Origin of the sequence: Nocardia sp. NPDC058658, assembly GCF_042716665.1 — a bacterium.
Lineage (GTDB): Bacteria > Actinomycetota > Actinomycetes > Mycobacteriales > Mycobacteriaceae > Nocardia.
Genome location: NZ_JBHXRR010000015.1, coordinates 1 through 57,442, shown reverse-complemented (window position 1 = coordinate 57,442; position 57,442 = coordinate 1). Strand labels below are relative to the sequence as shown.

General features: G+C 67.8%; 49 protein-coding genes (1 of these 49 cut by a window edge). 13 read left to right on the top strand and 36 right to left on the bottom strand.

The annotated features are described in order from the left end of the window. A protein-coding gene (locus ACFWUP_RS20750; RefSeq protein ID WP_379236639.1) for a toxin glutamine deamidase domain-containing protein crosses the window boundary here: on the bottom strand, positions 1-321 show its start. It extends 9,924 nt beyond the left edge of the window; only the first 321 of its 10,245 coding nucleotides appear in the window; it begins with the start codon at positions 319-321; its stop codon lies off the left edge, out of view. 231 nt (positions 322-552) lie between these two features. On the opposite strand from ACFWUP_RS20750, the gene ACFWUP_RS20745 reads away from it, so the two are divergent. Together ACFWUP_RS20745 and ACFWUP_RS20740 are read left to right on the top strand one after the other, a co-directional pair. Next, complete coding sequence (locus ACFWUP_RS20745) at positions 553-996, top strand: hypothetical protein (protein WP_379236637.1); 444 nt, start codon at positions 553-555, stop codon at positions 994-996. 20 nt (positions 997-1,016) lie between these two features. Continuing rightward, positions 1,017-1,676 (top strand): toxin-antitoxin system YwqK family antitoxin, encoded by a 660-nt coding sequence (locus ACFWUP_RS20740; protein WP_379236635.1) that lies wholly within the window; start codon positions 1,017-1,019, stop codon positions 1,674-1,676. 37 nt (positions 1,677-1,713) lie between these two features. Here ACFWUP_RS20740 and ACFWUP_RS20735 read toward each other — a convergent pair whose 3' ends face one another. From ACFWUP_RS20735 to ACFWUP_RS20685, 11 genes are all read right to left on the bottom strand, one after another. After that, positions 1,714-2,187 (bottom strand): YbaB/EbfC family nucleoid-associated protein, encoded by a 474-nt coding sequence (locus ACFWUP_RS20735; RefSeq protein ID WP_379236633.1) that lies wholly within the window; start codon positions 2,185-2,187, stop codon positions 1,714-1,716. Next, complete coding sequence (locus ACFWUP_RS20730) at positions 2,187-2,504, bottom strand: hypothetical protein (protein WP_379236631.1); 318 nt, start codon at positions 2,502-2,504, stop codon at positions 2,187-2,189. The genes ACFWUP_RS20735 and ACFWUP_RS20730 overlap by 1 nt, the downstream gene beginning before the upstream one ends. A gap of 22 nt (positions 2,505-2,526) precedes the next feature. Next, positions 2,527-3,978, bottom strand: a complete 1,452-nt coding sequence (locus ACFWUP_RS20725) for a hypothetical protein (RefSeq protein WP_379236629.1) — start codon at positions 3,976-3,978, stop codon at positions 2,527-2,529. A gap of 2 nt (positions 3,979-3,980) precedes the next feature. After that, positions 3,981-4,289, bottom strand: a complete 309-nt coding sequence (locus tag ACFWUP_RS20720) for a type VII secretion target (RefSeq protein ID WP_379236627.1) — start codon at positions 4,287-4,289, stop codon at positions 3,981-3,983. 45 nt (positions 4,290-4,334) lie between these two features. After that, the gene (locus tag ACFWUP_RS20715; RefSeq protein WP_379236625.1) at positions 4,335-4,634 is read right to left on the bottom strand and encodes a YbaB/EbfC family nucleoid-associated protein; all 300 of its coding nucleotides are present in this window, start codon (positions 4,632-4,634) and stop codon (positions 4,335-4,337) included. An 11-nt stretch (positions 4,635-4,645) separates the two neighbouring features. Further along, positions 4,646-4,975: a hypothetical protein gene (locus ACFWUP_RS20710; RefSeq protein WP_379236623.1), complete on the bottom strand. Its 330-nt coding sequence runs from the start codon at positions 4,973-4,975 to the stop codon at positions 4,646-4,648. Between the two features lie 190 nt (positions 4,976-5,165). Beyond that, on the bottom strand, positions 5,166-6,164 hold the full coding sequence (locus ACFWUP_RS20705) for an ABC transporter substrate-binding protein (protein WP_379236621.1): 999 nt from the start codon (positions 6,162-6,164) through the stop codon (positions 5,166-5,168). A 33-nt stretch (positions 6,165-6,197) separates the two neighbouring features. Beyond that, positions 6,198-15,047: an amino acid adenylation domain-containing protein gene (locus ACFWUP_RS20700; RefSeq protein WP_379236619.1), complete on the bottom strand. Its 8,850-nt coding sequence runs from the start codon at positions 15,045-15,047 to the stop codon at positions 6,198-6,200. A gap of 184 nt (positions 15,048-15,231) precedes the next feature. Beyond that, a complete protein-coding gene (locus ACFWUP_RS20695) occupies positions 15,232-15,885 on the bottom strand; it encodes an isochorismatase family protein (protein WP_379236617.1) in 654 nt (217 codons plus the stop codon). Positions 15,886-15,918: 33 nt separating this feature from the next. Next, on the bottom strand, positions 15,919-17,136 hold the full coding sequence (locus ACFWUP_RS20690) for an isochorismate synthase MenF (protein ID WP_379236615.1): 1,218 nt from the start codon (positions 17,134-17,136) through the stop codon (positions 15,919-15,921). Positions 17,137-17,144: 8 nt separating this feature from the next. Beyond that, complete coding sequence (locus tag ACFWUP_RS20685) at positions 17,145-18,074, bottom strand: SDR family oxidoreductase (protein ID WP_379236613.1); 930 nt, start codon at positions 18,072-18,074, stop codon at positions 17,145-17,147. Positions 18,075-18,161: 87 nt separating this feature from the next. Between ACFWUP_RS20685 and ACFWUP_RS20680 the strand changes: the two genes are divergently transcribed. Continuing rightward, positions 18,162-19,820 (top strand): (2,3-dihydroxybenzoyl)adenylate synthase, encoded by a 1,659-nt coding sequence (locus ACFWUP_RS20680; RefSeq protein WP_379236611.1) that lies wholly within the window; start codon positions 18,162-18,164, stop codon positions 19,818-19,820. A 79-nt stretch (positions 19,821-19,899) separates the two neighbouring features. Here the strand turns inward: ACFWUP_RS20680 and ACFWUP_RS20675 are convergent, their stop codons facing one another. The 7 genes from ACFWUP_RS20675 to ACFWUP_RS20645 form a co-directional block, all read right to left on the bottom strand. Next, a complete protein-coding gene (locus ACFWUP_RS20675; protein WP_379236609.1) occupies positions 19,900-20,115 on the bottom strand; it encodes a phosphopantetheine-binding protein in 216 nt (71 codons plus the stop codon). 3 nt (positions 20,116-20,118) lie between these two features. Beyond that, complete coding sequence (locus tag ACFWUP_RS20670) at positions 20,119-20,958, bottom strand: siderophore-interacting protein (protein WP_379236607.1); 840 nt, start codon at positions 20,956-20,958, stop codon at positions 20,119-20,121. Then, the gene (entS, locus tag ACFWUP_RS20665; RefSeq protein ID WP_379236605.1) at positions 20,955-22,172 is read right to left on the bottom strand and encodes an enterobactin transporter EntS; all 1,218 of its coding nucleotides are present in this window, start codon (positions 22,170-22,172) and stop codon (positions 20,955-20,957) included. Before entS ends, ACFWUP_RS20670 begins: the two co-directional genes overlap by 4 nt. Beyond that, a complete protein-coding gene (locus ACFWUP_RS20660; RefSeq protein WP_379236603.1) occupies positions 22,169-23,158 on the bottom strand; it encodes an ABC transporter substrate-binding protein in 990 nt (329 codons plus the stop codon). The genes entS and ACFWUP_RS20660 overlap by 4 nt, the downstream gene beginning before the upstream one ends. Before the next feature lie 24 nt (positions 23,159-23,182). Beyond that, the gene (locus ACFWUP_RS20655) at positions 23,183-23,992 is read right to left on the bottom strand and encodes an ABC transporter ATP-binding protein (RefSeq protein WP_379236601.1); all 810 of its coding nucleotides are present in this window, start codon (positions 23,990-23,992) and stop codon (positions 23,183-23,185) included. Positions 23,993-24,001: 9 nt separating this feature from the next. After that, entirely contained in the window at positions 24,002-25,027 is a 1,026-nt protein-coding gene (locus ACFWUP_RS20650) for a FecCD family ABC transporter permease (RefSeq protein ID WP_379236768.1), read from the bottom strand. Between the two features lie 134 nt (positions 25,028-25,161). After that, a complete protein-coding gene (locus ACFWUP_RS20645) occupies positions 25,162-26,163 on the bottom strand; it encodes a FecCD family ABC transporter permease (RefSeq protein ID WP_379236599.1) in 1,002 nt (333 codons plus the stop codon). 121 nt (positions 26,164-26,284) lie between these two features. On the opposite strand from ACFWUP_RS20645, the gene ACFWUP_RS20640 reads away from it, so the two are divergent. After that, entirely contained in the window at positions 26,285-27,004 is a 720-nt protein-coding gene (locus tag ACFWUP_RS20640) for a hypothetical protein (protein WP_379236597.1), read from the top strand. 104 nt (positions 27,005-27,108) lie between these two features. Here ACFWUP_RS20640 and ACFWUP_RS20635 read toward each other — a convergent pair whose 3' ends face one another. Beyond that, a complete protein-coding gene (locus ACFWUP_RS20635; RefSeq protein ID WP_379236595.1) occupies positions 27,109-28,674 on the bottom strand; it encodes an MFS transporter in 1,566 nt (521 codons plus the stop codon). A gap of 97 nt (positions 28,675-28,771) precedes the next feature. On the opposite strand from ACFWUP_RS20635, the gene ACFWUP_RS20630 reads away from it, so the two are divergent. Continuing rightward, positions 28,772-29,923 (top strand): DUF5925 domain-containing protein, encoded by a 1,152-nt coding sequence (locus ACFWUP_RS20630; RefSeq protein WP_379236593.1) that lies wholly within the window; start codon positions 28,772-28,774, stop codon positions 29,921-29,923. Positions 29,924-29,928: 5 nt separating this feature from the next. Here ACFWUP_RS20630 and ACFWUP_RS20625 read toward each other — a convergent pair whose 3' ends face one another. Together ACFWUP_RS20625 and ACFWUP_RS20620 are read right to left on the bottom strand one after the other, a co-directional pair. Beyond that, on the bottom strand, positions 29,929-31,164 hold the full coding sequence (locus ACFWUP_RS20625) for an MFS transporter (RefSeq protein WP_379236591.1): 1,236 nt from the start codon (positions 31,162-31,164) through the stop codon (positions 29,929-29,931). 104 nt (positions 31,165-31,268) lie between these two features. After that, positions 31,269-32,114, bottom strand: a complete 846-nt coding sequence (locus tag ACFWUP_RS20620) for an NAD(P)H-binding protein (RefSeq protein ID WP_379236589.1) — start codon at positions 32,112-32,114, stop codon at positions 31,269-31,271. Between the two features lie 233 nt (positions 32,115-32,347). Here ACFWUP_RS20620 and ACFWUP_RS20615 point away from each other — a divergent pair, with 233 nt between their 5' ends. Both ACFWUP_RS20615 and ACFWUP_RS20610 read left to right on the top strand, forming a co-directional pair. Continuing rightward, positions 32,348-33,280: an AraC family transcriptional regulator gene (locus tag ACFWUP_RS20615; protein ID WP_379236587.1), complete on the top strand. Its 933-nt coding sequence runs from the start codon at positions 32,348-32,350 to the stop codon at positions 33,278-33,280. Positions 33,281-33,364: 84 nt separating this feature from the next. Further along, the gene (locus tag ACFWUP_RS20610) at positions 33,365-33,781 is read left to right on the top strand and encodes an acyl-CoA thioesterase (protein WP_379236585.1); all 417 of its coding nucleotides are present in this window, start codon (positions 33,365-33,367) and stop codon (positions 33,779-33,781) included. 118 nt (positions 33,782-33,899) lie between these two features. Here the strand turns inward: ACFWUP_RS20610 and ACFWUP_RS20605 are convergent, their stop codons facing one another. From ACFWUP_RS20605 to pdhA, 6 genes are all read right to left on the bottom strand, one after another. Further along, positions 33,900-34,118 (bottom strand): hypothetical protein, encoded by a 219-nt coding sequence (locus ACFWUP_RS20605; RefSeq protein WP_379236583.1) that lies wholly within the window; start codon positions 34,116-34,118, stop codon positions 33,900-33,902. Between the two features lie 126 nt (positions 34,119-34,244). Further along, positions 34,245-35,048, bottom strand: a complete 804-nt coding sequence (locus tag ACFWUP_RS20600; protein WP_379236581.1) for an SDR family oxidoreductase — start codon at positions 35,046-35,048, stop codon at positions 34,245-34,247. A gap of 204 nt (positions 35,049-35,252) precedes the next feature. Continuing rightward, a complete protein-coding gene (locus ACFWUP_RS20595) occupies positions 35,253-36,641 on the bottom strand; it encodes a uracil-xanthine permease family protein (protein WP_379236579.1) in 1,389 nt (462 codons plus the stop codon). Positions 36,642-37,195: 554 nt separating this feature from the next. Beyond that, the gene (locus ACFWUP_RS20590) at positions 37,196-38,530 is read right to left on the bottom strand and encodes a dihydrolipoamide acetyltransferase family protein (protein WP_379236766.1); all 1,335 of its coding nucleotides are present in this window, start codon (positions 38,528-38,530) and stop codon (positions 37,196-37,198) included. Next, a complete protein-coding gene (locus tag ACFWUP_RS20585; RefSeq protein ID WP_379236577.1) occupies positions 38,530-39,504 on the bottom strand; it encodes an alpha-ketoacid dehydrogenase subunit beta in 975 nt (324 codons plus the stop codon). Before ACFWUP_RS20585 ends, ACFWUP_RS20590 begins: the two co-directional genes overlap by 1 nt. Further along, positions 39,501-40,583, bottom strand: coding sequence for a pyruvate dehydrogenase (acetyl-transferring) E1 component subunit alpha (gene pdhA / locus ACFWUP_RS20580; protein WP_379236575.1), 1,083 nt, complete (start codon positions 40,581-40,583; stop codon positions 39,501-39,503). The genes ACFWUP_RS20585 and pdhA overlap by 4 nt, the downstream gene beginning before the upstream one ends. Before the next feature lie 172 nt (positions 40,584-40,755). Here pdhA and ACFWUP_RS20575 point away from each other — a divergent pair, with 172 nt between their 5' ends. Continuing rightward, positions 40,756-41,247, top strand: coding sequence for an Lrp/AsnC family transcriptional regulator (locus ACFWUP_RS20575; protein ID WP_379236573.1), 492 nt, complete (start codon positions 40,756-40,758; stop codon positions 41,245-41,247). Positions 41,248-41,257: 10 nt separating this feature from the next. On the opposite strand, the gene ACFWUP_RS20570 is transcribed toward ACFWUP_RS20575, so the two are convergent. Then, complete coding sequence (locus tag ACFWUP_RS20570; RefSeq protein WP_379236571.1) at positions 41,258-41,536, bottom strand: CopG family ribbon-helix-helix protein; 279 nt, start codon at positions 41,534-41,536, stop codon at positions 41,258-41,260. Between the two features lie 317 nt (positions 41,537-41,853). Beyond that, positions 41,854-43,053, bottom strand: a complete 1,200-nt coding sequence (locus ACFWUP_RS20565; protein ID WP_379236569.1) for a benzoate/H(+) symporter BenE family transporter — start codon at positions 43,051-43,053, stop codon at positions 41,854-41,856. 391 nt (positions 43,054-43,444) lie between these two features. Between ACFWUP_RS20565 and ACFWUP_RS20560 the strand changes: the two genes are divergently transcribed. Then, entirely contained in the window at positions 43,445-44,275 is an 831-nt protein-coding gene (locus ACFWUP_RS20560) for a sulfurtransferase (RefSeq protein WP_379236567.1), read from the top strand. A 77-nt stretch (positions 44,276-44,352) separates the two neighbouring features. On the opposite strand, the gene ACFWUP_RS20555 is transcribed toward ACFWUP_RS20560, so the two are convergent. Further along, complete coding sequence (locus ACFWUP_RS20555; protein WP_379236565.1) at positions 44,353-45,039, bottom strand: HNH endonuclease family protein; 687 nt, start codon at positions 45,037-45,039, stop codon at positions 44,353-44,355. Between the two features lie 118 nt (positions 45,040-45,157). Further along, positions 45,158-45,520: a hypothetical protein gene (locus ACFWUP_RS20550; protein ID WP_379236563.1), complete on the bottom strand. Its 363-nt coding sequence runs from the start codon at positions 45,518-45,520 to the stop codon at positions 45,158-45,160. Between the two features lie 166 nt (positions 45,521-45,686). On the opposite strand from ACFWUP_RS20550, the gene ACFWUP_RS20545 reads away from it, so the two are divergent. Together ACFWUP_RS20545 and ACFWUP_RS20540 are read left to right on the top strand one after the other, a co-directional pair. Then, positions 45,687-48,488, top strand: a complete 2,802-nt coding sequence (locus ACFWUP_RS20545; RefSeq protein WP_379236561.1) for a DEAD/DEAH box helicase — start codon at positions 45,687-45,689, stop codon at positions 48,486-48,488. Then, positions 48,488-49,237 carry an SWIM zinc finger family protein gene (locus tag ACFWUP_RS20540; protein WP_379236559.1) on the top strand — a complete coding sequence of 250 codons (750 nt, stop codon included), beginning with the start codon at positions 48,488-48,490 and terminating at the stop codon, positions 49,235-49,237. The genes ACFWUP_RS20545 and ACFWUP_RS20540 overlap by 1 nt, the downstream gene beginning before the upstream one ends. A 106-nt stretch (positions 49,238-49,343) precedes the next feature. Here the strand turns inward: ACFWUP_RS20540 and ACFWUP_RS20535 are convergent, their stop codons facing one another. From ACFWUP_RS20535 to icmF, 3 genes are all read right to left on the bottom strand, one after another. Next, the gene (locus tag ACFWUP_RS20535; RefSeq protein ID WP_379236557.1) at positions 49,344-49,751 is read right to left on the bottom strand and encodes a DUF3224 domain-containing protein; all 408 of its coding nucleotides are present in this window, start codon (positions 49,749-49,751) and stop codon (positions 49,344-49,346) included. Between the two features lie 39 nt (positions 49,752-49,790). Further along, positions 49,791-50,858, bottom strand: coding sequence for an amidohydrolase family protein (locus ACFWUP_RS20530; RefSeq protein ID WP_379236555.1), 1,068 nt, complete (start codon positions 50,856-50,858; stop codon positions 49,791-49,793). 72 nt (positions 50,859-50,930) lie between these two features. After that, entirely contained in the window at positions 50,931-54,140 is a 3,210-nt protein-coding gene (gene icmF / locus ACFWUP_RS20525; protein ID WP_379236553.1) for a fused isobutyryl-CoA mutase/GTPase IcmF, read from the bottom strand. A 136-nt stretch (positions 54,141-54,276) separates the two neighbouring features. On the opposite strand from icmF, the gene ACFWUP_RS20520 reads away from it, so the two are divergent. Continuing rightward, on the top strand, positions 54,277-55,224 hold the full coding sequence (locus tag ACFWUP_RS20520) for a DUF2157 domain-containing protein (RefSeq protein ID WP_379236551.1): 948 nt from the start codon (positions 54,277-54,279) through the stop codon (positions 55,222-55,224). A gap of 311 nt (positions 55,225-55,535) precedes the next feature. Here the strand turns inward: ACFWUP_RS20520 and ACFWUP_RS20515 are convergent, their stop codons facing one another. Continuing rightward, positions 55,536-56,087 (bottom strand): hypothetical protein, encoded by a 552-nt coding sequence (locus ACFWUP_RS20515; protein WP_379236549.1) that lies wholly within the window; start codon positions 56,085-56,087, stop codon positions 55,536-55,538. A gap of 96 nt (positions 56,088-56,183) precedes the next feature. Between ACFWUP_RS20515 and ACFWUP_RS20510 the strand changes: the two genes are divergently transcribed. Next, positions 56,184-57,254, top strand: coding sequence for an enoyl-CoA hydratase/isomerase family protein (locus tag ACFWUP_RS20510; protein ID WP_379236547.1), 1,071 nt, complete (start codon positions 56,184-56,186; stop codon positions 57,252-57,254). Positions 57,255-57,442: the final 188 nt, after the last annotated feature.

Here is a 57,442-nt window from a genome sequence, read left to right as displayed (position 1 = left end):
GGTGGCTTGGAGTTCGGTGCCGAACTTGTCGGCGGAGTCGGCGAGCTCCTGGTACGACAGAGCGAGCTTTTCGAGTGAGCCGTCCTCGCCCTCGAACTGTTCGAGCCAGGTTCGCATCGCGTCGCCGCCGCGTCCGGATGGGTAGGCGACCTCGGTGGCGTTACTGAGTGCGATGACGTCTTGGATGGCCTCGCGAGCTCGAGCGGCAGCGGCTTCCAGGTCCTCGGCCATCGCCCACATGGCGTCTTCGTTGCCTTCGGGCCATTGCACGCCCGCGACCCAGCTCAGGGCGCCGGCACAGGGCGGTCGCCAGATAGCCATGCGCTACCCGAATCAGGCTGTGCGGTGGTGCTCGGTGCTCATCGGGTCGCGGGTGTCAGCGAACCCGACGAGATCGCCGTCGCGACCGACCGATCCGGCGCTGAACACCGGGCCCCCGCATCGGAGTTCCGCATGACTTCCTCCCCAAAGATCTTGATATATATAACATCTCGGCTCGCGGGCCGCACAGCGAGCGAACGAAGACAGCGCCCGGTTGACGGAGCCGGGGGTTTGCCCGAAGGATCATGGACGGGGGCGTCCGAGGGCGGCGGCTCGGCGAGGGAGAACGTGATGGTGTTGCGGCCGGTGGCGATGTACCGGGAGATGTATCAGGATCGGTTCCAGGAGCTGCCGTCGTTGTCCACCGCCGAAACCGGTGCGGTAGAACCGGATCGAGGTCGCATTCTCGAGTACATGGCCAACGTGCGGGCGATCTTCGACGTGATGGAAGCGACGCCCGATCTCGTCGCGGGTGAGGGCTGGATCGAGGGCGGCTCCTCGTTGTACTCCGACGGAGTCTGGATCTGGCGCGAGGATTCGTTGCGATACCTGGCCGCCGGCCCGCTCGTGCTGCCCGCTGAGTTCGTTGCCAGGGTGCGGGGGCTCGACTACACGCCGGGTACCTTCGATACCCGTGAGCCCGAGTTCAACGCGGCGTTCATGTCGTACTTCTGATTGCCGAGAGGGGCCTCGCTGTGTCGGAATTCGACGAATATTTCATCACTCCCGACGATCCGGGTGTGGTGATCGACGAGGCGACCGGTCGGTTGTCGTATCGCGGTGAGCCGTTTTCGGGGTATGTGGAGGTCGGGGCGGAGGGTGAGCCGCGTGAGTTCTGGAGTTACTCCGATGGAGATCGAGACGGTTACTGGGGCGGGTGGTATTCCGATGGTGCCAAACGCTATGAGGGTGGGTTTCACCACAATCGGCCCGTCGGTGTGTGGCAGGAGTGGTATCCGTCGGGCCGGCTTCGTCGAGTCGATCGCTACGACCTCGACGAGGAGAAGGAGTCGTCGGTGGTCTATGACGAGCAGGGGCGGGTCATCGAGATCTGGGACGAGCTGACCAGAAAAGGGATCCCTCGTGACGCGATCGATTTCCATGATCCGTTGTTGTCGATCGATTGGGCGGCGGTCGCCGAATACGAGGGTGCTCCGTTCACCGGCGCGGTGATCGAGCGGATCGGGACATCAGGTCCGATCGTCTCCCTCGAGACCTATGTCGATGGGCGCCGGGACGGCCCGACCCGCACGTGGTATTGGGATGGTTCTTTGCGGTCTACCGGCCAATTCTCGAAGGGGCGAGCAGTCGGCACCTGGTCGGACTACGACAGCGACGAAAACTCTGGTCCGTGAGACAGTCTTCTCGCCCGGTAGGGGGTCGCTACCCGAGTCAGGCTTTGCCGAAGATGTTGACGCCGGAGCTGGTGTTCATCGGGTGGGGATCGGGCGCTTCTGCGCGAGCGGGAGTTGGGGGCGCGAAGGAGGCGGGGGCGAGGTCGGGGAGGAGTTCGCTCAGTTCGGGCATGTCGGCGACGATGTCGGAGAGTCTCGGGATGGGAGCGCCGTTGGCGGTGACCATGGCGAGTAGGCGTGCGCTTTCTCGCTGGACCTGTGTTGCGGCCTCTTGTGTTGCCGCGGTGAAGGATTCGGCGAGTTCGCTGAGGCTCATATCTGTTGCGGAGGGGGCGAGTCGGGTGCCGATGACGACGCCGTCGGCGTTCACCGTGACCGTGACCCGTCCCTGCGCCGCCGACGCGGTGGCGGTGAGGCGGGCGCGTTCGGCGGCGGCCTCGGCGATCGTGGCCGCGTGGCGGTGCAGGTCTTCCAGCATTGATTCGGCGTCTTCGGCGTATTCGTTCGACATCAGCGGAACAGGTCCGTGTTCGCTTGTTCGGTGCCGTTGATCGTCGACTTCGACTGACCCTCGCCGGTCGCGAAGGTGTCGAAGGCGTCACTGAGTTCAGTGGTGGCCGTATGTATTTCGTCGGCGCGGGCGACGAAGTTGCTGCCGTCGGCGCTGACGAAGCGGTCGCCGTAGCGGTCGGCGCCCCACGCCGCCGCCCCGGAGGCGACGGCGGCGGACGCGTTGGCGGCGATGGCCGCGAGTCGGTCTTTGAGGGCGTCGGCATCGGCGGCGAGCCGTTGCAGCTGTGCCGGATCTACTTCGACCTTGTCGGCCATCAGAACTCCTGGATCTGGTGCGTCACACGGAAAGATCGTCCGGTGCCTCGTCGAAGACTTCCTCTTCGACACCGATGACGGGAAGTGCTCCTTCATTCATTTCGCCGACCAGTTCGTCGCCGTGTTGGCCGGTGACGAGCGCGGTGTGGTGGGCGTCCTGCGAGCCTGCGTCGCCCGCACGACGAGCCCCTGCCGCGGGCGCGGCGGCACCGGGCATGCCCGGCGAGCCCGGGGTGCCCGCACGACTGTTCGGGTTCGTCGATCCATCGAGGCCCGCGGTCATCGGAACGGCGGGACTGCCGAGGTTGCTCAGTCGTGCGCCCAGTGGCGATCCGGACAACGGACCGGGCGCGGCACCGCCGAATCCTGCTGCGATGCCGCCGGATCCGCCGGAGCTCGCAGAGGCGGGGCGGAGCGAGTCCTTCTCGCTGCTCGTAGTCGGGGGGACCGCCGAGAGGCTACTGTCCGGCGTTGTCGGTGTCGAAAGTGATTGCGCCGCAGACGTGGCGGCGTCGGAAAGCGAGCTCGCGGCCTCGGAGGCACCGCTGACGGCGTCGGTTGCGGCCGACACGCCGGTCTCGACCGCGTCGGCGGCGGTACCACCCAGACCGCTCAGGGCTGACGCCCCGGTCGAGACCAAACTCATCAGCGGTGAGACGAGGCCGATCAGCTCGGTGGCCACGCTCATCGCGTCGACGCCCTGCGGTGCGTCGGTGACCTCGACCGGTTCGCCCGCCGCGGTCATCTCGCCTGCTTTCGCGGTGAGGTCTGCCTGCGTTTTCGCGACGACGGCCTGGGCCTCCGCGGTGCTCTCGGTGGCCAGGCCGATCGCCCATGCCTGGCCGGGTGGCGTCCACAGGAACGGGCCCGCAGCCGTCATGGCCGCGAAGAACCGGGTGACGATGCCGCCGATTTCCGAGACGCCCTGGCCGACGGTCTGCGCTCCCTGCGCGACCAGAGTCTTGATCTTGTCGCTCTGGGCCGCGGCCTCGGCGCTGCTCTGCTGTAGGTCCGAGCTCTTGAGAGCCGCGGCGACCGAGCCGATGCCCTCCCAGAGTTCGGTGGCGGCTTCCAGTGCCGACGAGGCGAGATCGCTCGTCGAGGACAGCGCCTCGGAGGTGTCACTGAGCGAGCTCTTCGCGTCGGAGCCGGAACCGCTGCTGGTGTTGCCGGAGCCGAAGGCAGAGGCCATCTCGAGGACGGGTTCGATCAGGCCTGCGATGTCAAGCGGTGTCGTGGTCGCGCTGCCGTCGGTCGGCCGCGCAGACAGTTGGGGCAGTTGCGGTAGCCCGAGGGAGCTGAGCATGTCCGGGACCGATAGGCCGAGCAGTGGTGCCAGCGCGTCGCTGTCGAGTAGATCGCGGATGACGTCTTCGACCGTCTGTTCATCGGTTTCGGCGAGCGGCACCTCGGCGTTCGGATCATCCTGTGCCGCAGGAGCTTCGGACTCTGCCGGGATGTCGCTGTCGGCCATGCTCAGATCACCTGGCTCAGTGAGCCCGATGATGCCTGGTCGGTCGAGGTGTACAGGCCGGCGGCCTCGAAGGCGGTCACCGATGTGCCCGCGTGGACGGCGGCGATCTCACCGAGCGTGGTCAGGTGATTGCCCGCGGCGCCGGAGAAGGCCGCCAGGAAATCCTGGCCGATGAGGCCGAAAACCGGTGCGACAGCGGCGACCAGCGCGCCCTGTTCGAAGGCGGACGCGGCGACCGTGGACGCCATGCCGGCGTGCGCGCTGCCGAATTCGGCGATGGTGGAGTGGTCGGCTTGCAGACGATCGGCCATGAGGTAACCCCGGATCTCGAGAAGATGGTTGTGTCGGTGCCGGGCTCAGCCGGCGATTTCGGAATTGAAGTCTCGGACCAGTGCGGCTTGTTGTGCGAGGGCCCGGTCGGTCGCGGCCGCTGCGGCGGCGACCACCGCGGTCTCGAAATCGTTCGCCGCCATCAGCGCAATGCTGTCGCTCAGAACCAGATTCACGAGGGCGCCGTTGCCGTCCATCTCTACGACCACGGCGCCGTCGGCCGCCGACTCGCGGATCCGGATGGCGGCGAGACGTTCGGAGAGTTCTTGCATGCGGTACAACCTGCCGCGCACGCGGTGCATGAGTTCGTCCATCGAGTCGACCATGGTCGTTCTCCTCAGTTGGGTCGGACCCAGATCTGCGGCTCGGCGCCGAACTGTTGGTCGTAGGCGAGTTCGGCGGCCGCCACCTCGTCGCGGGTCGGCAGGCCGGTGGCGGCGAGGGCGGCAGCACTCATCCCCGCGGCTTCGAGCGCTGCCCTGCGCAGCAGTGCGGCGCGGTCGGCAGCCTGGCGGCACAACAGCACGATTTCCGCGGCCAAGTGCGCGGGATGCCGGTTCAGCTCCTCCTGGCGGATGCGCAACCGCACCGGCTGTCCGAGCTCGGTGGTGCGCACCGCGATGTTGCCGGATGCCGCGACCGCGACAAAAGTTTCAGAGTTCCCCACCACTGCCCTCCCCAAAGATCTTGTTATGTATAACATCTCGGGATCCAGAGGGTGAGGTCGAACGGGCGGCTTCCGGAGAATTCGAATCCGCGTTACCTGGTGTTCGGTAAGACCCGGACCCGTCGGTACGTCGATGGCGAAACCTCTTGTCGTTTCGCCATCGACGGTCAGGGCCGCTGCGTCGTAGGCCCTACTTGAAGCGCTGCGCCAGCAGGTCGAGCAGTGCCATGGCACCTCGGTAGTCCGGGCGCTTGCTCGCCACCGGCAGGTCGTAGACCTGGTTCTTCTGGAAGGCGGGCAGGAGGGCGTGCGCCGGATCCTGCTTCAGTCCGGCGATGTCGCGGCCGCCGGGGAGGGTGATCATGAACAGCACCGGGGCGTCGACGACGGTGCTCAGCAGTTCGGGGCTGAAGGTCACCCAGTCACCTGCCTCGGCGCGGGGCGGGTTGCCTGCCTTCGCCTCGATCTTGTCGTCGACGGTGAAACCGACATCGGAGAGCAGGGTGGCCAGCGGGGTGTTGGGGGCGAGCAGGATGGCCTTGCCGTCGGGTTGGGACTGCATCACGGCCGTGGCGCCCTGCGGCAGCTTCAGACCCGATTTCACCTGTGCGACTTGGTCTTTGTAGGCGGCGATCATGCCGTCGACGTTGTCGGGGCGGTTCACGAAATCGGCCACCGACTTCAGCTGGTCCTGCCAGTTGGCGAGGTTCGAGGGCACCAGTGCGGTGGGTGCGACGGCGGCGAGCTTGTCGTAGTTCTTGATCGTCTGCTGGCCGGGCCAGCCGGGTCCGCCGCCGATGATCAGGTCCGGCTGCTGGGAGGCGATGAACTCCAGGTTCAGGTCGTCACCCGAGGGCACCGCCACGGTGCCTTGTTCCTTGGCGTCCGCGGCCCAGGCCGGGGGGAACTCGCCGGGGTTCAGGCTGACGCCCAGGATGCGCGGGTCCGCGGCCTTCACCTTGGCGTCCAGGTCGAAGAGGTATCCGGCGAGGGCGCCGTTGAGGACTACGACCCGCTGTGGGTTGGCGGGGACGGTGACGGGGCCCTTGGCGGTTTCCACCTGGCGGGTGCCGGTGTCGGTCGGCTGGTCGGCGGTGGAGTTGCCGCAGGCCGCTGCCGTCGCGGATACCGCGACGATCAGGAGTGCGGCGGCGGCGCGCATGCGTGCCGTCATTCGGTGAGATGACATGAAGGGTGTTCCTTTTCTTTCTTCTGGGGAGGTTCAGGTGCGGATCGCCGGATCCACATCGAGGAGGGCGGCGACCTCGAGCCAGCCGGTCGGGGTCGCGATGTCGTTGTGCGAGTAGGGAAGCCGTCGAACCACCAGCTGTGCGCCGGCGGCCCGCCATCCGGTCAGCTGGGCATGTACGCGTTCGGGTTCGTCGCCGGTGTCGGCGCAGTACAGGGCCATCGGGCCGCTGTAGTGCGGGGACTGCGACTCTGTGACCATGCGCAGTAGCTCGGTCGCGGCATTGAGGACCACTACCGCCAATTCCGGTGCGTACTCGGCGATTTCGGGCAGCAGTGCGTCCATTCCGGAGGGGTCGGCCAGGGTTGCGGCGGCGCGGTCGGTCAGGTTCGACAGTGGGTGTGAGTCGAGCAGGCCGACGTAGGCGACCTGTTCGCCGTCGGCTTCGAGGATCGCCGCGATCGAGTGGGCGAGGTTGCCGCCGAGTGAGTAGCCGAGCAGGTGGTAGGGGCCTTGGGGCTGGATTCGGCGGATGGCGGTGAGGTAGTAGTTCGCGAGATCGTCGAGTGTGCGACCGTCGAATTCGCGGCCGGTGAGCTGGGGCATCTGGAGGCCGATGATCGGTCGCTCGGCACGGAGTAGTCGGGCCAGTGGCGCGTATTTCCATGCGGTGCCGCCGATTTGGTGGATGCAGAACAGGGGCGGGGCCGAACCTTCGGTGCGTAGTTCCAGTACCGGATCGAGGCGGCGGCCCATGCTGGCGAGACCGTCGGCCGGTCGCGATGTGCTGGGGTCGACCGTGGCGATTCGTGCGGCGAGACCGCGCGGGGCGGGGGCGGCGAAGACGTCGTCGAGCACCACCGGGAGGCCCGCGCGGGTCAGGCGGCCGATCAGGCGCACGGCGAGCAGTGAGTGTCCGCCCTTGCCGAAGAAGTCGTCGTCGGCGCCGATTTCGTCGACCGACAACACCGCCGCCATGGCCTCGCGGATGGTGTCGAGCGGGCCGCTGACCTGCGTGGTGGCGAGGGTCGCGGCCTCGATCGGCGCGATGACGGCGGCGGCAGTGGCGGGTACGGCGTCGGCCCCGGTGCGTGTCGAGTTGGACCTGGCACGCGGGGCAACGGCGGCGTGCGACGGCGAACCTGCTGTCGCCGACTCAGAGCACGTGCTCAGGCGGTGCCCAGCGGTCGAGACGGGCGCGGATTCCGGCGCGGGGAGTTCGCGTCGGGCGATCTTCTCGGTCGCGGTGCGCGGAACGTGGTCCAAGACTAGGAATGCGGCAGGAATCATATACGTGGGCAACATCATTCGGAGGTGATCGCGGACGGCTGCGGTGTCGAGCACGGCCCCGGACTCGGCGATGAGGTATCCGACCAGGCGCTGGTCACCGGGGGTGTCTTCGCGCAGCAGCACCACTGCCTGGGCCACTCCGGCAACCTGGAGCAGCGCCGATTCGATGTCGCCCAGTTCGATGCGCTGGCCGCGCAACTTCACCTGGCTGTCGGTGCGGCCGACGTACTCGAGTTCTCCGTGCGGGTCGAGTTTCACCAGATCGCCTGTGCGGTACATTCTTTCGCCGCCGGCATGCGGGTCGGCCACGAAGGCGGCAGCGGTCAGGTCGGGTCGGGTCAGGTAGCCGCGGGCCAGCCGGACGCCGGTCATGTACAGCTCACCGATGGTGCCGTCGGGAACCGGCTGCAAGCGGTCGTCGAGGATGCGGACCGCATCGGCCGGCGCTCCGACCGGGACCGATGCAGTGTCGGCGTCGACGGTCTCGTGGAAGGTGAAGCCGATCGCTGCCTCGGTGGGACCGTAGAAGTTGTACACAGCGGTCCCGGTCAGCGCGCGCATGCGCTGTGCCGTCGCGGGCGGCAGCACCTCGCCGCCGGTGAGAACGCAGCGCAGATCCGTGCACTCCGACAGGTCGGCTTCTTCGACGAGCACGGTCAGCATGGAGGTCGTCATCCACATCGCGGTCACCCGCTCGGAGCTCATGAGCTGGGCCTGGTAGTAGGGATCGCGGTGTCCGCCCGGCTTTGTCAGCACGATTCGGGCGCCGACGTGCAGGGGTAAGAGCATCTCCATGAGTGAGGCGTCGAAGATCGGTGGGGTGCGGTAGAGCATCGTGTCGCCGGGGCCGAGTCGGCATTCGCGTTGCAGCCATTCGAAAGTGGAGATGATGGCGGCATGCGAGAGGCTCACGCCCTTGGGCGTGCCGGTGGAGCCGGAGGTGAACAGCAGGCAGGCGGTGTTGGCGGGGCGCAGCGGTGCGAGGCGGTCCGCGTCGGTGAGTTCGGTATCGGCGAAGCCGCCGGTATCGGCCTCGTCGAGTGAGTGCAGAACCAGTGCGGGTGAGGCGGTTTCGAGAATTCTGTCGATGCGTTGCGCGGGTTGTTCCGGATCGATCGGTAGGTACGCGCCGCCCGCCCGGCAGATGGCGTGTGCGGTGACGACCGAATCGATGGTGCGCGGCATGGCAACGGCCACTACGGTTTCGGGTCCGATGCCGCGCGAGATAAGCCACCGAGCAAGGCGATTCACCTTGGAACCGAATTCCCCGAAGTCGATCGTGACGCTCTCGGCTGTGATGGCCGGCATCGCCGGGTCGACGGGCGTGCCCCATTCCGCCAGGGTTTCGCCGCTCGGATCCGCCTGTTGGATGGCGGGGCGTGCGGTCGATGCGGGTGGTGTGAGCGGCGCGAGGAACGCCCCGGGATCGGTGTCGGTGCTGGTCAGGGCGGTGAGGATCGCGCCGATCCGTTCGGAGATCTGGGCGAGCGTGGTGTCGAGCACGGCGGCGCGGTCGTACCAGATCACCAGGTGCAGGTGGTCACCCGGCGGGGCGATGAGGGTCATCGGGTAGTGGGTGTTGCCGTGATTGTGGAAGTCGCCGCGGCGCAGCTCGTGCGACTTCGGTTGTTCGGCACCGGAATGCGGGAAGTTCTCGAAGGCGACCAGGGTGTCGAAGAGGGTGCCGATGCCGGTGATCCGTTCGATCTCCGCCAGGCTCGCGTGGCCGAATTCCTGCATGGCGAGCTGGTTTTCCTGCAGTTCGGCCAGTTGATCGAGCAGTGCGCGATGCTGGTCGAAGGTGCACCGCACCGGCACCGTGTTGGCGAACAGGCCGACCATGCCTGCTACGCCCGGCAGTTCGGCGGGTCGGCCGGAAACGGTTGCGCCGAACACGACGTCGGTGCGTCCGGTGAGTGCGGCGAGTACCAGCGCCCAGGTGCCCTGGACCAGGGTATTCATCGTCAAACCGCGACGACGGCCGAGTTCGGCCAGTTCCGTGGTGAGCGATTCGGGTAGCGGTACCTGCCACTGCTGGAACTCGCGCTCGCGGAAAGTGTTGGTGCGCACCAGTGTTGGCTCGGTGAGCCCGGCCAGCCGCTGTGCCCAGGCCGCGCGGACAGCGTCGCGATCGCGGGTGCCCAGCCAGGACAGGTAGTCGCTGTATCGGGCGGTCGAGGGGAGTTCGTCGCCGTGGTAGACGGCCAGCACCTCGCGCAGGACGATCGGCGTGGACCAGCCGTCGATCACCAGGTGATGGGTGTTGAGTACCAGCCGGTGCGCGTCGCCGGGTATGCGAATCAGGGTGGCGCGCAGCATCGGTGACCGGTCCACCGCGAAACGGTGTTGGGTCGCTTCGACTTCCAAGCGGTCGGCGGCGGACTGTGCGGTGCGCAGCGGCAATGCCGACAGATCGACCTCACGCCACGGCATGGCGACCGAGCGGGGGACCGCCTGAACCGGCTGGTCCAGGCCCTCGTAGTGGAAGGCCGCGGCCATGGTGGGGTGCCTGCCGACGACGGTGTCGAAGGCCGCCGACAACCGGGGACCGTCCAGCGGACCGTGCAGGTCGACGCGGGCGCTCAGGGTGTAGGCGTCGTCCGCGCCATCGCGAATCGCATGGAACAGCAACCCTTCCTGCAGCGGCGACAGCGGCAGCAGTTCGGCCAACGGGCCGTGCGTCGCCTCCAGTGCGTCGATGGTCGCCTGGTCGACGGGCAGGTCGCAGTCCGACGGCGTCAGACCTCCGGGGAACAGCTGCGCGTGCGCGGCGAACGCCTCCAGCGCGCGTTCGAAGTGCCGCTGGAGTTCGGCGACCTGGTGGGCGTCGAGAATCCGGCCCGCTGCAGTCCACTCCACCGCGAGCCCGGGGGCGAGGGTCTCGCGGGCCCGGCCTTCACGGACCTCTTCCAGTGCACCGGGCTGTCCGGCGGTGTTCTCGTGCACGAAGACATTGAGCGAAAGCACCTCCGTGAGTGCCTTTTCCGGCGGTTCGGTCACCGCGAACGCGTCGTGTTCGGGCAGGCTCCAGCCGAGCGCAGCACCGCCTCCGAATCGTCCGAGATAGTTGAGCAGCAGCTCGGGCGCGCGCCTGCCAGCGAACCGCGGGGCGGTCTCGGGGTCGAGCCGGCGCAGCACGCCGTAGCCGGCACCGTTGCCGGGGACCGCCCGCTTTGCTTCCTTGACCGCGCGCAACAGCTGCCCGGCCGCCGCGCCACCGGCCATGGCGTCGGCGAGACCGTCCGGGTTGTCGATGCCGGTCGCGGGCGTCCGGACGGGGAACTCGCTGGTGAACCAGCCGATGGTGCCCGCGAAATCGGTGTCGGCGCGCAACGGTTCCCGACCGTGCCCCTCGACGGTGACGGGCCGTCCCGACTCGAGCGCCTCGCCCCGTTCGTGGCGCCAGGCATTGACCGCCAGCATGAGCGCCGCGAGCAGCACTTCGTCGGTTTTGGCCCGATAGGCGGCAGGCAACTTGGTCAGCAGTGCGTCAGAGATCTCTGGTGCGGCGAAAGTCCTTGTCCTTTCCGCGCTCTCGACGAGATCGATGGCATGATCGAGCACGCGTTCACCCAGCGGAACTACCGACCCACCGCCGAGGGCGTGCTCCCAGTGCGCCAGCTCCGCCCGATGATCGCCCGCAGCGCCGGATTCGGCGAGCAGGCCGGCATAACGCCGCCACGAACTCCCCTTCGCGGACAGTCGCGCCGCACGCCTCTCTCGTGCCGCTACACATGCCTCGTACAGCTCGGGCACCAGAATTCGCCACGAAACCCCATCTACGACAAGGTGGTTGGCGACCAAGACCAGGCGGTCCGCGCTTCCCTGTGCCGTTCTGACCAGCGCGGCGCGGATCTCGATCCCCGTGGCGGGATCCAGGCCGGCCGCGAGCTCGGCCGCAACCGTCGCGACCAGTGCATCTACTGCTGACATTTCCTGTGGGACTGTGGAATTCGAATCCGCGGCCTGCAAGAGTTCGCGACCTGGTCGCGCTGACGTGGCATGCACTGTCGTATCCGTCGATCCGGGCAGCACCGTCTCGCGACACAGGTCCGAGGCGCGCACCGTGCCGACGCCGGCGACCTCCAGGCGCGGCCCGGCCGCTGTTTCGTCGAGGATCAGGCGCAGGGCATCGTGGCGGTCGAGCAGGGTTTGGAGGCCGGTGGTGAGGTGTTCGAGGGTGAGGTCTTCATGGAGGGACATGGCGGTCCACTGGGCGTAGCCGGCGATGGCCGTGTGGCTCGGATTCGCCTCCAGTAATGCGGCCACCATGGGCGGGATCGGGACGGGGCCGGTCGCCTCGTCCGGGGCCGGGGTGTCGGCCTGGTGTTCCACCGTCTGGGCCGCAGCCGCGATGAATGCCAGGTCACGTTGGGCCAGCAGGGTTTTCGGCTGCACGACCAAGCCGAGTCCGCGCAGGCGGCTGCTCACGCCGATGGCGGTGATGCTGTCGCCGCCGAGGCCGAAGAAGTCGTCGGTGGCGTTGACCTTGGCTACGCCGAGAACCTCGGCGACGACACCGCAGAGCGCGCGCTCGTTCTCGGTGCGGGGTGGGCGTCCGGTCGAGGTCAGCTGGGGGGCGGGCAGGGCGGCGCGGTCGAGTTTGCCGTTGACGGTGGTTGGGAGAGAGTCGAGCACGACGAGGACCGAGGGGACCAGGTGATCGGGGACCACAGTGGTCAGGTGGTGGCGCAGTCGGTCGGCATCGAGGGTGCGGCCCGCTTCGGGGACCAGGTAGCCGACCAGTCGGGTGCTGTCGCCGGACGTGCGGATGGTGGCTGCCGCAGCGGCCACGCCGGGCAGTGCGCCGAGTGACGCTTCGACCTCGCCCAGTTCCACGCGGTAGCCGCGCACCTTGATCTGCTGGTCGGCGCGTCCGAGGTAGTCGTAGCCGTGGCCGGGTAGCCAGCGCGCACGGTCGCCGGTGCGGTACATGCGCTCGCCGGGCGTGAACGGATCGGCGACGAACCGCTCGGCCGTCACGACCTCGCACCCGAGGTAGCCGCGCGCCAATTGCGGGCCGGACAAATACAATTCGCCGATCTCGCCGTCCGGGACGAGTCGCAGCGCGCCGTCGAGCAGATAGGCGCGGGTTCCCGCGAGCGGACCGCCGACATGGGGGAGCTCCCCGGTCACCGGTGCGCTGAGCGCGTCGACGGTGGCCTCCGTCGGGCCGTACATGTTGCGGGCGAACACCTTTGACGCGGCGATGACAGACCACAAGCCGGGCGGGGTCGCCTCGCCACCGAGCAGTAGCAGCTCGGGGCGGTGCGCGCCGTCGAGTAGGCCGTTGTCGATCAGGGCGGTCGCCATCGACGGGGTGGTGTCGACGACATCGATGCGATCGGCACGCAAAGCCGCGACCTGTGCGGCGGCGTCCTTCTGAATCTCGCTGTTGTACAGGTGGATCCGGTGTCCGGAACACAACCACAACAGCTGATCCAGCGCTGCGTCGAAGGCGAAGGAATAGGTGTGCGCGACGTGCAACTGCCGTCCGCCCACCCGCTCGGCGGTCTCGGCGTAGACGGTCGAGCGGTGGTGGTGCAGTAGCTGGGCTATCGCACCACAGGAGATCTGCACGCCCTTGGGCTTGCCGGTCGACCCCGAGGTGTACACGACGTAGGCGAGATGCGCGGCCGAGCGTGGCGCGGCGAGTTCGGCGGCGGTCACTGGATCGCTCGCCATGCGGTCGAGTGTGTCGCGAACCTTGTTGTCCGACAGTCGGATCAGCGCACCCGAACCAGGCCCGCGTTCGGCGCTGCCGACCTCGGCATTTCGATCAGCGGCGGCCTCGAACAGTCCGTGGGTCGACAGCTCATCGGCGAGCGGGATGAGCGGCCGATCGGCGAACATCGTGTGTGCCACGGTGTCGTCGGTGAGGATCAGCGCCGGTGCGGCGTCGTCGATGATGTCGGCGAGGCGTTGGGCGGGATGGGTGATGTCGAGCATCAGGAAGGCCGCGCCCGCGTGTTGGACCGCGAGCAGGGCGATCACCAGGTCAACGGTGCGGGGGAGCGCGATGCCGACGATGCCCTCCGGACCGACGCCGAGGCCGCGCAGGTATCGCGCGAGTCGGTGGGTCCGCGCGCCCAATTCGGCAGCGGTGACCTGCTCGTTGTCGTCGACGAGCACGATCTCGTCGGGCCTCGTCGCGACCATGTTGTCGAAGACCTCGACCAGGTCCGCAGGGCGACCTGGCAGTGCGGTACTCGCTCGTTCGACGGCGATACGCGCGCCGAGCGCCCCCGGGTACAGGCCGATCGCGCCGAGCGGTCGGTCGGCCTCCTCGACCAGGTCGGTGATGAGCGTGACCAGCGCATCCATCCGTCGTCGCACGGTGCCGGCGTCCATGGACCGCGCGTCGACCTCGAAGCCGAGCTGGATCCGGTCCTGCGACAGCGGAGTGACCGTGAGCCCCAGCTCCTCCGGCGGGCCACCGGCGACATTGCGCAGCGTGCCGGTCGCACCGTCGAAGTCGAGGGCGAAGTCGAACGCCTTGAGGTTGATGCCGATGCCGTGCAGCAGGGCTCCGGTCTGCGCACCGCCGAATTCGCGGGCCAGGTCCTCACCGCGGAATCGCTGGTGGGCGCGCATTTCCCGCAGGGCATCGGCTACTCGCTTGCCGAGTTCGCCGAGGCGATCCGAGCCCGAAACCGGAATCCGCAGCGGTAGTACGTTGACCGCCATGGACGGCGTGGTGAGCGCGGTCTTGCCGACGCGGGCCATCACCGGCAGCGCGATGACCACATCGGTCTCGCCGAGCAACCGGTGCACGAACCCCACATAACCGGCGACGAGCACATCGGCCCAGGTGATGCCGATCGCCGTGGCTGCCGCCTTGACCCGTGCCACGAGGTCGGCGTCGAGGACTGCGCGGATCTCGTGGGTCTGCTCGACCACGCCTTCGGGTGCCCGGCCGCGACCGTCCAGGGGTGGCAGCGGAGTGAGACGGTCGCGCCAGTAGTCGCGGTCGTGCTGATGTGCCTGGCTCGCACGGTATTCCAGGTCCTCGTCGACCAGCGTTTCGATCGAGCCCCACCGCAGACTCGGCACGTCGGCGCCGCGACGCAGCGCGGTGTAGTGGGCGGCGACCCGGCGCGACACCATGGCCGCGCTGTAGCCGTCGATGATCAGGTGGTGGTAGAGCTGGATGCACCACACGTCGTTGTCGGTGAGGCGCAGCAGCGTGTAGGTGTAGAGCTGGCGGTCGGTCATGGCCCGGCAGTAGGTGGCGGAGCGTTCGCGTTCGGCCGCGACCAACCGGTGCGCGGCGGCGATCGGGTCGGTTTCGCCGCGCAGGTCGACCAGCGGGCGAAGTTCGGGGTCCAACTGGGTGATCCGCTGACGCGGGCCGTCCGGTGTGTCGGCGAATCGCAGTCGCATGGTGTCGGTTTCGGCGATGGTGTGCCGAATCGCGGTGTCCAGCAACGCCACATCGATGGGCTCGGTGCCGGCGATCTCGAGTACCTCGCCGACCGTGTAGCTGAGCGAGTCGGGGTCGAGACGCTGGGCGTTCCAGATGCCCGATTGCGCTCCGGTGAGCGGCAATCCGGGATCCTCGGCGCTCACGTCGTCCCGATCCACCGAGCCCACAGCAACTCCTTCATCAAGATGTCCGACCGTCCTCGTGTCACCGGTCTCGAGGAGAGCCGACAGAGAAGGTAGGTTAGCCTACGTTTACTTTGTATGGCAGATTGTGGCCTGCCTCACCGCGACGGTCTGCTTCCTGCCGCCGGACCGATGCGTGAACTCCCCGTCCGACCTCGGCCGTCTCGGGTCAGGCTCGGGCTTCGACCCGAACGCTCAGCTGACGCAGCAGATCCTCCGTGCCGGTCACCGCGCCGCAGCGCCGGGCCACATAGTTCAGCGCCATCACATGCTCGTCGCGGCTGAAGTCCGCGGTCGCGTCATGAATCAGGAACGGCCGCACATCACCCATGAACGCCTCGGCGGCACTGAGCATGCAGCCCATGTGCGTGTAGACGCCGGTGACCAGCAGCTGATCGCGCTGGTAGTAGCCGAGCAGCTCGCGCAAGTCGGTGCGCTGGAACGCCGAATAGCGCCACTTGGTGACCTGGATGTCCTGCGGTGCGGGGGCGAGGGCGTTGATGACCTCGGTGTCGGCGCCCTCGGCCATGCCGCTGCCCCAGAAGTCGGCCAGGATGCCGCGCCGCGACGGGTGCTGGTCGCCGGGCTGCATCGTATAGATCACCGGGATGTCGAGCTCGTGGCAGCGATCGCGCAGCCGGGCGATGTTCGCGATCAGGGTGCGGGCGGGGTCGCGGTGCAGGTCGTAGGCGTTGAGGAAGTACTGCTGCATGTCGTGGATCAGCAGCGCGCAGCGCCCGGGTTCGGCGGTCCAGTCGACCTGGCCGGCGGTGAACTCGTCGGCGCCGGGCATGGGATACGGCGCGATCGGGGGGATAGGCATGGCGGTCTCTCGTTCGGGTGTGGGGAGTCGTCGTCAGACGGTGACGGGCAGGTCGGCGATGCCGAGCGGGCCGAGGATGCGCTGGAATTTGCCGGTGGTCTCGGCCAATTCGGCGTCCGGATCGGAGGCGGCCACGATCCCGCCGCCCGCGTGCGCGAGCAGGCTCAGGCCGTCGGCCGACAGCTCGGCGCAGCGAATGCTCACCATCCACTCGCCGTTGCCGTCGGCATCGCACCAGCCGACCGCGCCCGCGTAGAACCCGCGCTCACCTTCGAGTTCGGCGATCAGGCGTGCCGCGGCGCCGGTCGGCGTGCCGCAGACCGCGGGCGTGGGATGCAGAGCCACCGCGAGTTCCAGCGCGGACGGGCCTGCCAGTGGGACGGTCGCCGAGATCGGGGTGCCCAGATGCCACATCGCCGGCGTCGCGGTGAGTTCCGGTGCGGGCGTGCGGACTTCGCAACACCGGTCGCTCAGCACCGCGGCAACCTGGTCGACGACGAAGCGATGTTCGGCATGATCTTTGGCTGAGGTGAGCAGTGTGTTCGCGGCGTCACGGTCGGCCTCGCGGTCGTCGAGAAGGCGGCGTGCCGAGCCGGCCAGCGGATGACTCAGCACCTCGTTGCCGGTGCGGCGCACCAGGATCTCCGGGCTCGAGCCGACGAGGTGACGGCCTGGGAAGCGTCCGCCGGCGGCGGAGAGGTCGACCAGGAATCCGTTCGACAACGGGTCCGAGGCGACCATCAGATCGAGGATGTCCAGTGCGCGAGCGGGATTCGCGGAACGAGCGCGAATCGCACGCGCCAGCACAACCTTTCGCAGCGGGTGACCGGGGTCGGCGAGAATCTCGACGGCTGTCGCGACACGCTCCCGGTGTTCCTCCGGTACGGGCAGCGCCGCGTCGAATTCGAACTGAGGGAGTGGCCGCGAGCCGGCCTCCGCCGACGCTCGGCGCGAGGACGGTGCGTGGGCTTTCGGCCCGGCTTGGGCGCCCGGTAGGTGTGGATCCACTCGCGAGCCGGGGTGGTGTGGCGCGTCGGTGATCGTCACCGAGTCCGGGGCCCAGAGCGCGGTCGGTGCGCCGGGGGTGAAGGGCAGGGCGCCGACTATGTGGCTTATCCGGCCGCTGCGCAGGGCCGTAATCGCCTCGTGCGCCGAACGGAAGATCGTGCCGCTCGCTCCCGCGGACACAGTCCGGTGCGGACGGGACAGCACGAAGGCGGGGTCTGAACTGTCGGTACTGATGGTGCTCACCCTTTCGATCACATGTCCAGCGTTGCGCCACCGTCGACCCGCAGGTCGTGCATGGTGATGTGGCGGGCGCCGTCGGACGCCAGGAAGTGGACCGCCGAGGCGATGTCGGCGGGAGCGGCGATGCGCCGCAGTGGGATGCCGAGCCGGTAGGCGGCGGGATCGCCGTCGAGCAGGGCGGTTTCGGCGGCATCGTCGAGCGGCGCGCCGCCGAACATGTCGCGCAGCATGGTCGTGTCGGTCGATCCGGGGGAGACGAGATTGACCCGCACCCCGAGCGGAGCAACCTGCAGCGCAAGCGATTTGGTGAATGCGACGGCCGCGGCCTTGGCGGCGCCGTAGGCGGCCATGCCGACGCGCGGGGTGGCGGCGGCGTTGGAGGAGACCACGACGATCGATCCCCGTCCGGCGGCGACCATGTCGGCGGCGGCGCGTTGGGTGACCAACATGGTTCCGGTGGCGTTGACGCTCAGGCAGCGGGCCCAGTCGGCCGCGGTGACTTCGAGCGGGGAACCGCCGACCATGATGCCCGCGGCGTGGACGAGTACGTCGACTGTGCCGTAGTCCGCGGTGAGCTTGTCGAAGGCGGCGTGGACGGCTTCCGCGTCGGTGATGTCGACGACAACGCCGTGCACCGTGGCCTGATCCAATGGCGGCGCCGGATTCGGAATATTGTCCTCGCGAGCGCCGGCCCCGGCAGCGGTCATCGCGCTGAACTCGATTGCTGTACAGGCTGTTCCGCTGCCGCTAGGGCGGGTGGCGCTGTCAACGTGTGCGGAATTCGCGTTCATGGCGGCGGCGAACTCGTGTACCGCCGGATCGAGGTCCCACAGCGAGACGACCCGATCCTCGGCGGCGAACCGAGCGGCGATCGCGGCTCCGATACCCCCGGCCGCGCCGGTGACGACGACGATCCGCCGACGGGAAACACCATTAGACATGAGGTTAGCCTAACCTGAATTCATCGTCGATTGGTTAGCTTCCCTCACGGCCGCCGATCGGAATGCCGGTAGACCTGTTGGAAAGAGGTGCTCGACTTGACCGAACCCGTACTCTCCGGATGCGCTCCGTGGCCCACTGACCTGGCCCGACGCTATCGAGACGAGAAGCTCTGGACCGGTGAGACATTCGCCGACGTGCTCACCGCGCGCGCCGCCGCGACACCGGACCGGACCGCGGTCCTCGACGGCGCGAACCGCTGGAGCTACGCCGAACTCGACCACCGATCGAGGTCCCTCGCGACCGGCCTGGCCCGCCTCGGTCTCGTCCCCGGCGACCGGGTGATGGTGCAGCTGCCCAATCGCGCCGAGTTCGTCGAGGTGATCTTCGCGCTGTTCCGGCTCGGCGCACTGCCGGTGTTCTGTCTGCCCGCGCATCGCACGGCCGAGTTGGTGCCGATCGCCATGGCCGCCGAGGCGAAGGCGATGATCACCTGCGGGGCCCATCAGCGCTTCGACTACGCGGCGCTGGCGGAGACGGTGCGGGCGCAGGTGCCGAGTTTGCGGCACGTGCTGCTGGTTCTGGACCAGGGCCAACAGTTGCCCGGCAATGCACACGACATCGCCGAATTACGGGACGCGCCAGTCGAATTGACCGGCCCGCCGGCGGGTGACGTGGCCTTCCTGCAGCTCTCCGGTGGCAGCACGGGCATCCCGAAACTCATCGCCCGCACCCACGACGACTACCTCTACAGCGTGCGCCGCAGCGCCGAGATCTGCGAACTCGACAGCGACACGGTCTATCTCGCGACGCTGCCGGTGGCCCACAACTTCCCGTTGAGTTCGCCCGGCATTCTCGGCGCGCTGTGGGCCGGTGGCGCGGTCGCGATGACCCCCGATCCCACTCCGGCAACAGCCTTCCCGCTGATCGAGCGGTTCGGCGTCACCATCACCGGTCTGGTACCGCCGTTGGCGCGGCTGTGGACCGAGCGCGCCGAAGCCGGTGCGACGCCGGATCTTTCGAGTCTGCGGGTGCTGCAGGTGGGTGGTGCCCGCTGCCAGGACGAGCTGGCCCGCCGCATCGGTCCGGCGCTCGGCGTGACCCTGCAGCAGGTGTTCGGTATGGCGGAGGGGCTGGTCTGCTACACCCGGCTCGACGATCCGATCGACGTGGTGGTGAGCACCCAGGGGCGGCCGATGTCGGAGCACGACCAGCTCGCCGTCGTCGACGACAACGGCATCGAGGTCGCACCGGGTGCCAAGGGAAACCTGATCACTGAGGGCCCGTACACAATTCGCGGCTACTACGACAATCCCGAGGCCGATGCCCGCAGCTTCACCGCCGACGGCTGGTACCGCACGGGCGATATCGTGTCGATCCGCCCCGACGGCAATCTGGTGGTCGCCGGTCGCGCGGGCGACTGGGTGAACCGTGGCGGCGAGAAGGTCTCCGCCGAGGAGCTCGAGGCACACCTGCTCGAACACCCGGACATTCGCGATGCCGTGATCGTCGGAACGCCCGATGCGGTTCTCGGACAGCGTATTTGCGCTTTCGTGCAGCCCGCGAATCCGGAGCAGCGGCCGACGTTGACCGCCGTGCGCAAGTTCGTGCGCGAGCGCGGCGTGGCGGCGTGGAAGATGCCCGACGCGGTGGTCGTGGTCGAGCGATTCCCCGAGACCGGTGTCGGCAAGACCAGCCGCAAGGAGCTGCGGCAGGCACTGGCCGCTGATCGACCCGCCCCGAGCTAGCGGATGTTGCGGCTCGCCGAGGGGAAGCGCGGCAGCCGTTCGAACCGGGGGTGGCGCGGCAAGGCCACCCCCGGTCGGCTCAGGCCAGCAGTTCGATCCAGGACCCGAGCACGGGATCGCCTGCGAGCGTGGGAAAGTCGATATCCGCATGTCCAGCCGACCGCCATTTCTCCACCAGCGACATGATGCGCACCGAATCGAGCCCGGCATCGAGCAGATCGGTCTGCGTGGTCAGTTCGGCCGGGTCGACACCCAGCACGCCTGCCACGTCACCGATCACCTGTTCGTCGGTCATGGGTCAGTCCTCTCGATCGAAGTCGGCGACGCCGCGCTTCCAGTAGCCGGCGATGAGCGAGTCCTTCGGGCCGATGCCGAGGTCGTTGCGGATGATCTTGCGAACCCCGCGCAGGCAGCCTGCCTCGCCCGCCACCCACGCGTAGACACGGTGTCCGGCAGCGACTTTCACCGCGCGCACGGCCTGCTCGAGGATGTCGCTGGTGCCCGGTGCGAGGTCGCCGCGGTGCAGCCAGCGCACGTTGACGCCCGCGGGCGGGTCCAGGGCGATCTCCTCGCTCGGCCCGGCCACCTCGATGAACGCCCACCCGGTCGTGTCGCGCGGCATCCGCTCGAGCCAGCGGGCGATGGCCGGTAGCGCGGTGATGTCACCGGCGAGCAGGTAGTCGTCGTAGGTCTCCGGGATCACGACGCCGCCGGGCGGACCGGCGATGTGCACCTTGGTGCCAGGGGTGACCGACGCGGCCCAGTCGGAGGCGAGACCGCCGGGGTGGATGACGAAATCGATGTCGAGTTCGCCGTCTTCGATGCTGTGGCGGCGCACCGTGTACTCGCGCGAAACCGGGCGCGGATTGCCCCAGTCGAGCATCGAACCTTCCCGCTTGGGCAGCCGCAGCACGCCGTCTTCGCTCGGAAAGATCAGGCGCACATGCTCATCCGGCACATAGCTGTGGAACCGGTCGATATCCGGTCCGCCGAAGGTGATCCGCAGCAGCGCCGAGCCGACGGGCACGACCCGCAACACCTCCACTTCCTGCAAGCCGATCGGGTACGGCACCTTGGCGTAGTGGTCTCCGGCGAGCACCTCGGCGATGGTCGCGGCGTAGGCGGTGCGATCCTTCATCGTTGTTCCTTTCTGCGCAGCGGCCCGGCGGCGAGCGCCATCAGGCCGGTGAGTACCAGGACCGCGACGCCGTAGAGCACGAGCGCGTGTCCGGGAGCGAACAGTTGGCCGGCGACACCGGCCACCATGGAGCCGACGGCGGTGCCGGTGACCGACTGCACCATCAGCAGGCCCGACATGCGTCCGCGCATGTCGTCGGGCGCGGCCTGCTGCAGCATCGCGTAGCGCAGCACCATGTTCACCGCTCTGGCCAGGCCGAACCCGGCCAGTCCGAGGAACACCAGTGCCGCGTGCGACCACAGCCCGGCCGCGATCACGCCGATCGGCATGATCGCCAGCGAAACCAGCAGTGCCCGACCGGTATTCACCCGACTCATCCACCCGCTGGTGAGCGTGCCGAGTACCGCACCGGCACCGGGTGCCGCGTAGAGCAGGCCGAGGGTGCCAGGTCCCGCGTCGAGTTCGACGTCGGCGAAGGCGGGCAGTAGTACCAGCGGTCCGCTGACGAGCATTCCGATCAGCCCGGTCGCGAGGATGAGTCGAATGGATTCGTGACGAACCGCGAACGAGATCCCGGATGCCAACTCGCGCAACGGGTTCTGCAACTCGCGTTGTGGTGGCGGCGACGGCCCGATCGCGGTGATCAGCCCGACGGTCGCGGTGGTGGCGAGGGCGCAGAGGAAATAGGCCGACGCCACACCGGTTTTCGCGACGAGAAGACCGGCGACCGCGGGAGTGATCATCGTGCCGAGGTCGGTGGTCAGCGAGACCAGCGCGCCCGCCGCCGCCACCTTCTCCCGGCCGACCAGCGCCGGAACCATGGCCATCAGCGCCGAACCGCTCACCCCGCCCGCGAGACCGTCGATCACGGCGGCGAGATAGATCGCGGACAGAAACGGTTCCGGCAGTACAGCATTCACACCGAGCAGCAGGAACCCGATACCTGCGGCACTGCGCGCCAACTGGATCACTCTGCGGCGGTCGTATCGGTCGGCGACCACACCGCCCGCGAGACTGCCGACGAACAGCGCCGCCGCGGTGGTGGTGGCCACCCCGGCGACCTGCAGGCTCGAACCGGTCAGCTGATAGACCTGCAGCGGCAGGGCCACCATCAGCAGTCCGATCCCGAGCACCGACACCAGGCGCGCCGCGAACGCGCACCGGAACGGGCGCGAGGCCCGCAGCGGGCTGAGGTCGATGAGCAAACCGGTCACTGGAAGCGCTCGACGAGCAGGTCGAGGGTGGTCATGACGGTGCGGTAGTCGGGGCGCGAGCTGGTGGCGGGCAGTTCGAAGACCTTGTTCGCCTTGAACGAGGGCAGCGAGGCGTAGAGCGGATCGTTGCGCAGCTCGTCGACAGAACGGCCGCCGCTGAGCGGAACCACGAACAACACGGGCGCGTCGATCACGGTGTTGATCAGCTCCGGGCTGAAACCGATGAAGTCCGCGCTCTGCTCCTTGGCCGGGTTACCCGCTTTGGCCTCGATCTGCGTGTCGAGAGTGAAACCGACCTCCGCGAGCAGGCTCGGCAGGGCGGCCGACGGCACGAACAGGGTCGGCTTCTGGCTCTTGATCGACTGGAAGACGGTGGTCGCACCCTGTGCGGGCTTGATCTTGCTCTTGGCTTCGTCCAACTTGGCCTGGTAGTTCGCGATCAAGGTGTCGACACCGGCCAGCTTGTTGACCGTCTCGGCCAGGAATCGCAGCTGGTCCTGCCAGTTGGTGGTCTCGGTCGGCATGAGCACGGTCGGTGCGATGGCGCTGAGCTGGTCGTAGGCGTTCACCGACTGCTGGGCCGGATAACCCTGGCCGCCACCGATGATCAGATCGGGACGCTGGGCGGCGATGAACTCGAGATTGATGTTCTCGCCCGACGGAACAGCCTGCGTCCCTTGCTTCTTCGCGTCCTCGGCCCAACCGGTCGGGAACTCGCCCGGCTTGTTCGGCACACCGAGCAGGCGCGGGTCCGCGGCGACGACGGTGGCCTCGAGGTCGTAGAGATAACCGGCCAGGTTGCCGTTGAGCACGACGATGCGCTGCGGGGACGCGGGCACCTTGATGGGGCCCTTCGCGGACGGTACTTCGCGCGGGCCCGCATCGGTGGTATCGGAGCTACCGCACGCGGTGAGCACGGCGACCAGCGCGAGAATCAGCATGGCCGTGGCGGCGCGTAAACGGCCGGAGGGTCGGTTGGTGAACATGAGCGGGGTGTTCCTCTTTCTTCTTCAGTGCACCTGGGCGGCGTTTTCCGCCAGCGGAATCACCAGTGGGGTACCGGTTTCGGGGTCGTCGACGATGCGGCACCGCAGCGAGAACACCTCGTGTACCAGCTCCGCGGTGACGATCTCGCCGGGCTCGCCGGACGCGACGATCCGCCCGTCGCGCATGGCGATCAGGTGGTCGGCGTAGCGGAAGGCGTGGTTGAGATCGTGCAGTACCGCCACGACCGTGCGTCCCGAATCGCGATTGAGCGAGCGGCACAGGTCCAAGAGCTGGATCTGGTAGGCGATGTCGAGATAGGTGGTCGGCTCGTCGAGCAGGATGATCGGCGTCTGCTGGGCGAGGACCATCGAAATCCACACCCGCTGCCGCTGACCACCCGACAGTTCGTCGACCGGGCGCGCCGACAGCTCGGCGACACCGGTGGCCGCCATCGCTTTTGCGACCGCCTCCTCATCGGTGCGCGACCACTGCCGCAGCAGTGTCTGATGCGGATAGCGCCCGCGCGCAACGAGATCCGCCACGCGAATGCCGTCGGGTGCGGTCGAGGTCTGCGGCAGCAGGCCGATCTGGCGGGCCAATTCCTTTGCCGGATAGTCGGTTACGGGTTTGTCGTCGAGCAGCACGGTCCCGGATTGCGGGGTGAGCAGACGGGCCAGCGCACGCAGCAGGGTCGACTTGCCGCAGGCGTTCGGGCCGATGATCACCGTGAACTTGTTGTCCGGAATATCAACGGAGAGTTGATCACTGACCGTGGCGCCCTTGTAGCCGAGCCGGACCTGATCGGCGCGTAACCGCGCGTGAGAGTCGTTCATATCGCTTTCCTATTTCCGTCGCGCTTCGGCGACGAGCAGATACGCCAGGTACAGCCCACCGATCGAGCCGGTGACGATGCCGACCGGCACGGTGGTCGGGGCGAAGGCGCGCTGGGCGATCCAGTCGCAGGTCACCAGCAGGGTCGCGCCCATCACCGCGGAGGGGAGCAGGGCGATCGACGGTGTGCGGGTGAGTTTGCGCGCCAGATGCGGTGCGGCCAGCGACACGAACGCGATCGGTCCCGCGACAGCCGTTGCCAGCGAAGTGAATCCGACGCTGAGCGCGATCAGCCAGCCGGTCGCCTTGCTCGTGTTCAGCCCGAGGCCGCGCGCGGTGTCGTCGCCGAGTTCGAGGATCTGCAGGCGCGGCGCGGCCGGGATCAGCGCCACCGCCAGCACGGCGAGGATGAGCACCGTCGGTGCGACCTGCGGCCAGGACAGCCCGTTGAGCGAACCCGCACCCCAGGCCGCCGCCGACATCGCCGCGTCCAGGTCGGCCCGCATGATCAGCCAGGTGTTGACCGAGGCGAGCATGGCACTCACCCCGATACCGACGATGATCAGCCGGAATCCGGTCACGTTGTGCCGGAAGGCGAGTAGGTGGATCACCAGGGCGGCGCCGAGGCCACCGATCATGGCGCCCGCCGCGGTCTGGAAGTTGCCGCCGCCGAGGGTGAGGATCACCAGCAGCGCGCCGGTGTAGGCGCCGGTGCTGAACCCGATGATGTCGGGACTGCCCAGCGGATTCCTGGTCACCGACTGCAGGATCGCGCCGCTCACGCCGAGCGCGGCGCCGAGAACCAGGGCCAGCAGAATGCGCGGCAGTCGCCAATCCCGCACGACCAAGCGGTCGAAGCGCTCGTCGCCGATGAACAGCGCGCGCAGCACGCGCGGTGCGGGGATCGGGAAATCGCCGGTGCCGAGGGCGAGTACGGCGGTGACGGCCGCGATGACCAGCAGGATCGCGCACACCACCACGGTGCGCACGCCGATCCTGGCGGTGAGGCCGAGTCGTCGCGATCGGAGCAGAACCATCGGGCGCCCGAAGTCGATTTTCGTACGGTGCCCACGCGACGCGCCTTCCGTGGTCACCCGGACTGACTCCTCCGGGCGCTGACCGTTGGGTTCCGCCGCGCCTTGGGTAGTTACGGGAACTGGCTGCTGACCACTCATGCGGTAGCCCCCACTCGTGTGCGGCGGGCCAGCCAGATCAGCATCGGCGCGCCGAGGAAGGCCGTGACCAGGCCCGCGGGTACCTCGTCGGGGCGAATGATGATGCGGCCCAATACATCCGCAGTCAACACCAGCAGTGGCGCGAGCACCAGCGAATATCCGAAGATCCACCGCTGATCGGGCCCGACCATCCAGCGCGCGATGTGCGGCACCGCGAGCCCGACGAACGCGATCGGGCCGACGGCCGCGGTCGCGGTGCCGCACAGCAACACCAGCGCCAGCGCGGTGAGCAACCGGGTGCGGGTGACGCGCACACCCAGCGAGCGGGCCAGATCGTCGCCGAGCGCAACGGCATTGAGCGAGCGCGCGCACACAGCGGCGATCAGCAGCCCGACCACGATGAACGGCGCGGCGCCCGCGATGATGTCGAACCCGCGACCGGTGAGCGCCCCGGCATCCCAGCGCCGCATCTCGTCGAACGCCTTGGGATCGACCAGGATCATGCCCCTGGTGAGACCGGTGAGCACGGCGGTCGCCGCGACTCCTGCCAGGGTGAGACGGATCGGGTCGGTGCCGGTGTGGCCCGCGGTGCCGAGCCGGTACACGACCACCGAAACCAGTGCCGCCCCGAGGAATCCGAACCACACATACGATGTGATCTCCGTTACTCCGAAGAGTGCGACCGCGACCGTGATGGCGAAGGCGGCGCCCGCGTTCACACCCAGCAAACCGGGATCGGCCAGCGGATTGCGGGTCAGCCCCTGCATCAGGCAGCCCGCCACACCGAGCGCGAGCCCGACGAGCAGGCCGAGCAGCGTGCGCGGCAATCGGTATTCGAGCACGGTGACCTGGTCGGGGGTCGTGGCTTCGGCGGTCGACAGCGCGTGCCAGACATCGCCGATCGCAATGGCTTTGGTGCCGACCAGCAGGCTCAGCACACAGGCCGCGACCAGCACGATCACGGCCAGCAACCAGCCAGACCAACGCGGACTCTTCATCGGATATCTCTCTCACGGCGAACGCTATCGAGACTGAGGTTAGCCTAAGCAAGGTCTTGATAGGTGAGGCTTACCTAGCTATGGTTCGGCTCTCATCGAAGAACACGAAAGGTTCACCCCCGTGAAAATCACCAAGTTCGCTCTGCTGGCCTCCACCGTGAGCGTTGCCCTCGGCATCGCCGCCGGAACCAGCCACGCAGCACCCGCGGCGGATGAGCCGATCAACTACACCGCTACGACCACCGAGACCTCGACGATCATCGGCACCGACGCGGGCTCGATGGTGGTCGAGGACGGGGTGTTCAAGATCAAGGCGGCCAACGGCGCCACCGTCGCTGGTAGCGAATTGTCCTTCCGGGTCGACGATTTCGTCTTCCCGATCGCCGCTGACATCTCGGGCCGCAACGCCACCCTCACCCCGCAGTTCGATCTGGCGCACGCCACCTACAAGCCGGTCGCGCTGCCGTACGAGGACAAGGCGCCGTGGAAGAACGAATACGACCGTGAGCAGGCGGCTTGGAGCCGTCTCGGCAGCACGATCTCCCTGGGTGCGGCCATCGGCGCCCTCGTCGGCGGACTCGGCGGCGGGGCCGTCGGTTGCGTGCTGGGCGGCATCGCCGGCGCGACCATCGCCGCGGCCACCATTGTCGGCATGTTCGGCCCGTTCATCCCGGCCGCCGCGGTCGGTTGCATCGGCGGAATCCTGGCCATGGGCTCGCTCGGTGCTCTCGCCGGTCAGCTGTTCATCGCCGCGCCGGTCGCGATCATGGCGGCAGCGCAGTACTTCACCACCATCAACTCCCCGATGCCGAACCCGGCGCCTGCACCGGCTGCCAAGTAGGCGAGACGATTTCGGTCGAATCGGCCGATCAGAACCTCGCGGAGGGGACAACTCGGCGAGCGGTCGATCCCGCCCGATCAGCATCGGGCGGGATTCGGCGTTGGTCAGTCGGTCTCGGTTGCCTTCTCGTTCGGGGCGGGAATGTGACGCAGCAGGGTCATGACCAGTCCGGCCGCGACCGCGGTCAGACCGATACCGACAAGCGAATTCACTTGTAGCGCATGGGTGTAAGCCTCGCGGGCAACCGTGGTCAGCTCCGCGCCCAGCGATTCGGGCAGCGCGGCGGCGACGTGCAGGGCGCCGGCCAGGGTGTCCTCGGCGACCTCCGCGATCTCCGGTGGGAGTCCGGCGGGCAACTGCTCCGCCATCTGCCCGCGATAAACGGCGGTGCCGATACTGCCGATCACCGCGACGCCCAGGGCCGCCGAGAGTTCCTGGCCCGTTTCGGAGATGGCCGAGGCCGCACCGGCACGCGCCGGGTCGACCGCTCCGACGATCAGATCCAGGCCTAGCACGAACATCGGGCTCAGGCCGAGCGAGAACACCACCATGCCGGTGACGATCAACGCGAGATCGTCGCTGCCCGAGAGCTGAGTGAAGATCGCATACCCAGCCATCGCGATCACCAGTCCGCCGGTCATCAGATACGCGGGCCGGATCTTGGGTGCGAGCGCGCTCACCACACCCGCCGCCACGACCATCGCCGCCGCCTGCGGCACCGTCCACAGTCCGGCTTGGAACGCCGAAAGGCCGAGTACCAGCTGCAGATACTGCGCGAGCAGCAGGAACAGTCCACCCATCGCCAGCATGGCGACCATCAACGCGACCAGCGACCCACTGAACCGAACATTGCTGAACAACCGCAGGTCGATCAGTGGATTGCTCAGGCGCTGCTGGCGCAGGACGAACACCGTGCCGAGCGCGAGACCGGCGACCAGCACGCCGACGGCTTCGATCGACCAACCGTCCTTCGCCAGCTCCTTGATGCCGTAGATGACGCCCATCACCGACAGCAACGACAGCAACGCGCTGAGAATATCGAGCTTGCCCGGGTTCGGGTCCTTGTACTCGGGCAGCAGGAACGGGCCGGTCGCCAGCAGCAACACCATCGCGGGCACCGCGACCAGGAACACCGAACCCCACCAGAAGTTCTCCAGCATCGCCCCGCCGACCAGCGGTCCGATCACCATGCCGACCATGAAACTGGTCATCCACACGCTGATCGCGGCGGTGCGCTGACGGTCGTCGTGGAACATATTGCGGATCAGCGCCAGGGTGGACGGCATCAGCGTCGCGCCCGCGATGCCGAGCAGCGCGCGGGTGCCGATCAGCATGTTCGCACTCGTCGAGTACGCGGCGATCACGGAGGCGACGCCGAAGGCGAGTGCGCCGATCATCAGCAGTTTGCGGCGGCCGATACGGTCGCCGAGGGTGCCCATGGTGATGAGGAAACCGGCGACCAGGAAGCCGTAGATGTCGAGGATCCACAGCAGTTGGGAGCTGCTGGGTTCAAGTGCCTCGCTGATCCGGGGGATCGCGAGGTAGAGCACGCTCAGGTCCATCGAGATGAGCAGTGTCGGCAGGGCGAGGACCGCAAGGCCGATCCACTCCTTGAGCCCGGCCTGTTCGGTGGACTCGGGGGTGGACTGGTCGTGCTGTGTGGACGTCACACTACGACGTTACCGACGGATCGGGTCGGTGTGCCAGCGAGTTTTCCGGCGGCCTTCGGCGTAAGTCATTGGACATTCCGGGCGGGCGACCACGATCATGGGCTCGGTGTCCACACGTAATGAACAGCTCAGGCTCGTCGATTCGCCGCGTCAGCCGCAGGATCAGGGCGAGCCGTTTCCGTGGTCGGCGACCATCGACTCCACCTATTCCACGCGCGATGCGATCGACGCGTTGGCGTTGGCGCCGTTCCTGCGCGGCGACCAGCCCTTCGCCCGCCAGGCGCACCTCGACCGAGTTCGGCCCGAAGCCTCGCTGCGACCCGCCGAGTCACGGATCGTTCGGTCGGTCGCCGATGACGACAGCAGTGCGCTGCTCGCGGCCGGTGAAGGGTGGGCGCTACGGGCCGTGCGGTGGGCGAGTGGGTCCGCCACGATCGAGGTGACCGCGGTGAGTGACGAGCTTGCTGTCGCGGTGCTGGCTCAGGCTACCGAGGGGGCTTCGCTGTCACGTGACAGTGAAGCGACGGTGGAGATGGGGTTCTGGCACATGGATGTTCGGCGGCCCGCGCGCCGCCGTCGGCAGATCGCGGCGCCTGCTTGGGCGGAGATTCGTGGCAATTACACGAGTTCGGTTGCCGCGAGTATGGAGCGGCTGATGGGGCTCGGGGTCGCGGATATCAAGGGGCGGCTGGTGCTGTTGCACGGTGAGCCGGGGACCGGGAAGACCACTGCGCTTCGGGCCTTGGCGCGGTCGTGGGCGCCGTGGTGTCAGGTCGACTGTGTGGTGGACCCGGAAGAGCTGTTCAGTAATCCCGGGTATCTGATGGAAGTCGCGGCCGGTGCCGACGGTGACGACGAGGACGGTCGCTGGCGGTTGCTCGTCCTGGAGGACTGCGACGAACTGATTCGCGGTGAAGCGAAAGAAGCTGCGGGGCAGAAGCTTTCGCGACTGTTGAATCTCACCGACGGGATGCTGGGTCAGGGGCGCAATGTGTTGATCGCGATCACGACGAACGAAGATCTCTCCCGGCTGCACCCGGCTGTTGTCCGGCCCGGGCGTTGTCTGGCTCAGCTCGAGGTCGGTCGGCTGTCGGCGACGGAAGCCAACGAGTGGCTGGCTCGCCAAGGCGGTGCCGCCGCCACGTTCCCCGACGGCGCGACGCTCGCCGAGTTGGTCGCCCATCGTGACGGCGGGATCCAGATCCAGTCGACTATCGACCACTCGACCGATGTCGGCATGTACCTCTAGCGTCTTCAGCGACGGACGACCGGCGCGGCGACAGCGCAGGCGATCGTGAGCACGAGGGGGACGACCAACGCGGCGGTGAGCGGGATCAGCGCGGCGAGCCAGCCGATCAGTGCGGGGCCCGCCAGGAGGCCAAGGTAGCCGATGGTGAAGACGCGGGACATGTCGGTGGCGGCGGTGGTGCCACCGAGATTGCCTGCGGTGGAGAAGATTTGGGGGACGCCGCCTGCCAGGCCGAGGCCGCAGAGTGCCCAGCCCAGGAGGGTCAGTGGGAGCCAGGGGGAGGTGATGACTATCGCGAATCCGGTTGCGGCGAGCAAGCTTCCGTAGCGGACGATGGCTACGGGGCCGAAGGCGGCGCTCACCCGGTCGGCGAGGAATCGGCCGAGGGTCATGGTGGCGGAGAAGGCGCCGAAAGCGAGGGCGGCGGCTGCGGCGGACGTATCCAGGTGGTCGCGGACCTGCAGGGCGCTCCAGTCGGCGGCGACACCTTCGGCGAGCAGGAGTACGAACGCGATTGCGCCGAGCGAGAAGACTTTTCGCGTTCGGTCGGTGTCGGCTCGCGCCGCTGTCGGGTCGGTGTGACCGCGTCCGGACGACGCAGTGTGTTCGGTACCGCCGGAGTCTTTCGCTGCTGCACGATCGTAGTGCTCCGGGCGCGAGGTGGTTTCGGGCCGGGTCATCAAGTGGGGCACGAGCATCGCAGTCACGAGTACCCCGCCGACGGATGCGCAGGTCAGCGTCAGTTGCGGCGCCCATCCCGCGTGCTGGGCGGCCGCGCCCAACAGCGAACCGACGAACCCGCCCGCCGAGAACATCGCATGGAACGCGGACATGATCGGTCGGCCATACGCACGCTCGACCTCTACCGCTTGGGCATTCATCGACACATCGAGCGCACCGTTGCCGATCCCGAAGCAGGCCAGCGCGATCCCCAGGGTGACCGGATCGGTCGCCAGTCCGGGGCCGAGCACCGTCACCGAAATGGCAGTCGCGGCCATCGCCACCAGCGTGCGGCTGCCGAACCGGTCGGCGGCGGGCCCCGCGAGCCGCATACCGATCAGCGCGGCCCCCGCCATCACCAACACCAACACGCTGAGCGTCGACGCCGACACGCCGGTCCGCCCGGTGATCGCCGGAATGTGGACCACCCACATCGCCAGCAACACCCCGTTCAGCGTGAACGCCGCGAACACCGCGGCCCTGGACAGTCGAAGCCGGCGGTCGATCGTCGCTGAGCTCACCGCCTCGACGGTACCGGGCGGATAGTTCAAGATCACCACGCTCCCATCGAGGTGGCCTCTCGGGCGATACTTCGGTGGGAGCGTGGTGATCGAGCGTCCAACGGCTAGCCCTGGGGGGTCCAGGCGCCGGTGGCGGCGGTTTCCTTCGCGTAGTCGGTGAAGTCGCGGGGTTCGCGGCCGAGGGCGCGCCGGACACCGTCGGCGGTGGCGGTGTTGCGGCCGTCGAGGATGGTGCCGAAGAGGTAGTCGAGCAGGCTGATCACATCATCGGGAACCTGGTATTCGGTCAGGGCCGCAACGAATTCCGGGCGTGACACGGGGATGAAGGCGATCTCGCGACCGGTGGCGGCGGCGATCTCACCGACCGCGTCGGCGAAGGTCAGGGCGCGCGGGCCGGTGAGTTCGTAGAGCTGGCCCGCGTGGCGCTCGTCGGTGAGCGCGGCCGCCGCCACCTCGGCGATGTCGTCGACGTGCACGAACGGTTCCGGCACATCGCCGTTGGGCAGCGCCACCGCGCCGGCGAGCACGTCGTCGACGAAGGCGCCCTCGCTGAAGTTGTGGGCGAAGAAGGAGCAGCGCACGATGGTCCAGCTCAGGCCCGAATCCCGCACGATCTCTTCACATTCCACCGCCTCGGGTTCGCCGCGCCCCGACAACAGCACCACCGAGCGCACACCGGCGGACCGGGCCGCGGCGGTGAACGCGCGGATGACGTCCGGGGCACCGGGCACGGCGAGGTCGGGCTGGAAGGCGAGATAGACGGAGTCGACACCGGCCAGCGCCGGTGCCCAGGTCTCGCGGTCGGTCCAATCGAAGGGGATCGGCGCGGTGCGCGAGCCGCGCCGGACCGGTCGGCCCGCGGCCTCGAGAAGCGCCGCGACCCGGCTGCCGGTCTTGCCCGTAGCGCCGGTGATGAGGGAAAGCTGCTGGTGAGAAGCGGTGTTTGTCATGAGATAAGTACACCGCCGGGCACGTCGCGACAACATCGTCGCGGCACTCACGAACATGCGCAATCGTCTACTGTGGAAGCGGGGTGTGATGGTGAGCTCGCCCCGGTATTTCGTAGGTACATGGGTAACTCGCCGACCAACAGCTGACTTCGCCGCCGACATCCCGCCGGCCGCCAACGAAGCAATAGTGGCACGTGGTCTGGCTAAAAGGCCCGGAGAGGCGGACGAGCACAGTGGATGCGTTAGCTGGACTGCTCGAAGGTCCACGCGCCCGGGGTGCGTTTCTCATGTGTTCGTTGCTCGATCCGCCGTGGTCGTTGCGCGTGCAGGACGAGGCGCCGCTCACGGTGCTCGCGATGATTCGCGGAAAGGCTTGGGTCAGTACCGATTCCATGCCGCCGCGTCAGCTCGGCGCGGGCGATGTGGCGGTTTTCCGTGGGCCGCAGCCGTATACGGTGGCCGACGATCCGGCGACCGAACCGCAGGTCGTCATCCAGCCGGGGCAGGTCACCACGACGCCTGATGGTGAAATCCTATGCGAGACACTGAGTCTCGGCGTCCGGCAGTGGGGCACCGATCCCGACGGTGAGACGCTGATGGTCACCGGAACCTACGAATCGGCGGGCGCGGTGAGTAGACGGTTGCTGCGCGCGCTGCCGCAGGTGGCGGTGCTGCCGCATGGCGAGCTCGATGCCCGCCTGCTCGATCTGCTCGTCGACGAGGCGACCAAGGACCTGCCCGCACAGACCGCCGTCCTCGATCGACTCCTCGACCTGCTGCTCATCGCCGCACTGCGCGCCTGGTTCGCCCGCGACGACGCCCCCGCCTGGTACCACGCCTACAGCGACCCGCTGATCGGCAAGGCGCTGCGGCTGCTGCAGCACAATCCGGCACACCCGTGGACGGTGGTGACGCTGGCCGACGCGGTCGGCATGTCGCGTGCTGCGCTGGCCCGCCGGTTCACCGAACTGGTCGGCGAACCGCCGATGAGCTTCCTGACCGAATGGCGGCTCTCCCTCGCAGCCGACCTGCTCGCCGAATCCGATGCGACGGTGGAATCGATTGCCCATCAGGTGGGGTACGGCAGCGCGTTCGCGCTCAGCACCGCCTTCAAACGCCACTTCGGGGTGAGCCCGCGCGACCATCGGCAGGGCAGCGCGGCATGATGGCCTAGTGAGCGAGCGAAGCGAGAGAACCATGTGGCAGCGCGCGGAGCGCATGCCGCAGCCGAGCGTCAGCGAGGCGGAGGCATGAGCTATCCCGTCCTGTGGCCGATGCCGACCCGGTGGGCCGACAACGACCAGTACGGCCACGTGAACAACGTGACCTACTACTCCTACTTCGACACCGCCGTGAACGCCTGGCTGATGCGCGCCACCGGCCTCGACATCACCGCGCTGCCCGCGCTCGGCGTCGTCGCGACGACTTCGTGCAAGTTCCACGGCTCGGTCAGCTTCCCCGACCAGCTGCAGGTGGGCTTGCGGATCGCGCGCCTCGGCAATTCGAGCATCACCTACGACCTGGCGATCTTCCGCGAGGGCGAGGCCGGTCTCGAACTCGCCGCGACCGGGGAGTTCGTCCACGTCTATGTCGACGCGGACACCCGCAAACCGGTAGCGATCCCGGAGGTTGTACGCACGGCAGCCGCAGAGCTGGTCACCGAATAGCTCCCAGGCTTCAACCTCGGGGGATCGACTGGTCTGGAGCCCGTCGGAGTACACGCTTATGAAGCGATTACCCCTACCTCGGGGGGATGACTGGTCTGGAGCCCGTCGGAGTACACGCTTACGAAGCGATTACCCCTACCTCGGGCCACTCGCTGCCGCGGCGGGCGCGCAGGATGATCTGGCCTGCCGGTGAGTAGCCCGGTGGTCCGGGGAGGGCGGCGAAGGTGGTTTTGTCGATCACCAGGGAGGAGTCGAGTTGTTCCCGGCTCGGTCCCCAGAGGTACTCCACCTCGGTGAGTTCGTCGCGAATCTTCTTGAAGTACATCAGTTGCGCCATCGCCGGATCTCCGCGTAGACCTCCGCCGGTCAGCGGATCGTGATCGGCGGCTAGAGACCATCGTGGCAGGAATCGAGCGATCTCGCCGCTACCTCGCCGAAAATTTCGAGCGCGGGCGGGCGGTGTTCAGGCCTGCAGCATGGTCTGGAATCGGCGCATTCCGGAAATCCACCGGTCGTAGTCCGAGCCCTTGTTGCGGTACATCTGCAGTACCTCGGGGTGCGGCAGGATCAGGAAGTGCTCGGCGGCCATCGCCTCGACCACGGTGTCGGCGACTTCCTCCGGCGACAGCACCGCGCCCGCCGTCTTCACGGCCTTGATCGCCAGTTCGCCCGCTTCGGGGTGGTCGGGGATGAGCCCGCCGGTGAGCAGCTGGGTGTCCACGCCCATCGGGCACAGGCAACTCACGCGAATGCCCTTGTCGCCGTAGGTGACCGAGAGCCATTCGGCGAACCCGACGGCGGCATGTTTGGTGACCGAGTAAGGGGCGGAACCGATTTGGGTGAGCAGTCCCGCCGCCGACGCGGTCGAGACGAAGTAGCCGCTGCCGCGCTCGAGCCAGCCGGGGACGAGCAGTTTCGCGGCCCGCACGTGGGCCATCACATTCACGTCGATGGTCGCCGCCCACTGCGCCTCGGTGCTGTCGAGGCCGGGTCCGCCGCCGATGCCGGCATTCGCGAAATACAGGTCCACCGGCCCGAATTCGCGTTCGGCGGTAGCGATCAGCTCCGTGATGACCTGCTCGTCGGCCACATCGCCACCGACCGCGATCGCGTTGTCGCCGAGTTCGGCCGCCACCTTCGCCGCGCTGTCCGCATCGAGATCGGCGACGACCACCCGCGCATCACCGGCCACGAGCCGGTAGGCGAGTGCGGCTCCGATACCCGCGCCGGCTCCGGTGACGATTGCGACCTTGCCTGCTATCTCCATCCCCGCACAGTAACTTTTGGAGCGCTGGCGCGCTCGAGTTCGCGCCCCCCTTGTGTCCCGTCGAGATGTGCGGGGCCGGGGATGCGGTCATGGCGCAGGCCACGGTTACAGCCGGTACTGGTTCTAGGTTCGATCCGATGGCGGTGACGAGCGGGGCGCCGTTCGTGGTGTGGTGCGTGAGTTGCTCGACCCGACCCGGTTGGGTCAGGCGGTGACCGCTGGTGCTGGGGTTGTCGATTGTGGGGCGGGCGCGGCGGGTTTATCGGTGGCGCGGGAGGTGGCGGAGCGTGACATGGCGCCCAGCGGGGTGTGGTTGAAGGCCAGGTTCAGCAGGAACGCGGTTGCCGCGCCGAGGGTTACGCCGCTGTCGAGGAGGATCTGGGCGGACGTCGGGAACTTGTCGAACATGTCCTTGGTGAACACCGGCAGCAGCCCGATACCGATGGCGGTGGCGGCGATGGTGGCGTTGACCTTGTCCGTCAGGTCGGCTTTGAGCAGCGTGGTGACGCCGACAACCGCGACGGTCGCGAACAGCACCAGCCCCACCCCACCGACCACTGGCTTCGGAATCGCCGCGACCACTTCGCCGATGCGCGGCACCAGACCGAGCACTACCAGGATCGCGCCGCTCACCGCGGTCACATATCGGCTGTAAACCCTGGTCGTGGAGACCGCGCCGACATTCTGATTGAAGATGGTGTCGACGAAGGCGGTGAAAATGCCGCCGAGCACGCCGGACAGGCCGTCGCCGACCAGGCCGCGCGCGAGATCGCCCTTGCTGAGCGGTTTTCCGGTGATCTCGCTGATCGCCAGCATGCTCGCGGTCGACTCGGCGAACACCACCGCCATCACGATGCTCATCGCCACCACCGCGGTCACCGGGAACTGCGGCGACCCGAAGTGGAACGGCTGCGGAATCCCGATCCAGTCGGCGTTTCCGACGCCCGCGGTGGTGATCAGACCCATCGGCAGCGCGATCGCGATGCCCGCGACCAACGCGATCAACACCCCGAGCTGCGAGAAGACACCGCGGCCGAGGCAGACGAACCCGACCGCGATCAGCACCACCACCGCCGCCAGCCCGATATTCGACGGCGAGGCGAAACTCGGCGACTTCGGGTCGGTCCCGATGATCAAGCCCCCGGCCACCCCGATCAGCGACACCCCGACCACGGTGAGCACGGTCCCGGTGACCAGCGGCGGGAAGAACCGCACCACCCGCGCGAACGGCCACGCCAGCGCGACACCGACCACACCACCGATCAGCATCGACCCGTACACGGCGTCGAGGCCGTACTCCTTGGCGATCAGGATCATCGGATTGAGCCCGACAAACGTGGCACCACAGACGATCGGCAGCCGCGCACCGGCCAGCTTGCCCACGCCGAGGCTCTGCACCAGCGTGATGATGCCCGCGACCAGCAGATCGGCACTGATCAACAGCCCGATCGTCGCCCGGTCAAGGCCTGCGGCCGCGCCGAAAACCAACGGCACGGTGATACAACCGGTGTACATGATCAGGACGTGCTGTATGCCGAACGCCAGCTGCCGAGCGAACGGCAGCCGGGTGTCGACGGGATGCGCCTCACTCATACAACAGGTTGTAGTCCCCGTTTTTTACCGCGAGTGAGCACCGTGTTTCGTTGGCGTTGCGGGTCGGATATATCACCCGGCAGGTTTAAAACCGCTGATAATTGCTGACCACAGAGATCAGCGCCAGCAGAACGGCTGCGAGAATTCCTGTGCTGCCGCTGGCCGGTCTCTGCGGAGCGTTGTAGCCGGGCGTGCCGTAAACCGGCGAGCCTTGGGCTGGAGCGCCGTGGCCAGGTCTGTTGTGCCCGGGAGCGCCGTAGCTGGGTATGCCGGGCGCAGGGGTGCCATATCCGTACCCTTGGCCGCCGATGCCTGGAGCATCGACGGCGGGACAGCCGAAGCCGGGAACACCGGATCCTGGTGTGGCATGCGGGGGCGCACCATGGCCGCCGTGCGGGTCGTATCCCTGCTGACCGACAGGCGGATAGCCCTGACCCTGTTGCGGCCCATACGGATACCCCATTACGCCCCCCGTTTCTCGGATACACCCGCCTACATAGTTCGCGCGGTGCGCAGTCGACCGCGCACCGGCCCGGCCGACCCCCGACACCCGCTCAAATGCGACTGAGCAGTGTCAGTGGGTCCTCGAGGAAACCGGCGGTGGTGGCGAGGAAGCGGGCGCCGAGTTCGCCGTCGACCATGCGGTGGTCGAAGCTGAGGCCGAGGGTGGTGACCCAGCGGACGGCCAGCTCGTCACGGAAAACCCAGGGGCGCTTGCGGATCGAGCCGATACACAGGATCGCGGCTTCGCTCGGATTCACCAGCGGGACACCGGAATCCACGCCGAAGACCCCGACATTGGTGATGGTGAAAGTTCCACCACGCAGGTCATTGGGCGTGGCATTGCCGGAGCGAGCCGTGTCGGCCGCCCAGCTGATCTCCCGGCACAGTTCGCGCAGGCTGAGCGCCTGTGCCTCTTTGAGATTGGGCACCACCAGCCCGCGATCCGAGGCGACCGCGATCCCCAGATTCACATAGTGCTTGGTGACGATCTCCTGATTCTGCTCGTCCCAGGCGGTATTGATTCCCGGATATTCCGCGATCGCGGCCAACGTCGCTTTCGCAACCAGGGCCAAGGGTGTGAGGGTCAGGCCATCGAAGGATTTGGTGGTGCGCAAGTGGTCGAGCAGCTCCATCGAGGCGGTGCAGTCGACGGTGACGAAGGTGCTGGCCTGCGGAATCGTGCGCGAACTGGCGGCCATCGCGGCGGCGGTGCGTTTGCGGATGCCCGAGATGGGCGTGCGTTCCTCGCGGGCGGTCGGCTCGATGAGGCCGTCGGCGTCGGTGGCGTGACCGTTCGACGGTGTCGGCGCGATGTCACCGAGGCGGGCGAGGGTGCGCGGCTGGGTCACGGGCACGGCCGAACGCACGTCTTCGACGGTGACCGCGCCCTCCGGCCCCGAACCGGCGACGAACCACAGGTCGATACCGAGTTCCTTGGCCAGCTTTCGCGCCGCGGGAGTCGCGGCGGCGCGATGCGTACTCGGCGTACTCGATGCCATCGACGGCACCGGTTTCTTTCTCCGCGAAGTGGATTCGGCCTCGGGACCGTAGCCGACCAGCACGTTCGTGCGTGGCTCCGCGGTCGGCGGTGCGGCCACCTCCAGGTCGTTGCGCACCCGGATCAGCGGTGCCCCGACCGGCACAGTGTCGCCGGGCTGTGCCAGCAGTTCGACCACCACCCCCGAGAACGGTGAGGGCAGCGCGACCACCGCCTTCGCGGTTTCCACCTCGGCGATGGTCTGGTTCAGTTCCACCGTGTCGCCGACCGCGACCGCCCACGACACCAGGTCGCCGTCGGCCAAGCCCTCACCCAGGTCGGGGAGGCGGAACTCGAGAACATGACCGTCGTCGGTGGCGGCTGGTTCCGGCACAAGAGCACCTTTCATCACGCGGCTAGACAGCGGTCGACCGCCGCCAGAATGCGGTCGGGGTCGGGCAGATGGTGCTTTTCGAGCTTAGCCGGGGGGTAGGGGATGTCGTAGCCACCGACGCGCAGCACCGGCGCCTCGAGGTGATAGAAGCAGCGTTCGGTGACGCGGGCGGCGATCTCGGCGCCGAGCCCGGCGAACACGGGCGCCTCGTGCACGACGACCAGCCTGCCGGTCTTGTCCACCGATTCGGCGATCGTGTCGACGTCGAGCGGGGAGAGACTGCGCAGGTCGATCACTTCGAGCGAATGTCCTTCCTCCGCAGCGATTTTCGCCGCAGTGAGCGCGGTGGCGACGGTGCCGCCGTAGGCGACGACGGTGACATCGGCGCCGCGGGTGCAGACCCTGGCCTTGTGCAGTGGCAGATCCGGTTCGCCTTCGAAATCTACGTCGGCTTTGTCCCAATAGCGACGTTTCGGTTCGAAGAAAATAACCGGGTCGTCCAGTGAGATGGCCTGGCGAATCATCGAATACGCGTCGGCGGGCGTGCTCGGTGATACAACGCGCAGCCCCGCGGTGTGCGCGAAATACACCTCCGGTGATTCGGAATGATGTTCGACCGCACCGATACCACCGCCGAACGGAATGCGGATCGTCAACGGGGCCTTAGCTTTTCCGCCGGTGCGATTGTGGATCTTGGCGACCTGGGAAACGATCTGGTCGAAGGCCGGATAGACGAAACCGTCGAACTGGATCTCCACCACTGGCCGATACCCACGTAGCGCCATGCCGAAAGCTGTTCCGACGATGCCGGATTCGGCCAGGGGCGTGTCGATGACGCGGTTGTCGCCGAAATCTTTCTGCAGGGTGTCGGTCACCCGGAACACACCACCGAGCTTGCCGATGTCCTCGCCGAGGAGAACGACCTTGGCGTCGTCCTCCATCGCGTTGCGCAAGCCGGTGTTGAGGGCGGCGGCGAAGGTGGTGATCATGACGGCGCTCCTTCGGCGAGGTAGGCCGAGAGCTGTTGGCGCTGCTCGGTCATCAGTGGGTGCTCGGTCGCGTAGACGTTGTCGAACATCGATTCCGGGGCGGGGTCGGGCATCTCGATCGTCGCGGTGCGCAGGCGGCGGGCGACGTCGTCGGCCTCGGCGGTGACCTGCTCGATGAACTCGGGGGAGAGGTCGCCCTCGCGATCGAGGAGTAAACGCACGCGTTCGATGGGGTCGCGCTGTCCCCAGTACTCGGTATCGGCGGCGGTGCGGTAGCGGGTGGGGTCGTCGGCGGTGGTGTGCGGGCCCATCCGGTAGGTCAAGGCTTCGATGAAAGTGGGGCCGCCGCCGGTGCGCGCACGTTCGATCGCCTGGCGGGTGACGGCCAGGACGGCGAGGACATCGTTGCCGTCGACCTGCACGCCCGGAATTCCGTAACCGTCGGCCCGGCGCACCAGGGGGATATGGCTCTGCACGGAGACCGGTTCGCTGATCGCCCACTGATTGTTCTGGCAGAAGAACACCACCGGCGCGCTCCACGCCGCGGCGAAGCCGAACGCCTCGGCGATATCGCCCTGGCTCGTCGCACCGTCACCGAAATAGGCGATGGTGGCGATGTCGGCGCCGTCGAGATGGGCCGCGTAGGCGTAGCCGGTGGCGTGCAGGCCCTGGGAGCCGACGACGATATTGGCGTTGGTCATATTGACCTCGTCGGGATCCCAGCAGTGGTGGGCGACGCCGCGCCACAGGGCGGTGAGCTGCTCGGGTGGGACGCCGCGGCAGTAGGCGACGGCGGTTTCGCGGTAGGAACAGAAGGCGTAGTCGTCGGGGTGCAGCGCGTGCGCCGAGCCGACCTGCGCGGCTTCCTGACCCAGCAGCGGCGGCCACAATCCGAGCTGGCCCTGGCGTTGCAAGGCGGTGGCTTCGACGTCGATCCGGCGGGTGACCACCAGGTCCCGGTACAGCTGCCGTAACCGTTCGGCATCGATGTCGGCGACCAACGCGCCGTGTTCTTTGTCGAACACCCGACGGCCGTCGGGTTGAATCAGTTGGACCGGGTAGGTCTGCTTCTGCGACATCGTGATCGCCTCCTCGCTACCGCGCCTTGTGGGCCGATGCAGGTACGCCACTTTCGCTGAGTGCGATGTGTATCACTCAGCATCCACGATAACGCGGGGTGCGCAAGCGGTACACGCGTATATGAGCAGAATGCCTGGTCCACGGGGGTCGTACGCTGTCATACTGCGTTGTATGACCAGTCGCGAACCCGACGTGACACTCGACGCCACCGACGCCCGACTGCTGCGCGAGTTGATCGCGAATCCCCGCGCGACCGGAGTGGAACTCGCGGCACGCCTCGGCCTGTCGCGCAATACGGTGCAGGCGCGGCTGGCCCGCTGGGACAGCGGCGGCGTACTCGGCAGTTTCGAACGCCGGGTCGAACCCCGCGCCCTCGGCTACCCCCTGGCGGCGTTCGTCGCGGTGGTTGTCGACCAGCACCGCCTGGACGCCGTCGTCGACGACCTGGCCGACGTCCCCGAGGTCACCGAGGTCTGCGGCATGACCGGCGCCACCGACCTCACCGTTCGCATAGTCGCCCGCGACGCCGACGACCTCTACCGCATCGCGGGCCGAATCCTGAAGATCCCCGGCGTGGAACGCACCAACATGGCCCTGGTCATGCGCGAACTCGTCGGCCCCCGCACCGGGCCCCTCCTGGACCGACTCGCCGGTCCGCAGTAGGGGCGTTCGATCATGCACTCAGCTGATGCCTGGCCAGGTACTCCACTACTGCGCGGCGCAGAACGTCGCTGGGGGTCGTCTCGGTCTCGGCGGCATAGGCGGCCAGTTGCTGGTCGAGTTCGGTGGGGAGCCGAACTGTCCGAACTGGACTGTTTCCTCGCCGTTCGGTGCCCGCAGGGCGTCCCAAGGCCAGGCCAGGCCCGACCTCGATCGGACCGACGACGGCGTAATCACCGCGCTCGAAATCGGCAGCTAGCTCCGCGTACTCATCAGCGCTTCGTTTTGTCATCGCTGAACCTCTCTGTTGTGCCTACTGCTTGACCGGACGTTGGCCGGTGATCGTGGGCAGGATGATGCCCGCCGATGTCACGCGGACCTCGGTTGCCACCCTCGGTGTGAGGATCATTGCGTGAAATACCTCCCACCTGGAATGATCCACGGCTTCCGCCGCGACTTCGAGCCACGGTTCATGATCGATGTGTCCGATGAACATGTACACCTCGGCATCTGGAAACCGCCGAGACTTCACTGCGTATCACAAGGCTGGGTACGAGATCACCGCGCGAATCTCGTCTTCGGTGATGCTGTGCTGCAGCGCCGATTGATTTATGTGGTGGGGAGGATGCGGCGGACGAGCAGGCCCGCGACCAGTGCCCAGAAGGCGCCGCCGATGCCGAAGAGGGTGGTGCCGGAGGCGGCTACCAGGAAGGTGACCAGGGCTGCCATGCGGTGGGTGGGGTCGCTGAGGGCGCCGGTGAGGGCAGCGGCGAGGGTGGCGAGTAGCGCCAGGCCCGCGACGGTTTCGATGGTGCCTGCCGGTGCCGCGGCGATCAGGGTTACCAGGGCGGCTGATGCCAGGCCGAGGATGAGGTAGGTGCCGCCCGCGGTGGCCGCGGCGATCCAGCGGCGTTTGGGGTCGGGGCTGGCGGCGGGGGCGGCGGCGAGGGCGGCGCTGATGGCGGCGAGGTTGATCGCGTGGCCGCCCGCCGGCGCGCCGAGGATGGTGCCGATGCCGGTGACGAGCATGGCGGGACGCCACGGAACCTGGTAGTCGAACGAGCGCATCACCGCGACGCCCGGGATGTTCTGAGAGGCCATGGTGACGATGTAGAGCGGGATCGCGATACCGATGATCGCCTGCCAATGCCACTGGGGGACAGTCAGTTCCACGGTCGGAACCATCTCGGACAGCGCCAGGTGCCGGTCGTTGACGACGATGTCGATACCGGTACCGACGGCCGCCGTGGCGAAGGCGACGAGCACCGCCCACTTGGGCGCGAACCGTTGCAGTACCAGCCACACCACGATGACCGGGACGACCACGGCGGGCGAGGTGCGCAGCGCCTGCACCGGGGCCAAGCACAGCGGGACGAGCACCCCGGCCAGCATCGCCTGCGCGATCGGGACGGGAATGGCGGCGACCAGCGAACCGAGTCGCTGCCACAGTCCGGTGATCACGATCAGCACCCCGGTCACCGCGAAGGCCGCGACCGCGCCGGGCCAGCCGCCGACGACCAGTCCGGTGCTCGCGAGCAGGGCGGCGCCGGGCGTCGACCAGGCCAGGGTGATCGGGATCCGGTACCGGAAACTCAGCAGCAGAATGCCGATGCCCTGCGTGAAGCACAGCACCAGCAGGCCCGAAGCCGCCTGCGCCGGACTCGCGCCCACCGCGCGCAACCCGCTCAGCACCACCGCGAACGAACTCGTGAAGCCGACCAGTGCGGTGATCGCGCCCGCGCCGAGCGGCTGTGCGATGCCCGCCGGTGTGTCGGCGACATCAGGGGAGGGGGTGGAGACCTGCGACATTGTGCCGATATTGCCCGACCACATCGCGGTTGTCGCCCGCCAGTCCCGCGAAAGTGGACTGATTCACGCGGGTCTATCTCCGGTCCAGTCATCATGACCGGCCTGCGCGGTTCGCGACTTCGACCACGCTGATACTCCTTACCCGCCTCGCATTCGTGCCGCCGCGCGGGCAGGGCGGTGCTGGCGGGTGGGGGAAGTTGCACCGCGCAGGCTTGTCGAGCGTGTCGGGGTCGGGACGGATCGAGGGGCGATGCGCTGTGACTGTCGGGCAGTCGTGGTGCGGCCTCGACCCGACGGCGTAGTCGCTCGCGCTGTCGGGTGCCCGGATTCGGAACGTGTGCGTAGGGTGTCGGGAACGGTTCGGCCACGTCGGGGGCTGGGAGGAATGGTTATGGGTGCGGTGTTGATCTCTGCGGCTGATCTTCGGAAAGAGCTGGCGGACAAGAAGATTCACCTACTCGATGTGCGGTGGGCGCTGGGTGACCCGAACGGTCCGCAGCATTATCTCGACGGCCACGTTCCGGGCGCGGTGTTCGTCGATCTGGAGACCGAGCTGGCTGCCGCGCCCTCGCCTGCCCGTGGTCGACACCCGTTGCCCGACCCGGGCACCTTCGAGAAGTGCGCGCGCAGTTGGGGATTGGGCGACGGCGAACCGGTGGTGGTGTACGACGCGACCGGTGCGATGGCAGCCGCACGGGCATGGTGGCTGCTGCGCTGGGCAGGTGTGGCCGACGTCCGCATCCTCGACGGTGGCCTGCCCGCGTGGATCGCGGCCGGTGGAGCCCTCGCGACCGGCGAAGAACCGGACCCGACCGGCGGTGACCTGGTGGTGCGCCCCGGCGGCCTGCCGGTGATCGATGCCGACGCCGCCGCGAAATGGCCGGGCGTGCTGCTCGACGCGCGGGCAGGCGAGCGCTACCGCGGTGAAGTCGAACCGATCGACCCGCGCCCCGGCCACATCCCCGGCGCGGTCAGCGCACCGACCGCTGAAAACCTCGACGGCACAGGACATTTCCGCAGCGCCGAGGAACTACGTGCCCGGTTCGCGGAATGCGGTGACGGCCCGGTCGCGGTGTACTGCGGCTCCGGCGTCACCGCGGCCCACCAGATCGCGGCCCTCGCCGTCGCGGGCATCGACGCCGCCCTCTACCCGGGTTCGTATTCGCAGTGGTCGAACGACCCGAAGCGGGCCGTCGCCACCGGGAGTAGGCGCTGGCCGTGAGTCCGTCAACGACCGCGTCGGTGGTGCGGCAGACCCGCCGCGGACCCGCCGCAGCACCGCCGCGGGCACACCCAGGCTCACGGGCACCCGCGGGCGATCTCGTGGAGGGCAGCGTTGTCTGCGACGGTGATCGGCAGGTCGTAGGCGACCGCGACCGTGAGGTACTTGGCGGCATAGAAGCAGTGGTTCGGGCGGGCAGGTGGAAGCCATTCGGCGGGGGTGTCGTCGCCCTTGGATTGGTTGGTGGTGGCGCCGGTGGCGAGGAGGTTCACCGACAGGTCGTTGGCGAAGCGGCGGCGTTTGTCAGGGGTCCAGGTGGCGGCGCCCATGTCCCAGGCGGCGGCCAGGGGGTAGACGTGGTCGATTTGGATTCGGCCTGCGTCGGATTTCGTGAAGGGGATGTCGGTGGCGGTGTAGGGGTCGGTGAGGGTTCCCTCGACGACCACGCAGCGGCCGCGGTGCACGACCTCGCGCAACTGCATGGCAAGGACGTTGTTGCGGGTGTCGCAGCCGTCGTGGCTGCCGGGGGCGTCGGAATCGTCGGTCCAAGCGGGGCCGAAGACGCAGGCCTGGCCCGTTTTGCAGCCACGTTCGTAGCCGCCGGGGCGCGGGCGCGCGTCGATGACGCGCACTTGGTCGAGCAGGGCGGTGACCTCGGCGCGCGTGGGACTGCCCGGTGCGGGGACGACCGGCTCGTCCAGCCCGATCACCCCGCACCCGGCAACCATGAACATCAGCACGAGCAACCACGCAGGTTTCCCCATACCCGCATGTTGTAGCCGATGGCACCGACAACTAGCGCCCTGCGGCAAGCAGCGCTCGATGCGAACGACGGGCCCGTCGTCGGCTGCAAGCCGGGTCAGCGGCCGGCTGTCGCGCCGCTCATAACCAAGCTCTAGCCAGCAGGTCCTCGGCCTCCAGGTCCGCGGCGCGGGGTGGGAAGCGCGTCGCGGCGATCGAGGAGACGTGGGTGCCGTCGTGGCCGATCAACCAGGAGCCGCCGCGGTCCTCGCATTCGGCGATCTTGGCGAAGACGGTGAGCAGGAAGGTGATGGATTCCCGCGGGTCGATGGTGTGGGCCAGGCGCTGGGATTCACCCGGCCGCGACAGGTCGAGCCAGACGCCTGCTTGACCGTCCAGGCGCATGCCGAGGATTTTCGTGGTGTCGATGAAGGTGAATTTGCGTCGTTCCCAAGGGGTGTTGGGGGTGTAGCTCTGCTCGAGTACCTGGAGCAGAATTGTCATCGCTGCCCTCCGCACGAATTTCAGGGGTGGGTGAGATATGGAGTTGTCGCCGGTGGGTGTTCCGGCCCGTGACCTGGGATTATCTCAGTATGTTCTCGTTGCGGCGAGAAATCCAGAGCGAAGGCGGTCGTGATCGGTGTCGGTGCCGCCTGCTTGGATGGAACCCATGCTGCACGGTCTGTGGTCCCCCGAATCGGGCCTACTGCTGTGGCACGACGGCGAGCCGGTCGCCGTGGGGTCGGTGCTCGGCGACATCTTGGAACGCGCCCGGTTCCGCCACCGCGCCCAGGTGCTCGTTGTCGATGCCGCGGGACAGTCGGAGACCGCCGAGGTTCGCGCGCACGCGCTCGCGCCACCGACGGCGGCCGTCGTGCTGCGCAGTCGACTCCCGCGCGAGCACATCTCCGGTGACCTGCGGTTCCTCGCGCACGTCGCGCGCGGTATCGAACGATGGGTGCGGGCAGGCCGGGTGGTGCCGCAGATCGAGCGGGCCGACGGTCAGTGGTGGGTGCGCTGGCGGCTGGTCGGCGGTCAACGTCAGCGGGCATGGCTTGCCGAACTGGCCACCGCGATGCCGCCCGCGCTGCGGGTCGCCGGTTCGCCCGCCGCGGTGCTGGAAGACCTGTGCACCCATCTCACCGACCCGATCGCCCGCGAATACCTCACGCAACAACCACAGACCCACCCGCTACTGGCCGCATTGGTCGACGACACCCCCTTGGACGTCGGCTCCTACCGCCTGTCCGAAACGCTGAGCCAGTGGCGGGAGGGCTACGCCGCCGACGAGCCCGAACTGGTGCTGCGCCTGTGCGAACCCGATGGTGAGTTCGGTTCCGTCGACGAATCGGTCGCGCTGTGGCGCCTGCAGGTGTGTCTGCGTCCCGTCGACGACGCACCGAAACCCGTGGTGTTCGAGGATGATCCGGTGCTCGTGCGCACCGCGGCGGAAAAGCTCGGCCAGGCACGCAAGGCCTATCCGCGACTGCGCGATCTCCCCACCGACCCGCGCGGCCTCGACCTGCTGCTGCCGACCGAAGTCGTCGCCGACCTGGTCGCCCACGGCGCGCACGCCTTGCAAGAAGCCGGGATTCGTCTGCTGCTCCCGCGCGCCTGGAACATCGCCGAACCGAGCATGCGATTGCGGGTGAGCAGCCCGGCCGCTGCCGAATCCACGGTCGGGCTCAGTGGATTGCTGTCCTACCGTTGGGAATTGGCGCTCGGTGACCTGGTGCTCAGCCAGGCCGAGATGGAACGGCTGATCAGCAGTAAATCGGATCTGGTCCAGTTGCGCGGCGAATGGGTGCAGGCCGATCACCGCGCCTTGGCGGCGGCCGCCCGCTACGTCGCCCAGCATGCCGACGACAGCCCGATCACCCTGGCCGACATGATCGGCGAACTCGCCGCCGAGCGGGTCGACAATGTCCCGGTCACCGAGGTCACCGCCGAGGGGTGGGCAGCCGAACTGTTCGCCAGGGAAAGCGAACCCGAGCCCGTTCCGGTTCCGGTCGGCCTGAAAGCCCAGCTCCGCCCGTATCAGGAACGGGGTCTGAGCTGGCTGGCCACGATGAGCAGGCTCAACTGCGGCGCGATCCTGGCCGACGATATGGGTCTGGGAAAGACCGTGCAGGTCCTGGCGCTCTTGGTTCATGAGCGTGAGGCGGACCTGGTCGGCGAACTCGGACCTACTCTGCTGGTCTGCCCGATGTCGGTGGTGGGCAACTGGCAGCGCGAGACACAACGGTTCGCGCCTGATCTTCGCGTGCTCGTGCACCACGGTCCAGGCCGTCTCACCGGCGCGGATTTCGCTGCGGCGGTGGCCGATTCGGATCTGGTGATCACCACCTACGCGCTGCTCGCCCGCGACATCACCCTGCTGAACGAACAGCGGTGGGACCGAATCGTCCTCGACGAAGCGCAACACATCAAGAACGCGGTGACCAGACAGGCGCGGGCCGCACGGGCGTTGAAAGCGCGACATCGCTTGGCGCTCACCGGAACTCCGGTGGAGAACCGCCTGGAAGAACTGCGTGCCCTGTTCGACTTCGCCATGCCCAAACTCCTCGGCAGCCCCCAATCGTTCCGCGCCAAGTTCGCGGTGCCGATCGAACGCGAACGCGACCAGCAAGCCATCGACCGGCTGCGCCTGATCACCGACCCGTTCGTGCTGCGCAGGCTCAAAACCGATCCGACGGTGATCAGCGACCTGCCCGAAAAGCTGGAGATGACGGTGCGGGCGAACCTCACCGTGGAACAGGCCGCCCTCTACCAGGCCGTCGTCGACGACATGCTGGAGAAACTCAAAGACGCGAAAGGCATGGCGCGCAAGGGCGCTGTGCTCGGCGCGCTGACCCGGCTCAAGCAGGTCTGCAACCACCCCGCGCACTACCTCGGTGACGGTTCGCCGATCATGCGGCGCGGCGGCCACCGCTCCGGCAAGCTGGCGCTGGTCGAGGACGTGCTCGACTCGGTCATCGCCGACGGCGAGAAAGCCCTGCTCTTCACCCAGTTCCGCGAATTCGGCGACCTGATCCTGCCGTATCTCACCGAACGGTTCGGCACCTCCATCCCGTTCCTGCACGGCGGCGTCACCAAGCAGAAACGTGACGACATGGTGACCGGTTTCCAGGGCGAGAACGGCCCGCCACTGATGCTGCTCTCACTCAAGGCGGGCGGCACCGGCCTCAACCTCACCGCCGCCAATCATGTGATCCACCTGGACCGTTGGTGGAATCCGGCGGTGGAGAACCAGGCCACCGACCGCGCGTTCCGGATCGGCCAGCAGCGCGCGGTGCAGGTCCGCAAGCTGGTGTGCGTCGACACCATCGAGGAGCGGATCGACGAAATGATCAACGGGAAAAAGGCTTTGGCGGATCTGGCCGTCGGTGCGGGAGAGAACTGGATCACCGAGATGAGGACCGACGAACTGCGCGAGCTGTTCACCCTCGGTGCAGAGGCGGTGGGCGACTGATGACCGACTTCAGTCAGTTCGGCCCGCGTAAACCGGTGCGCGGTGGCGCCCAGGCTCGCGGTGGTTTCGGCCGGACTTGGTGGGGCAAGTCGCTGCTCGACGCGGTGGAGAAGGTGGCCGACGCGGGCAGGCTTTCGCGCGGACGCACCTATGCCAGGGTCGGGCAGGTAGTGAACTACCGGATCGAACGCGGCGCGGTAACCGCAGAGGTGCAGGGCAGTCAGCCCAGCCCGTTCACCTCGGTGCTGTCGATCCGACCGTTACGCGACGAGGAAATCGAGCTGTTGCTCGCCGAGATCCGCGAAGCGCCCGGCATGCTCGCCGAGATCGCCTCGGGTGCACTCCCGCCCGCGCTCGGCCCACACCTGTTGCCGACCACGGCCTCGGAACTCGACTTCACCTGCAGCTGCCCGGACATGGGTTGGCCCTGCAAGCACGTCGCCGCGGTCTGCTACCTGCTCGCCGAGCGCCTCGACGAACAGCCGAGCGAGATCCTCACCCTGCGCGGCCTCGACCTCGACACCCTCATCGGCGGCGTCGAGAAGTCCGCGCGCACCGCCGATTCCGACGACCCCTACGGCGACCAATTGGTCCTGCCCGAGCTGCCCCGCATCGAATTCCACGCCGTCATCGACGATCTCGACGCGATTCCACTGCGTCGCGCTCTACGGATGTCGGCAGAGGACGAACCGACCGCGGCGACTGGCCTCCGCGAATTACGCTCGCTCTATGCCGAATTCGACGACTGAGTCTCGCGGGGAGCCGCAGTCGGGATGACTCGCCCAGCGCTGGGCCGACATCGTGCGAGTGGCTCGATCTGCGGCCTGCGCCGGTGCTGCGAGGTCGCAGTGTCGTTCAGCCCAGCTCGTATTCGAACCAGATGTGGTGTCCCCCTTCGGCATCCACATACAGCGCACCCGCCCCGGTGATGCCTGCCAGTTCGCCGGTGCCGCTGCCGGGGACGATATGGAAGAACTCGTCGGTGCGGTCGGTGCCACTGGTGGTGGCGGAGTGGACGAAGTTGAACGCACCAGCCTTGCCGTTGAGCGCACCCTCGAACGACTCCATCGCGAGATAGGTGCCCGCGCCGGTGCTCATGTCGAAGGCGGCGGTGAACAGCGTGGCCGAGAGCCCTTCGATCTCACCCGCATAGGCCTTGGTCATCGTCGAGATGCCGACGGGCATCCCGGTGACGATGGGCGGCTGCGGCGTCAGCTCGGTGGGATCGAACGCGGTGACCTCGAACGTGCCGATTGCTTTCATGCGCCGATGCTAAACCCGCGCACCGACAGATATGCGCATTCACGAGTTCGGTTCGATCCGATAGAACCGGACGGCATTGCCGCCGAACACCTTCCGCAGGTCATCGGCGCTCGCACCCGCGTCGCTCAGCCCGGTGGACACCGTCTCGACGGCCCCGCTGAGGCTCGTGATCGGCTTGTCGACCGGGAAGTTCGACCCCCAGATCAGCCGGTCGGCACCGAAAACCGCCATCGCGTGCGCCAGCAGCGGACCCACCCGCCCGAGCAGCGTCGGAACGGGCGTCACCGTGCCGCGTGTCGGTATCGGATGCCCGAGCACGGGCATCATCAGCCCACTCGCCTTGGCCACCACGTTCGGCTGCGCGGCCAGGTCGGTGAGATCGTCGCGCCAGCGGTGCAACAGCGCGTCCCGCTGCCTGGCGGTGTGTCCGGTGTCCTTGCCGACCGGCCCGAAGATGCCCGCCGGGGTGCCGAGATGGTCGAGCACGATCGGCACCTCGGGGAACCGTTCGGCCAGCGCCGTCACCTCGGGGAGCTGGCCCGAATACACCCACGCTTCGAACGAGAGTCCACGCTCGGCGAGTCGCCCGAAGCCGTTCAGGAAGGCCGGGGCGGTGAGTGCGCCGTCATGGGTGGCGAAGGACTTCACGCCCCGGTCGGGGTGGTGGGCGACCATCGTCCGGATGCCATGGAACAGCGGCGACGCGGATTGATGCGCATCGAGCACCGCGCCGAAGTCCGCGGCGGCGGGGTCGGCCGAGCCGATGATCGAGGCCAGGGCGGGGGTGTCGACACCGAACGGCAGGCTCGCCACCCAGCGCGTCTCGTCGGGCTTCCAGCCCGCCCATTGCACCTCGATTTCCACGACCGATTCCACCCGCGTGTTTCCCAGATCTTCGCGGTAGTCGGCAGGCAGATAAGGCCGCAGGTAGGCGTCGGGGGAGCCGACGAATTCGCGATCACCGCGCGGAGCCAGCTTTGCCGCGATATCGACCGGTAACGGCAGATAGCGCAGCAGTTTCGCGAGCTTGCTGAACTCGCGTGGCGTGGCATGCGGATCCCACTGGTGAATATGGGCATCGATGATGTCGAAATCGGTCAGATCCATGCTGTGCGTCCCATCGCCGCCGCGGGCAGAGCTCCCTTGCGATTGTCACACGGCAGCGAGGGATTACGTTGCTCAAACCGTGCGCCGGTACTGCCCGCCCACCGCGAAGAACGCATCGGTGACCTGCTGCAAAGTGCACACCCGTGCCGCGTCCATGAGCACATCGAAAATATTGACGTCGGTATGGGCGACCTCGGCGAGCCGGGCCAGCGCGCGATGGGATTGTTCGGCGTGCTCGGTCTGGAAACTGCGCAGCCGGTCCAGTTGGGAGCGCCGTTCGGTTTCGGTGCCGCGGGCCAATTCCAGCGGCGTGTGCTCGGTGTCGTCGTCGCGGCCGCGGAAGGTGTTCACCCCGACGATCGGCAGCGATCCGTCGTGTTTGCGCTGCTCATAACGCATGGACTCGTCCTGGATGCGACCGCGCTGGTAGCCGGTCTCCATGGCGCCGAGCACTCCGCCGCGCTCGCTGATCCGCTCGAATTCCAGCAGCACCGCCTCCTCGACGAGGTCGGTGAGCTCGTCGACGATGAAACTGCCCTGCAGCGGATTCTCGTTGACGGCCAGTCCCCATTCCTTGGCGATGATGAGCTGAATCGCCAGTGCGCGGCGCACCGAATCCTCGGTCGGGGTGGTCACCGCCTCGTCGAAAGCATTGGTGTGCAGGCTGTTGCAATTGTCGTAGACCGCGATCAGCGCCTGCAGGGTGGTGCGAATGTCGTTGAACTGCATTTCCTGTGCGTGCAGTGAACGGCCTGAGGTCTGCACGTGGTACTTGAGTTTCTGTGCGCGTTCGCCGGCGCCGTAACGGTCGCGCATGGCGATCGCCCAGATCCGCCGGGCCACCCGGCCGATCACCGTGTATTCGGGGTCCATGCCGTTGGAGAAGAAGAAGGACAGATTCGGGGCGAATTCGTCGATCGCCAGCCCGCGCGCGAGATAGGTCTCCACATAGGTGAATCCGTTGGCGAGGGTGAAGGCGAGCTGGCTGATGGGGTTCGCGCCCGCCTCCGCGATGTGATATCCCGAAATCGAGACCGAATAGAAATTGCGGACGTCGTTGCGCACGAACCATTCCTGCACGTCGGCCATCATGCGCAGGCTGAATTCGGTGGAGAACAGGCAGGTGTTCTGGCCCTGGTCCTCCTTGAGGATGTCGGCTTGGACGGTGCCGCGCACGGTCGAGAGGGTGTGCGCCCGGATGTCGGCGGCTTCCTCGGGGGACGGCTCGCGGCCCTCGGCTTCGCAGAAGCGTTGCAGCGCTTGGTCGATGGCGGTGTTGAGGAAGAACGCGAGGATGGTCGGGGCGGGGCCGTTGATGGTCATCGAGACCGAGGTGGTCGGGGCGCCGAGGTCGAAACCGTCGAACAGGGTGCGCATGTCCTCGACGGTGGCCACCGAGACACCCGAGGTGCCGACCTTGCCGTAGATGTCGGGGCGCTCGGCGGGGTCGTGGCCGTAGAGGGTGACCGAGTCGAACGCGGTGGACAGGCGGGTGGCTTCGGCGTGGGCACTGAGGACCTTGAAACGGCGATTGGTGCGGGCCGGATCGCCCTCGCCCGCGAACATCCTCGCCGGGTCCTCGTTCTCGCGTTTGAAGGGGAAAACGCCTGCGGTGAACGGGAATCGGCCGGGGAGGTTCTCGGCGCGCAGGAAGCGCAGGAGTTCGCCGTCGTCGGTGAAGCGGGGGAGTGCGACGCGGGGAATACTTGTGCCGGAGAGGGATTCGCGGCGCAGGGGTGTGCGTAGTTCGCGGTCGCGGATGCGGACGACCTGTTCCTCGCCTCGGTAACTCTCGGCGACCGACGGCCATTCGGCGAGCGCGGTGGTCGAGGCTGTGGAGAGCGTGGGCCGAGCCTGATCGAGCAGATCGGTGACCGCTGTGTCGTCGGGGAGTTCTTCGTGGACCAAAGCGAGACGTTGAATACGTTGGGCTGCAGCGACTTCGCGCTGGGTGTCGGCGTGATAGCCGCGGACGGTGTCGGCGATATCGGCCAGGTAGCGGACCCGCGACGGCGGGACGAGCTGGGCGAAGCGGGTGGAGACCTTGGTGTCCACGCGCGGTAGCGCGCCGGGTTCGAGGGTGAGGCCGTGCCCGGTGAGCAGGCCTGTCAGGTGTTGGTACAGCGCGGTGACGCCGTCGTCGTCGAAAGTCGCGGCGCTGGTGCCGAAGACCGGCATGTCCGCGGGGCTCGCGCCGAATTCCGCACGGTTGCGGATCAATTGGCGCGCCACATCGCGAACCGCGTCGGCCGCGCCACGGCGCTCGTACTTGTTGATCGCGACGACATCGGCGTAGTCGAGCATGTCGATCTTCTCGAGCTGGGACGCGGCGCCGAACTCCGGCGTCATCACATACAGCGCCACATCGACGTGGTCGACGATGCCCGCGTCGCCCTGGCCGATGCCGGGGGTTTCGAGGATGACGAGGTCGTGACCGGCGGCGCGGCAGGCGGCGATCATGGTGTCGATATCGTCGGGGAGTTCGTGATTGCCACGGGTCGCCAGGGAGCGGAAGTAGACGTGCTCGCCGTCGAGGGCGTTCATTCGAATGCGATCACCGAGCAGGGCGCCGCCCGCGCGCCTGCGGGTCGGGTCGACCGCGAGGACGGCGATACGCAGTTTGTCCTGCTGGTCGGTGCGCAGCCGGCGCACCAATTCATCGGTGAGGGAGGACTTTCCGGAGCCACCCGTGCCGGTGATGCCGAGAACGGGGACTTGGCGTTTGCTCGCCGCAGCCAGGATCGCGGCTCGATCGGCTTCGGGAAGTGCGCCCTGCTGCAGGCAGGTGATGGTGCGCGCCAAGGCATTTCGATCACCGGTGTAGAGAGCCTCTAGGTCGGGAGCGTGCCGGGCGGGGTCGACATCGCACAGCTGGATCAGCTCGTTGATCATGCCGGGCAAACCGAGCCGCTGGCCGTCCTCGGGCGAGAAGATCCGCACGCCACTGGCCGCGAGCCGTTCGATCTCCTCGGCGACGATCACCCCGCCGCCCCCGCCGAAGATCCGCACGTCACCCGCGCCCGCCTCGCGCAGAGCCTCGGCAAGGTATTCGAAGAACTCGATGTGCCCGCCCTGATACGAGCTGACCGCGACGCCCTGGACGTCCTCCTCGACCACCGCGTCGACGATCTCGCGCACCGACCGGTTGTGGCCGAGGTGGATCACCTCGGCGCCCTGGGCTTGCAGGATCCGCCGCATGATGTTGATCGCCGCGTCGTGCCCGTCGAACAGGGCCGCCGAGGTCACGAACCGCACAGGATTCGCAGGAACATGCAGGCTCATTACTGCCTCCGCCAATTAGTAGATCGCCCGATACTAGGACATCAAACTAATTCTAGTGTGGTCGCCGTCACTTCGCCGCGAAACGCCCCGCTCGGATTTCGGCGGAATCGTCGCCCCAGCTCGACATACTCGACGAATGGTTCGCGAGCATCGGGTGGAGGTGGCGCTGGAGCGGCTGGTGGCGTCCGGGGTGATCAGCGGGGAGCAGCGGGGCGCGGTGCTGCGGGCGGTCGACGAGCAGGATCGGGCCCGGCGCGCGAGCGGAGCGCGGGTGGCCGCGGAGATCGTGGCGTATGTGGGGGCCGGGCTGGTGGCCGCTGGTCTCGGACTGTTCGTCGACAAGGCGTGGGCGCAGGTGGCGCAGTCGGGGCGGGTGGTGTTGCTCGTGGTCGTTGCCGGGTGCGCGATGTGGGGTGCGGTGGTGTTGGGCGGTGGGTGTTCGGGGGTGTTCCGGCGGGTGCCGATCGCCTCGGCGGGGCGGGTGCGGTTGGCAGGGGTGCTGGTGGTGTTGTCGGCGGTCGCGGCGACCGGGGCGGTGGCGACGTCCTCCGGTGCGCGTGCCTACGACGCGGCGGTGACGGGGCTGGTCGTGGCGGTTCTCGGATATCTGCTGGTACCGAGCGTGCTCGGGATGGTCGCGGTCGCGGGTTTCGGGGTGGTGAGCATTCTCAGCGCGACCTCGGAGGAGCCCGGCTCGCCGTCGCAGGGGATCGCGCTGATGGTGTTCGGCGTGCTGTGGTTCGGGCTCGCTCGCCTGCTGGTGGCCGAATGGGCCGGATATGTGCTCGGCGGGGTGATCGCGGTGTTCGGGGCGCAGTCGGTGACGTACGGGGATTCGCTGTGGCGGCCTGGCCTCACCGCGCTGATCGGTGTGTTGTGCTTCGTGCTGTATGTGGTTCGGCGGGAGGCGGTGTTGGTGCTGGGTGGGGCGGCGGGGGTTGCGGTTGCGGTGGTGCAGATGGTGGCTGATCACACTGGTGGCGGGCCGGTTGTTGCGAGTGTGGTGTTGGGGGTTGGTGCGGTGGTGCTTGCGGTTGGGCTGGTGGTTTTGGTTGCTCGGTCGCGGGCGTCAGGGGTTTGGTAGTCCGAAGCGTTTTGGTATCGCAAAGCTTCGGGGTTTGAGTAGTCCCTGAGGTTTGAGCTGTGTTTATTGGAGCGCTGGCGCGCTCGAGTCGCGGCCCCAAGGGGCCGCCGGTTAGCCGCCGTTGCTGGCGGCTGCGCCGCTTCGCAACGGCGGCTAACCGGCGACCCGGCCGCGACCGGCCACTGCGTGGCCGCTGCTCCCTATGGGTCGCAGGTGGTGGCTGGTAGTGCGGTCATGGCGGATCAGGGGTGTGCGGTGTGGTTGGGGTGCGGTCATGGCGGGACCGGGGTGCGCGGTGTGGTTGGGGCGGATCAGCGGATGAGGGTGGTTTCCTGGGCGCGGATGGTGCGGAAGAAGCGGGGGCCTACGTCGGCGCCGTCGTGGTTGTAGCTGTCGATGATGTCGGCTAGTTCGTCGGCGAGTCGGCGCAGGTCCTCGGTGGCGGTGATGCGGTCGAATTCGTCGGATTCCCAGCCCCAGGACGGGGGGATGTCGGTGATGGTCACGACGATCTGGTCGGCGAAGGGGGTGGTGACGGCGACGGTCAGCTCGGGCGGAGCGGCGGCGAGGGGGCTGTGGATGGTGACTTCGCCGGGGGCGCCCTTGGCGACGAAAGTGCGGGCGAAGGCGATGTCCTCGCGGACGAATTCCACGATCGAGGCCGTGGTCGCGTGCCTGCCCGCGCGATGGTGGCGCGAGCCGTAGACGCGGTCGGCGGCGGCGTGGGAAGGGTTGTGGTCCACGGTCTTTCGCAGTAGCCGTTCGAGCATCCGCTCCGCGGTGGCGCGCTCGCCCGCACCGGTGTTCTCGTGGTCGATCAGCGCGCGCAGCCGGGTGATGCGCACGAAGTGGTCGCTGCCCATGTCTTGATTGTGCCGTACATCGGGCGCCGTGGAATGCGTCACATCCGGCGTGCCACGGTTTCAGATACTCGGACATCCAACTTTATCGTGGCGAGCATGAGTGAAGCGGAAGTGCTGTTCGAGGTACGCGACGGGCTCGGGCTGATCACGTTGAACCGGCCGCGCGCGATCAACGCGCTCAACCACTCGATGAGCCTGGCGATCACCGAGAAACTGCGTGCGTGGGCTGTCGATCCGGCGATCCGTACCGTCGCGATCGTCGGGGCGGGCGAGCGTGGCCTGTGCGCGGGCGGCGACATCGTGGCCATCCACCGCGACGCGAAGGCGATCAACGACGGCGGCCCCGACGCGCCCGCACCGCTCGACACCGCCGCTGCCGCGTTCTGGCGCGACGAATACCTGCTCAACGACCTGATCGGCAGCTACCCGAAGCCGTATGTGGCGGTGATGGACGGCATCGTGATGGGTGGCGGGGTCGGCGTCTCGGCGCACGGCAGCCACCGCATCGTCACCGAGCGCTCGCAGATCGGCATGCCCGAATGCGGCATCGGCTTCGTACCCGACGTCGGCGGCACCTACCTGCTCTCGCACACCCCCGGCGAACTGGGCACCCACGTGGCCCTCACCACCGCGCGAATGGGCGCGGGCGATGCGATCGTCGCCGGTTTCGCCGACACGTTCGTCCCGTCGGCGGACCTGCCCGCCCTCCTCGACGCGCTACGCACCACCCCCGCCGACGAGGCGATCGCCCAATTCGCCACGCCCGCACCGGAATCCGAGCTCAACGCCCAACGCGACTGGATCGACACCTGCTACGCGGGCGACACCGTCGAGCAGATCGTCGAGGCCCTGCGCGCCGCCGATTCACCCGAAGCGACCAAGGCCGCCGAGGACCTCCTATCCAAATCGCCGATCGCGCTGAAGGCGACTCTGCGCGCACTGCGCAACGCCCGCGACCTGACCCTCGCCGGTGCACTGAACACCGAATTCCGGATCACCGTAGCCGCACTGAGCACCCACGATCTGGCCGAAGGCATCCGCGCCCAGGTGATCGACAAGGACCGCACCCCGCACTGGTCGCCCGCCACCCTCGCCGACGTCACCGATGCCCAGGTGGACGCCTACTTCGCCCCGCTCGGCACGAACGAACTCGGTCTACCCACCTGACAGAGCAGATCGCGCCCGACCTCAAAACCGGCCACGCCCGGCATGCCCCGGATCCGCCATGCCCGCACGCACTCCCACCCCCCACGCCCGACCCTTAGGGAGGGCCCGCCGCGCAGCGGCGGTAGCGGCCCGGCCGCGAGTTAGCCGCCGTTGCGTCCGAGGCGAAGCCTCCAGCAACGGTGGCTAAC

Bases quoted from the DNA above. Each gene is read 5' to 3' on its own strand.
- ACFWUP_RS20735 (WP_379236633.1), bottom strand. From the start codon at position 2,187: ATGTCGAACGAATACGCCGAAGACGCCGAATCAATGCTGGAAGACCTG.
- ACFWUP_RS20730 (WP_379236631.1), bottom strand. From the start codon at position 2,504: ATGGCCGACAAGGTCGAAGTAGATCCGGCACAGCTGCAACGGCTCGCC.
- ACFWUP_RS20725 (WP_379236629.1), bottom strand. From the start codon at position 3,978: ATGGCCGACAGCGACATCCCGGCAGAGTCCGAAGCTCCTGCGGCACAG.
- ACFWUP_RS20720 (WP_379236627.1), bottom strand. From the start codon at position 4,289: ATGGCCGATCGTCTGCAAGCCGACCACTCCACCATCGCCGAATTCGGC.
- ACFWUP_RS20715 (WP_379236625.1), bottom strand. From the start codon at position 4,634: ATGGTCGACTCGATGGACGAACTCATGCACCGCGTGCGCGGCAGGTTG.
- ACFWUP_RS20705 (WP_379236621.1), bottom strand. From the start codon at position 6,164: ATGTCATCTCACCGAATGACGGCACGCATGCGCGCCGCCGCCGCACTC.
- ACFWUP_RS20695 (WP_379236617.1), bottom strand. From the start codon at position 15,885: ATGCCTATCCCCCCGATCGCGCCGTATCCCATGCCCGGCGCCGACGAG.
- ACFWUP_RS20685 (WP_379236613.1), bottom strand. From the start codon at position 18,074: ATGTCTAATGGTGTTTCCCGTCGGCGGATCGTCGTCGTCACCGGCGCG.
- ACFWUP_RS20675 (WP_379236609.1), bottom strand. From the start codon at position 20,115: ATGACCGACGAACAGGTGATCGGTGACGTGGCAGGCGTGCTGGGTGTC.
- ACFWUP_RS20670 (WP_379236607.1), bottom strand. From the start codon at position 20,958: ATGAAGGATCGCACCGCCTACGCCGCGACCATCGCCGAGGTGCTCGCC.
- ACFWUP_RS20660 (WP_379236603.1), bottom strand. From the start codon at position 23,158: ATGTTCACCAACCGACCCTCCGGCCGTTTACGCGCCGCCACGGCCATG.
- ACFWUP_RS20655 (WP_379236601.1), bottom strand. From the start codon at position 23,992: ATGAACGACTCTCACGCGCGGTTACGCGCCGATCAGGTCCGGCTCGGC.
- ACFWUP_RS20650 (WP_379236768.1), bottom strand. From the start codon at position 25,027: ATGGTTCTGCTCCGATCGCGACGACTCGGCCTCACCGCCAGGATCGGC.
- ACFWUP_RS20645 (WP_379236599.1), bottom strand. From the start codon at position 26,163: ATGAAGAGTCCGCGTTGGTCTGGCTGGTTGCTGGCCGTGATCGTGCTG.
- ACFWUP_RS20630 (WP_379236593.1), top strand. From the start codon at position 28,772: ATGGGCTCGGTGTCCACACGTAATGAACAGCTCAGGCTCGTCGATTCG.
- ACFWUP_RS20620 (WP_379236589.1), bottom strand. From the start codon at position 32,114: ATGACAAACACCGCTTCTCACCAGCAGCTTTCCCTCATCACCGGCGCT.
- ACFWUP_RS20610 (WP_379236585.1), top strand. From the start codon at position 33,365: ATGAGCTATCCCGTCCTGTGGCCGATGCCGACCCGGTGGGCCGACAAC.
- ACFWUP_RS20605 (WP_379236583.1), bottom strand. From the start codon at position 34,118: ATGGCGCAACTGATGTACTTCAAGAAGATTCGCGACGAACTCACCGAG.
- ACFWUP_RS20600 (WP_379236581.1), bottom strand. From the start codon at position 35,048: ATGGAGATAGCAGGCAAGGTCGCAATCGTCACCGGAGCCGGCGCGGGT.
- ACFWUP_RS20595 (WP_379236579.1), bottom strand. From the start codon at position 36,641: ATGAGTGAGGCGCATCCCGTCGACACCCGGCTGCCGTTCGCTCGGCAG.
- ACFWUP_RS20590 (WP_379236766.1), bottom strand. From the start codon at position 38,530: ATGAAAGGTGCTCTTGTGCCGGAACCAGCCGCCACCGACGACGGTCAT.
- ACFWUP_RS20585 (WP_379236577.1), bottom strand. From the start codon at position 39,504: ATGATCACCACCTTCGCCGCCGCCCTCAACACCGGCTTGCGCAACGCG.
- pdhA (WP_379236575.1), bottom strand. From the start codon at position 40,583: ATGTCGCAGAAGCAGACCTACCCGGTCCAACTGATTCAACCCGACGGC.
- ACFWUP_RS20575 (WP_379236573.1), top strand. From the start codon at position 40,756: ATGACCAGTCGCGAACCCGACGTGACACTCGACGCCACCGACGCCCGA.
- ACFWUP_RS20570 (WP_379236571.1), bottom strand. From the start codon at position 41,536: ATGACAAAACGAAGCGCTGATGAGTACGCGGAGCTAGCTGCCGATTTC.
- ACFWUP_RS20565 (WP_379236569.1), bottom strand. From the start codon at position 43,053: ATGTCGCAGGTCTCCACCCCCTCCCCTGATGTCGCCGACACACCGGCG.
- ACFWUP_RS20560 (WP_379236567.1), top strand. From the start codon at position 43,445: ATGGGTGCGGTGTTGATCTCTGCGGCTGATCTTCGGAAAGAGCTGGCG.
- ACFWUP_RS20555 (WP_379236565.1), bottom strand. From the start codon at position 45,039: ATGGGGAAACCTGCGTGGTTGCTCGTGCTGATGTTCATGGTTGCCGGG.
- ACFWUP_RS20550 (WP_379236563.1), bottom strand. From the start codon at position 45,520: ATGACAATTCTGCTCCAGGTACTCGAGCAGAGCTACACCCCCAACACC.
- ACFWUP_RS20545 (WP_379236561.1), top strand. From the start codon at position 45,687: ATGCTGCACGGTCTGTGGTCCCCCGAATCGGGCCTACTGCTGTGGCAC.
- ACFWUP_RS20540 (WP_379236559.1), top strand. From the start codon at position 48,488: ATGACCGACTTCAGTCAGTTCGGCCCGCGTAAACCGGTGCGCGGTGGC.
- ACFWUP_RS20535 (WP_379236557.1), bottom strand. From the start codon at position 49,751: ATGAAAGCAATCGGCACGTTCGAGGTCACCGCGTTCGATCCCACCGAG.
- ACFWUP_RS20530 (WP_379236555.1), bottom strand. From the start codon at position 50,858: ATGGATCTGACCGATTTCGACATCATCGATGCCCATATTCACCAGTGG.
- icmF (WP_379236553.1), bottom strand. From the start codon at position 54,140: ATGAGCCTGCATGTTCCTGCGAATCCTGTGCGGTTCGTGACCTCGGCG.
- ACFWUP_RS20520 (WP_379236551.1), top strand. From the start codon at position 54,277: ATGGTTCGCGAGCATCGGGTGGAGGTGGCGCTGGAGCGGCTGGTGGCG.
- ACFWUP_RS20515 (WP_379236549.1), bottom strand. From the start codon at position 56,087: ATGGGCAGCGACCACTTCGTGCGCATCACCCGGCTGCGCGCGCTGATC.
- ACFWUP_RS20510 (WP_379236547.1), top strand. From the start codon at position 56,184: ATGAGTGAAGCGGAAGTGCTGTTCGAGGTACGCGACGGGCTCGGGCTG.